A 57,671-nucleotide genomic window follows, 5' to 3' on the forward strand; every position below is an offset into this window, starting at 1 on the left:
ACGATCAGCGCAGATTCGCAGTGAGTCATGGCCGCTGGCATGCTACAATGCCGAGCTATGATTCACGTTCGGCATTTTTTTCACCTGCTTTATACCACCTCTCAGAATTGGTCGGCCGATCGTTGCTCGACCCTGGCCGCGTCGGTGGCCTACTACACGGCGCTCGCGTTCTTTCCTTTGCTGATGATCCTGCTGTCGAGCTTCGGCATCTTCCTGAACGTCACGCAAGCCGGTGGCCGAGCCGAGGAGCAGATTCTCGAAGCGATCGGCGATCAACTCTCGCCGAATTTGCAGGAGCAGGTGGCCCGCGCGCTGCGTGAAGTGCAAGAGCGAGCCTCGCTGGGTGGACCGGCAGGTATCATTACGCTTTTAGTCGTAGTGATCGCACTGTTTGCCGAAATCGATATCGCGTTCAATCGCATCTGGAAGATCAAGGCCGACGATTCTCGCGGCATTTGGGGAACCATTGTCGGAGTCGTCTACGTACGACTTAAAGCGTTCGTGATGTTGCTTGGTTTGTTATGCGTGTTGTTTGTCATCTTCGCCAGCGGTGTGGCGATCACGGCCACGAGCCAATGGTTTACGACGATCCCCTGGTTAACCTGGACGACTCAGATCCTTGTCTCGTGGGTTCTAAACGCCGCGGTCTTTTCCGTGTTGTACTATGCGATTCCCAACACCAAGGTCCCCTGGCTGGCGGCGCTTAACGGCGGAGTCTTCGCGGCGTTAATCTGGGAAATCGGCCGGCAGGTGCTGGCCAGCTTCGTGATTGGTGACCGCTACGACAGTGCCTATGGCGTGATCGGTGCTTTTATCGCAATCATGCTTTGGGCGTATTATGCCGCGACGGTTCTCTTCTTTGGTGCCGAATTTGTGCATACGATCAGCCAGGAGTATCAAGAAACGGCGGAATCATAACCCTGTGGTGTGCTGTCGAAACGGTTGCCGAAGTCTTATGATAACGGTATGCCCATTCTCTTCGTCTCGTTGATTCCCAAAGTCTTGCAGTTCATTACCGCCCGGCGGATGCTACTTATTGCCGCCCTGGCGATTCTAGGAATCGCAGCGCATCTCGTTCTGCGCTTTGGCTGGCAAACTACGGCCGATGTTTACAACTTGCCATTGTGGGTGGTTTTGATTGGCGGTGGAATCCCGTTGGTCTATGAGCTACTTGTGAAGCTGGTGAGGTTCGAGTTCGGCTCGGACCTGCTGGCTGGCATGTCCATTGTCACGGCCACGGTCCTGGGCGAATACTTAGCCGGGGCGTTGGTCGTTCTCATGCTCTCGGGGGGAGAAGCCCTCGAGGCTTATGCCGTGCGCAGTGCGTCCTCAGTCTTGCGTGCACTTGCGCAACGTATGCCGGCGGTTGCCCATCGGCGTGTCGCTACCACCGTCACGGATATTGGTCTGCCCGAGGTCGCCATTGGCGATACGCTCGTCGTGTTTCCTCACGAGATATGCCCCGTCGATGGCGTTGTGATCGAAGGGCGGGGTGTCATGGACGAATCGTTTCTCACGGGCGAACCGTTTCAGATGTCTAAAACACCTGGGTCGGAGGTCATCTCGGGTGCGATCAATGGCGAAGCCGCTTTAACAATTCGAGCGATTCGCGTCGCGGCAGATTCCCGTTACGCCAAAATTATGCAAGTGATGCACGAGGCCGAGCTTGGTCGACCCAGGCTGCGGCGTTTAGGCGATACGTTGGGGGCTTACTACACGCCGCTCGCGGTGGCGATTGCATTGATCGCCTGGATCATTAGTGGTCAGTCGCAACGCTTCTTAGCCGTGCTGGTTGTGGCGACTCCCTGTCCGCTGTTGATCGCCATCCCCGTCTGCATCATTGGAGCGATTTCCCAATCCGCGCGACGCGGCATCATCGTCAAAAATCCCGTGGCCCTTGAGACGGTCACGACATGCCGCACGGCGATTTTCGATAAAACGGGGACGCTCACCTATGGTCAGCCGGTGCTGACCGAACAAATCCTCGTGCCAGGCGAGAATGTTGAGCAGATTTTGCAATTGGTCGCGAGCGTGGAGCGCTATTCCAAGCATCCATTGGCATTGGCGGTGCTTGATAAAGCATCACAACAGAAGATTAAACTGATCGAAGCCACGGAAATCAGCGAACCACCGGGCGCAGGACTCAAAGGGACCGTTGATGGTCACAGCGTGCGCATCTGTAGTCGCAACGCCGCGAATGCGTTGCGTGTTGCGGGGGTCGAGCAACTTCCGCCTCATGCCGGTGGGCTTGAATGTGTCATCATCATCGATAATCGCTACGTGGGGCTTTACCGCTTTCGCGATGAACCACGGGCCGAAGGGGCTTCCTTTGTTCAGCATTTAGCACCCCGTCATGCCTTCTCTCGGGTAATGATCGTGTCGGGCGACCGAGAATCCGAAGTGCAATATCTGGCCAATCGGCTGGGGATCAAGGATGTTTATGCGGAAAAGACTCCGGAAGAGAAAGTGGACATCGTTCGTCGCGAGACCGAACAAGCTCGCACGCTCTACGTTGGCGATGGGATCAACGACGCCCCCGCTTTGATGACCGCCACCGTCGGCGTTGCCATCGGCAAGAACTCGGACATCACGGCTGAGTCGGCCGACGTCGTGATTATGGATAGCACGCTCGAACGTGTCGACGAATTCATGCACATCAGCCGTCGCATGCGAAAGATTGCTTTGCAAAGTGCAGTCGGTGGCATGGCGCTGAGCGTTCTGGGAATGGGACTCGCCAGCGTCGGGCTCTTAACTCCCGTCGCGGGGGCCGTTAGCCAGGAAGTGATCGACGTTTTGGCCGTGCTCAACGCGCTGCGTGCCGGACTGCGACCACGACAACTCACCGACTTTAAGTGAACTTTGTCGGATGACGGGCTGCCAGTATCATGGCCGCATGTCATTTCTCAAAACTATGATCGAAGACCACCGTAGCCGGTGGGGTCGCGCTTTCGACTTGTTTATTCAAGCGACCATTTTGGTCTCGCTGATTTCGTTTTCGATCGAAACCTTGCCGGACTTGCCCCCGGGGATTGAAAGCTCGCTGGAACGGCTCAATATTCTGATTGTGGCCATCTTCACGGTTGAGTATGTGCTACGAATATTCGTCGCCGAGCGGCCGCTGGCTTATATTTTCAGCTTTTACGGGTTGATCGATCTGCTGGCGATCTTGCCGTTCTATGTGCTCACTGAACTCGATCTGCGTAGTATCCGCGCGTTTCGTTTTTTGCGGTTGTTTCGCGCATTCAAGCTGGTTCGCTACAGCAAGGCGATCAGCCGATTTCATCGGGCATTTCTGATCGCCAAGGAGGAGTTGATCCTCTTTGTTTGCGTGGCAATTCTGCTGCTCTATTTTTCCGCCGTGGGAATTTATTACTTCGAGCACGAGGCCCAGCCCGACAAGTTCTCGTCGGTGTTCCACAGCATGTGGTGGTCCGTGGAAACGCTGACCACCGTCGGTTACGGTGACATAATTCCCGTCACGGTCGGCGGCAAGATTTTCACACTCGCCATTCTTCTGATTGGCTTGGGTATTGTCTCTGTCCCCGCGGGCTTGGTCGCGTCGGCTCTTTCCAAAGCGCGAGCGATGGAAGAGTGAAAGCAGCCCAAAGCGCGAGCGATGGAAGAATGATGTAGTCCCCCTCCCTCCGGGAGGGGCTAGGGGAGGGCTTATGGGGAGGGTCCTACAACCCCGGACTACTGTGCATGATCCCGCCATCAGAAAAAATCGTAGTAGCCGTGATGTAACTCGCCCCGTCGCCAGCGAGAAACGCCACGACACTGGCGATCTCTTCCGGTTTGGCCATCCGGCCGATGGGAATTGCATCATCGAGTTTCTTGAGCAACGCCGGGTCATTCATGGTCGAAGTGTTGATCGGCGTGGCCACGGCACCTGGTCCGACTCCCACCACGAGGATGTTGTGCGATGCGAGTTCCACTCCGGCCGTGCGAGTGAGCATCCGCATGCCTCCTTTTGAGAGACAATAGGCCGTGTTTCCCGGCATGGGCCAGTCTTCATGCACCGAGGTGATGTTGATAATCCGCCCGCCGCTGCCTTGTTTGATCATTTGCTTGGCGGCGATTTGCGTGCCGAAAAATGCGCTCTTGAGATTGATGTTGAGCACCTTTTCATACTGCGCTTCGGTGGTATCCAAAATGGAAGTGCGAGTCTCGACGCCGGCATTATTCACCATCATGTCGACTCGTCCGAATTTTTCGACCGCACCGGCGATGAGCTTTTCAAGATCGGTCACCTGGCTCACATCGGCCTTGATACCGATGGCTTGATCTCCCAGGGCGACAACTTGCTTTTCCAAAGCTTCAGTGGCCTGCGGATTGGCGACATAGTCGATGACGATGTTAGCGCCTTGCTTGGCCAATTCCAAGACGATGGCCATGCCGATGCCGCTGTTACCGCCCGTGACGATGGCGACTTTTCCTTTGAGACTCATATTGGCACTTCCTTATATTAAATGCGTTCGAGCAAATGATCGCCGACGCGCAAGGCGTTGGCCATCGCCGTCAGGGCAGGGTTCACCGCTCCAATGCTGGGATAAAAACTGGTGTCGACCACATAAAGATTGTCGAGTTCGTGTGCCTTGCAATTCGTGTTGAGCACCGATGTTTGGGGATCATTGCCAAAGCGGCAGGTCCCCGATTGATGCGCAACGCCTCCCACGTCGATCTCGTTCTTCATATATAGATTGCGCGGGATCAGATGATCGTGCATGTTGAGACTGCCGAGCATCGACTTAAGTTTCTCGTAAAGTTTCAGCTTGGCGTTTTGATTCGTGGGTGTGTAGCTGAGCGTGATTTTGCCTTGGCGATCAACCGTGACGCGGTTTTCGCTGCGGGGGAGATCTTCAGTCGAGAGCCAAAAATCGACCGCATGCCTTGCGATCATTTCCAACGACCACTGCGGAGCTAGCGCCGTCTCGATTGGCTTCTCGCCGCGGAACATGGGGGCCTGCGATTTGCCGATCATCTGAATATTCCCCATCGGGAATTCATAACCCGGCATGCCGAAGTAAAAATCGTTGATCCCGAGCGTCTTTTGATACTGCGTCGGATTAGGCTCTTTCGACAACGCGAGCACAGCCTGGCTATTGTGGAACATGTAGTTGCGACCAACTTGATCCGAGCCATTGGCAAGCCCGCGCGGATGCTTGTCGTTGGCCGACATCAGCAGCAACTTCGCCGAGTTCGCGGCCCCGCAGGAAACAACGACGATCCCAGCTTCATAGGTTTTCTGCTGACCGTTGTGATTGACAATCACTTTGGTGACGGCAGTCCCTGCGGAATTGGTTTCTAACTTCTCGACCAACGCCTTCGTGAGTAGCGTCACGTTGGGATGCTCAAGCGCGGGTCGGACTGCCAGGACTTCGGCATCGCTTTTAGCATGCACGAGGCAAGGAAAGCCGTCGCAATCGATGCAGCGCACGCACCGGCTGTACGGCATGTTGCTTTCGTCGAGCATAATGCCGCAGGGAGTGTGGAACGGATTATAACCGGCGCGAGCCAAGTCCTCGGCAAGTTTTGCGATGCGCGGCTCATGCGACACCGGCGGGTGAGGGTAGGGGGCACTGCAAGGAGGTTCGGTCGGATCTTCGCCCCGCACACCATGCACGTGATACATCTGCTCCGCTTGCGTGTAGTAAGGTTCAAGTTCGTCGTAGCTGATCGGCCAGGCCGGCGAGATGCCGTCTTCGTGCTGCCGTTCGCTGAAGTCTTCTTGGCGGAGGCGATAGAGCGCGGCCCCGTACATCTTGGTTGCGCCGCCAACAAAATAATGTGTGCCGGGTTGAAACGGCTTGCCTTGTTTGTCATGCCAGATGTCTGTCGACACATAGCGATTGTTGACAAAGACTTCTTCGGTGAGCCAATTCTGAGGCTCGCGCGGCAGCCAGTCGCCGCGTTCGATGATCAGGATGCGTTTTCCTGAAGGGGCCAGCCGGTGGGCCAGGGTGCCGCCCCCCGCGCCACTGCCGATAATGATGACGTCGTAAGTGTTGGCCATGGCTAATACCGCGCGGGTTTAAGTGGGAAGGCTGACAAACACAACCGATGAGCGAGAGGTAAGTGCAAGCGAATAATAAGTTTTGTCTTAACTGCGTCCATGTTGTTCCCAGTATTCATAGAGCAACGACACGACTAACGCCGTCCAGCCGGTTTGATGGCTCGCCCCGAGTCCCGCCCCATTATCGCCATGGAAATACTCATTAAAGGGTATGCAATCACGCCAAGCAGGATCGTTCTGAAAAAGATCATTCCCACCGAACACGGCACGGCGGCCGTTCTCATCGCGCAAGAAGATATTGGTCAGCCGATGCGCAATTTCGTGGGCGACCTCATCAAGTCCAAGCATCTGGCTCGATCCCGTCGGGCATTCCACTTTTAGGTTGTCACCGAAATACAGCGAGAACTCATGCAGCGAGCGAATGATAAGGTAATTCACAGGAAACCAAATGGGCCCTCGCCAATTGGAATTGCCGCCGAACAATCGGCTGTCGGATTCAGCCGGCAGATATTTGATGACGAACTCTTCGCCATCGAGTGAAAACTCATAGGGATGATCTTTGTGATAACGCGACAACGCTCGGATGCCGTAATCGGAAAGAAACTCCTCGGGGTCGAGCATTCGCCGCAGAATGGCTTTCAAACGATCCGTGGAAAGAATCGCCAAAAGTTGCGTTCCACCCACGCCCGGCTCAAGCACGGAGGCGACATTTTTTAGCAAGTCGGGACGATTCTCGACAAACCATTGTGTTCGCTCGCGAAAGTCAACAAGCTCTTTGGTTCTCTCAGACGTGGCCGCGCAGACTGCGAACAAGGGGATGAGTCCGACCATCGAATGAATTCTTAACGGCTGGCCTTCACCGGAGGGAAGTTGAATCACGTCGTAAAAGAATTCATCCTGGGTGTCCCACAAATGAATGCCGCAGCCATCGATGTTGGTCATCGCGTGGGCGATATACAGAAAGTGCTCGAAATACTTAACGGCCATGTTCTGGTAGATGGCATCTTCCTGCGACAATTCAATCGCCATGGTAAGCATCGTCACACAGTACAACGCCATCCAACTTGTGCCGTCGGACTGCTCAAGCCGTTCGCCGTTGGAAAGTGGGCGGTCGCGATCGAACACGCCGATGTTGTCCATTCCCAGAAAGCCACCGCCAAAAACGTCGCGTCCTTCGCTGTCTTTGCGGTTGATCCAGAAATTGAAGTTGAGCATTTCATTTTGGAAAATTTCCTTGAGAAATGCGGTGTCGCCCTTACCGGTTATGTCACGATCAATTTGATAAACCCGCCATGCGGCCCAGCCGATTACGGGAGGATTCACGTCGTCGAAGTTCCATTCATAGGCTGGATACTGGCCGTTGGCGTGCTGATACCACTCGAAGCCCATCTGCCGCAATTGTTGCTTCGCAAACGCGGGGTCGATATGCGACATCGCCACGCAATGAAACGCCAAATCCCACGAGGCATACCAGGGATATTCCCACGTGTCGGGCATGAGAATCACCTCGGCATTGTGCAATTCCTTCCAATGAGAATTGCGGGCTTGCCAGCGCGATTCCGGAGGCTTGGGTTGGGTGGGATCCCCCTTGAGCCAACGATACACGTCGTAGTGATAGTATTGCTTTGACCACAGCAATCCCGCGAACGCCTGCCGCGCGACAAGCTGTTGGTCTTCGGTCATCGTGGGGGGATGCAGGGCTTCGTAAAACTGATCTGCTTCCTCGCGACGAGCGACAAATGTTTCGTCGAAGCCGCCAAATGGTGCGGTGAGCTCGGTTGGCGAGAATCGTACATCAACAGTGAACGACCCTCCCGCGGGTATCACCGCCCGGGCGTGCGCCGCAACCTTGCTGCCTTGCTGAAAATTCACGGCATCTTGATGCTTGTCGACGACGTATTCATGAATTCCATCTTTGGCGTACGGTGAAGTATTGTTGAGGGCATTGTAGAGTCGCTCAAAATTTGTTTCGTTCTCGGTGAATAACAACTCAAGTGGCTGGCCATCTTCCGAACGGACATACCACCAGCGCTCGTCCAAAAGGTCATGAGCCGTATGCACGGCACCGGGGGCGAACGCTTGTATCGTCTCGCGTTGGCCATTTACGTCCCAGCTCCAGTTATTGCGAAACCAAAGGTGCGGCAGAATGTGCAGCGGTGCCGCATCAGGTCCCCGATTGACAGCCGTGATGCGACAGAGAATGTCCTCGGGGCTTGCCTTAGCGTATTCGATCGTGATGTCGAAATACTTGTTGGCGAGAAATTCGTCGTGGAGCGCGTCAAGCAATTCGTATTCAGGCTGCGATTGGTCACGGCTGCCGTTGACTTTGACGAGATCGTCGTAGGGATAAGCCGTTTGCGGATACTTGTACAGCATCCGCATGTACGAGTGCGTCGGCGTTCCATCGAGAAAGAAGTAGTACTCTTTGACATCCTCGCCATGGTTGCCTTGCTGGTTCGTGAGGCCAAACATTCGCTCTTTGAGAATGTGGTCCTGCTCGTTCCAGAATGCCACGGCCAGGCAGAGGTGTTGCTTGTCGTCGCAAAACCCGCCGATGCCGTCTTCGCTCCAACGGAATGCGCGGCTGCGGGCATGGTCGTGCGGAAAATAATTCCAAGCATCACCATTCGCACTGTAATCTTCGCGGACCGTGCCCCAGGCACGATCGCTCAGGTAAGTGCCCCAGCGTTTCCAGTCCGCCTTGCCGGCATTGTGTTCGACAAGTCGATCTCGTTCGGGATTGGTAGACATCGGGCAACGCGGGCTAGAGCAACGACTAACATAAGAGGTTCTCTATTGTGTTCGCCGTTCCCATTCGATGCTAGACCGATGTAGCGTGTGAATCAATTCTGCGAAGGCTGTGGGAACGGTTCGATATGGACTTCCCCACGACGACCAAAGTAGAGAGCTTGTCGTCCCGTGATTTGCACGAAATAGCCGACGCAGCCCGCGGCCATCGTCTTCTGCAGGAACTCAGGATAAGTATGTTCGCCTCGTTGGCTTTGGCGGATCGCCTGTTCGACGCGAGCTTCTGAAAACTCTGAGCCGATCGTTTCCGTGGGATGCGGGACCGCCACGACGCATGATTCGCCGCTTGAGAAGTAATAGGTGTTCTCCTGGCGGCAATAATCGGTGTGGTAACGCTCGACGCCGATTGCAGCGAGCTCTTGGATGAAATCAGGAAAGATGATCTCGCCAGCGCGAGAGCGTTTGGTCAGTTCAGCGAGTTGAGTCGTGGTTTCGGCAGTCATGAAATGTTCCTTGTTAAGTCGTGGGGGTTTCCTTAAGCCCACGGTCGGCGACGATTTGCTTAAGCAGTGAAGCTAGTTGAGACCGCTGCTTGTCGTTGAGCGAACTGAAGAATTCTTCGTCGTTCTCATCAGCGAGCGCGGCAAGCTTAGGGACAATTGCTCGCCCGGCCGGAGTGAGCAAGATCGACTGGAATCGGCGGTCGGATTTTTCCACGCGAATCCGTGTTAGTTTTTTCTCGACGAGTCGGTCGACCAGCTTGGAAATGGCCCCCCGCGTCATGCCCAACTGTTCCGCAATTTGGCTGGGATTGATGTCATCCCTCGTCAAAAGAATGCGCAGCACGACCCATTCGGCGACGGTCACGCCGTGGGATTCTACCTTCGCTTTGAAGGCATGCGACACGTGATTCGACACGAGCCGCAGCCAATAGCCGAGATGATCTTCGAGATTGCTAATAGACGACTTAGACATACATACCTCTAAATAGTTTCCTAGGAAACTATTTAGAGGTTACTGCTGCTGGAGGTTGTCGTCAAGCGAATTTTGTTAGAGAGCTTCTTCGCCCGCAAAAGAAGGGCGGCCCTTGGCCTGATCGAGTCGATCGAAGTGCGTCGCCAGAGCCTTTTCCAGCTTCGCGATGGCACCATCTAGGGATTGATCGACAGTCGACGCCGTGGCGGTCACGGTGAGCGGTTGCCGACCCGAAATGCGTGCCTCCATCGCACACCGTTTGTCATTACTGCCCGATTTGTGCCCACTATTTTCATCGGAGAGGTGCACGTGCACGCTGGTAATGCGTCGTTGAAATCGTTCGAGCGTGTCTTGAACGAGAGCTTGTACGTAATCGGCGAGTTTCGCAGTGCCTTCAATATGGTTGTCGGTGCCGAGTTGAACTTGCATAATTCCCCCAATCTTGCGGAGACAGAAAACACGAGAGCAAAAGCGGATCACTCTCTAAAGAAAAGTACGTTATATCGACGACAAGGTTCGTTCAAAAAGCCATGAATAGCATTCTACAAATTCCGTTCCAAAAATCGCTCCATCCCGGCGTGATCCTAGGAAAATCCGGAGCGAGACTTGTTGCAATCCACCATTTCGGCATGCCCGGCACGCATTACGTCTGGTACAATAAGTGCCCGAGAGGCTGTGGCCTCGCAGGGGCGCTTTTCTTGGGAACGACATCATGACGAATTGCATCCGTGGGTTGGTGCTTGCGCTGAGCGTATTGACGACGCTGGCTCAACTCCATGCCATATCTCCCGATAATCCAGGCCCCGCCGACGTGCAGTTCACGGTTAATGCTGGGCAGAACGTGCGGGCGATCTCGCCACATATCTATGGCATTAACTTTTATGAAAACGCGGGCTTCGAGGCTCCAGCCACACTCGACCGCTTAGGCGGCAATCGTTGGACTGGCTACAACTGGGAAACCAACGCCTCGAATGCCGGGAGCGACTGGAATCATCAAAGCGACAACTATCTCGTCGAGAATTTCGCGAGCAACACGCCGCCGGGCGAAGCCGTTCGTCCCTCGCTCGTGAGTGCAGCGCAGAACAACCGAGCTTTGGTCGTCACGGTTCCGATGGCCGGATATGTTGCTGCCGATGTTGCGGGTCCCGTGAGCGTGGCACAGACTGCTCCGTCATCGCGGTGGCATCAGGTGGCCGCCAAGAAATCGTCGGTTTATCCCGGCAGCAGTTTAAGTCTTGCGCCCAATGAAAGTGATAACTATGCTTTCACGGATGAATTTGTGAATTGGGTCGAGACAACCCGCGAACAACAATCCAGTCCGCCAGAAGTGTTTTATAGCCTCGATAACGAACCTGCCTTGTGGAGCGAAACTCATTCGCGACTTCATCCCAACAAGCCCACGTTCGCTGAAATGAAAACCAAGACGATCGCCCATGCCTCGGCGATCAAAGATGTTGCTCCCGATGCAATGGTGCTGGGGGCAGTATCGTATGGGTATTCCGAGTTCACAACATTACAGGACGCGACGGACCGAACGACTTCCCCCGCGCATCCCGGCGGCGACCAGAACGGCGAGAATCACTATCTGGAGTGGCTGCTCAAAGAAGTCCGCACCGAAGAACTTGCTCAAGGTCGCAAGCTGATGGACGTACTCGACGTGCATTGGTATCCCGAAGCTATATGGGTGGCGGGACGCGGATCGCGTTTGACAACAACCCCAATCCCTCGGCGGGATTGATCGAGGCTCGCATACAAGCGCCGCGTTCGTTGTGGGACCCGACTTATGCCGAGACAAGTTGGATCAGCCAGTGGGGCACATGGCAAGGTTCGCCAGGAAATTACGGACCGGTTACACTGCTGCCCAGGCTCCAACGAGATATCAACGATTTCAATCCCGGCACAAAACTCTCGATCACCGAATACAACTACGGCGGTGGCGCGCATATCTCGGGCGGGATTGCCCAAGCGGATGCACTAGGAGTCTTTGGCCGCGAAGGCTTGTTCGCTGCTGCCTTGTGGCCCATCGATGGCAGCCAGGCTTTCACTGATGGCGCGTTTCAAATGTATCTCGACTACGACGGCCAAGGGGGTCAATTCGGAGATACATCGATCAATGCTGGCACGAACAACATCGCACAGTCGGCCATTTATGCCAGTGTCGATTCCGAGGATCCGTCGCGAATGATTCTCGTGGCGATCAATCGCACCAATCAACCCCTCGATGCGGGACTCGCAGTGACGAGCGATATACGTTTCGATCGTGCCGAGGTTTTCCAGCTCACATCAGCGAGTGCTAACCCACAGCAAGCCGCCGACATCGAGATCGATCTCGTGAACGCGTTTCAATACACGATGCCCGCGTACAGCGTTTCGACGTTGGTGCTTTACTCCGCATCCCTCCCCGGCGACTTCGACAACGATGGCGATGTCGATGGCCGCGATTTTCTCGCGTGGCAGCGGAACCCTAATCTGGGGGACTTGGCCGATTGGCAGACAGGTTATGCTGGTCAATTCGCGGCAAGCACGAGCGTGCCCGAGCCTGCGAGTTTAGTACTTTTACTGCTGGGATTTGCAACGTTGGGCCGATGCTGGTCGACAAATCTTTCACGATAGCAACATGAAGCAAACATTAATTCTGTTTGACCCCTTGCAATTGCAGGTTTAGATTGCCGGTGCAGAAAAGAAATTCATGCACCAAGTGGGGGGAGCTTCGATGTTGCGTTCGGCGTTTGTGGCGTTTGTGGCGTTTGTGTGTTGAGGGCTTAGTTTTTCTCCTTTATCACTCGTTGCGTCCCCGGTGAGTTGGGTTAACGGCGGTGGAGGCGATTGGCTCGCTCCCAGCAACTGGTCGAGCAATCCCGCACTTCCCAGTTTTATTGATCGGGTCACGATCAGTCAGTCGGGGACGCTCACGATCACACTCAGCGGTTCGGCACCCGAGATCAATTCGCTCTCGATGAGTGAGAATCTGTTGATTACCACCCCTTCGGATCTCGTGGTGGGGAGCGGTGGGGGATCGATCAGCGGCACAATCGATCTGCAGAATGGGCGGCTCATCAGCAAGACGGGCACTCTCAACATTCTCAACACGGTGAATAGCGACGTCTCGGGACTACGAGCCACGGCGGGAGGCAAGATGCTGTTCTCACCAGGAGTGCTGAGCACTATCACTGGCCGTAGCGACAATCGCACGACGCTCGAATCAGATGGCACCAGCAGTCTGCTCGATCTCTCGGGTGTAACCACGTTCACCGGCGGTGGGTTCTTTAATGCGGTACTTGCGGCCACAAGCGGTGGCACGATTGAAATGGAGAACGTCGCATCGATGACAAGTGGCGCGACGTACATCGAAGCGAATGGAGCGAATAGCCAGATTGCGCTGAATGCCTTAACGACTTTCAGCCGCAGTATTACGACCGATTTTGGCGAACTCCGCGCGATCAATGGCGGGACACTCATCACACCGAACCTCTCGACGCTGAGCAATCACGTCGCAGTCCGAGTCAGTGGTGCCACCTCGTCGATTGGCTTGGGCAACGTCACGAGCGCCAATACGGTTTCATTTTATGCCCTGGATGGCGGCGTCGTTCCTTTGAATTCCTTGACAAGCTATATCGCCGACAGCAGTGGTTCAACCTTCCAGGCCGATGGAACGGGAAGCAAGCTCGATTTGTCGCCACTTACCACGTTCAATGGTGGTACATTTAACAATTCCAAGCTGATCGCCAACAATGGTGGCATCATTGAATTAGAGAATGTGACGTCACTCAATACGGGAGCGTTTATGATCGATGCGACCAACTCGGCAACCATCAATCTTTCAGCTCTGACGACGTTCACTCGCACGAACTTTGCCGATACGGCCCGCCTGCGAGCTGCGGGCGGGGGCAGCATTTTGACATCGAGTCTGACAACATTGGGCCCGGTGCTCGTCGAAATCGATGGTGCGACTTCGTCGATCAACATGTCGAATCTGACATCCGTCGATAGCACGAGTTTCACAGCGACGAATGGCGGCACGGTGGCTCCGCCGGTGCTAGCCACTTACAGCGCGGGGAGTACAGGCAGTAGTCTAATCGCCATTGGTGCGACGAGTTTGGTCGATCTTTCGTCGTTGACAAGCTTCAGCGGTGGCACATTCAATCGCACGAACGTTGTGGCTGCGGGGGGACGCGTGGAAATCGACAATGTGACACAAATTGTTAACGGATCGACCAACGTCGAAGCCAACGATGGTGGCCGCGTTGTGCTGACCGATCTGACAACATTCTCTCGAACAAACAATGCCGATCTCGGCAGGCTTCGTGCGGCCAATGGTGGGATCATAGAATCGCCGAATCTGACGACTCTAGGACCGGTCAATATTGAGATCTCAGGAGCAACGTCCGTCGTCGATTTGGATTCGCTAACGAGCGTCGATACGACGAGTTTCTTGGCCAGCAATGGCGGCGTGATCACAGCCCCCGCGCTCACCGGTTACTCTGCCGGCAGCAATGGATCCGTTCTACGAGCGGATGTGGGAAGTTCGATTGATTTGTCGAGCGTCACAACTTTTGCAGGGGGAACGTTCAATAATACCGATGTCTATGCGGTTGGCGGTACGATCGATCTCGGCGGCGTAACCATGGTTTCCGGCGGCGCCGACTTTCGCGCGACGAGTGGTGGTCACATCGATCTTGCAAGCCTGGCGACATTCGCTCCCACGAACAATGCCGACGCCAAAGTCATCCTGGCCGACACCAACGGGTCGATTCAATTCCGCACCGCGGGCAAAACCACGGTCACCAATACCGAAATGTTCTTGAGCACGGGCGGTGAAATGCACGGCCAGGAAATTGAACTGGGCGCCGGCACAAACTTTCAAGCCACGGGTACACTGTCGGCAGATCTGACCAACACCGCGGGCAGTTTGCGGCCTGGATTTAACAATCAAATTGGTGAGCTTGATATTGAAGGGGATTTTAAGCAAGGAAGTAGCGGCCAGTTGCGAATCGAAGCCTCGAGCGTGCTGCAATATGATGCCATCGATATCGACGGCGACGCGAGTTTAGGCGGGAATTTGCATATCACGCCCCTCGCGGGATTCACACCTGTCTATGGCACGGGCATCGATATTATCAACACCACGGGCAGCATCACGGGTGTCTTTAACACGATTACTTGGGACGGCTTGTTTGGCTGGCGCGTGGAATATCTCCCCAATGTTGTGCGCTTGCTCGCTCAATTTGGCGCCGACTTCGACGAAGACGGCGATGTTGATGGCGACGGTCTACTCACGTGGCAGAATAACTATGGCATGAACTCTGCCGATCATGAAGATGGTGATGCCGACGACGATGGCGACGTCGATGGCCGCGATTTTCTCGTCTGGCAGCGCCAATTCACGGGCGCACTACCCGTGGTGGCGAGCACGAGTGTGCCCGAGCCGTCGGCAATTGTTCTCGCTCTATTCGTCGTGGTCTCACTTTTCCAGCGAAAAAAGCCTGTGGCGCATTGACCCCAAGGGTTTGTTTGCTGGCTTGTGAAAACGCGGCTATCATGGAGGCTCACTTTTACTTCTCCATGAGCAGGGTCGCCATGTACGCCAGAATTCTCCGCGTGCCGCTGGGCATGCTTCTTATTTCGATCTTATTGTTTGCGCCCGCAAAGGTTGACGCCGTCGAAGCCGTCTGGATCGGTGGCTCCTCGGGCAACTGGTCCGACCCAGCCAACTGGTCGACGGGTGTTGTTCCGAATCTCGCCACGACCAATGTGACGATCGACGATGATTCCCCGCAGGAGAGCGTTACCTTACTGGATCAAAATGCGACGGTTGGGAATCTTAGGATCGACAATGGTGATGTTTTAAACTTCGATGCTAGCCGTTTCTTGATCGCCAATTCCGCGACTATTGCCGGCAACGTCAACTTCGCTCCTTCGTCGCGATTACATGTAGGTAACTCACTTTGGGTTCAGGGAAGTGGAATCCTTTCTCTTGTCGACACGTCGCAGATTTTTGATTACACGAGTCCTTATTATGTGCTCTGGAATGAAGGTCGCATTGAAGGGGCGGGTCACATCTCGAACATCGGTCAAGGAGCCGTGCTCAATAACGATGGCACAGTGACCGCCAACGTGCCGGGTAAGCAACTCACTGTGGGTCTCTATGGAACCACGAGTCGCGGCATCCATTCCAATCATGGTCAGCTGATCGCTGAGAATGGCGGCACTCTTTTAGTCTCTGGCCTTGGCGACCCTCCCGCATTTTTTACTCCACTCGATAATCTGAATGGGATCATCGAAGCTCGAGGCGACTCGATAGTTTCTCTTAGTAAAATTCGCTTGGTGGGTGGTCAGCTTTCTACGACCAGTGTCGGTGGTACGAATGAAGGTTTGATTACTCTCAACAGCGTGATGTTCGAAAACGTCACGCTTGAAGGAAACTTGGCGATGAGTTCGGTGACGTTCAGCAATCTCGTGACCAACAACACCGATATCGTAGTTAACACGTTTTTCGTCGAAGGATACGCCACGATCACAGGCAATGGCTCGATGGACCTCAATGGTGGGTCTGTCTACATTCCTGCAGCGCAATACGGCGGTCAATTTGTTGGAACCCCTGGCTTTGTGAACGACGTGAATCACACGATTCAAGGTCCTGGAGCGATTAATTCTTCGCAAACAACAAATCGATTGGTATTTGACAACCGAGGTGTGATCGAAACGGGCGAGGGAACGCTGCAAATCAATCTCCGCAGTGCGAGCCAACTGCCATACTCGATGGCACAAACGTTGAATTCGGGCACGATTCGTGCCAAGACGGGCGGGAGAGTCGAAATACGGGGTGCCAGCTACAACGATATCCTCAATAACTCAGATGGTGCGACGATGGGTATCGTCGAAGCTGGTGTTGATTCGACGGTCGTGCTGGGAAGCATGACGCTGCGGGGCGGCATCTTGCGCGCCGTGGCACATAATGAGGGTGAGACTCAGGGTGGTAAAATTATCACGGAGGATACTACGAGGGTTGTGCTCGAAGACCTGCGGCTGGAGGGGAAGATCGGCGACACCCCCGCTAATAGCCGTTGGAATCTGGCCGGAGAAATTCAAAATACGGGGACACTTGCCGGTGGGCTTGCGATTGTAAAGCCGACGAAACTCATCGGTGGCGGCGAAATTCGTGTCGAAATCGGGGGCGGGATTGTTGGTAGTTCGACAACATTTGATGGATTTTATGATCCGTTAATAAACGAAGATAACTTGATTCATGGCTACGGGGCCATCGGTTCAGGTATCGCGTTTACCAATCGCGGGGTTGTTCAGTCTGATGTTAACAACCGCATATTTACGATTGTCGCCAATCCTCAATTCAGTAACTTCGAGCCGTCGACCGTCACAAACAGTGGAGAGTTCAAGGCGATCAACGGTGGCGATCTTGTTATCGAGGCACACGTTGTCAATTACCAAGATAGTGACCTGGGCATCATCCACGCCGGCGACGGGTCTGAGGTCCGCGTCTCAAAAATCACCGGTGGGATCCTTAGCACGGAAGGGAGCGGCGCGATCGTTGCGACCTCCACCACCGGTCCCTCTTATTTGGCTGATGTTCATAACCTAGGTCAATTGGTTATCGGCGGACATATAGAAGTGCGCGGCAGGATGACTAACGACGGAGCCGTGAGTCAAACGAGCAACACCACGGCTTATGTCGGTGGCCCGTTTACCGAACTTACTGGCAGTGGCACATGGGGGACGTCGAATTTCCCCTTGGCGTTTGAAATCGGTACAAATGTGCCTTCAGGCGGTTTCTTCGTTCACGGCGCGGAGCACATGATTCAAGGTGGCGGGACGATCAACGTGGCCCGTGGCAGTTTCGTCAATCGCGGCACCGTTATCTCCAATGGCTTGACGCCGTTGAATATTACACTCGCAGCAGGGACGACCATACAGCAGGAAGGCATATTGGAGGTGGAAAGTTCACATGCCTTGAATATTCAGATTAACGACGAGCGTTTTGCGAATCGAGGTGTCATCAACGCGGAAGGGAATTTTCAAATCGAGCGCATGAATGCCGGTTTAATCGAGTTTCGAAATATGGCTGGCGCTGAATTGAGTATCAACTCCAGTTTCAAAGTTCTGAGTGGCAATGCAGGTAGCAGCTTGTGGAATCAGGCGGGGGCGTTAATTGCCGGGCATGGCAACGTCGACTTACATGGTGAAACAACAAATCACGAAACGTTGTTTCGCAACTCGGGGACGCTGCGGCCGGAAGGAACGAGTGACCCGACCGGTGAGTTCAATATTTCCGGGAACTTCCAACAGGACGTGACGGGGGTGTTGGAGATCGACTTAGGTGGGTTACCCAACCTTGGTGAGTTCGACAGGCTGCACGTTTCCGATGGTGGAGCACTGCTGGGCGGCACGCTCGATGTCTCTCTCGTGAGTGATTACGACCCGCTGGTTGGCGATAGCTTTGAAATTATCACCAATGTGGGCGGCACAATCACCGGTGCTTTCGACAACTTCACCGTCCCGGCACTCGCCGATCGTTGGTGGTCGCTTGATTATCTCAGCGATCGTGTTGTTCTTAATGTGAACGCCATCACCGCTGACTTCGATGGCAATGGCTTTGTCGACGCCAACGATCTCGACGATTGGCAAGCCGCTCACCAAACTGGTAATGCACTGGCGGATGCCGACGGCGACGGCGATAGCGATGGCCGTGACTTTCTGGCTTGGCAGCGACAATTTGGTAGCGGCATCCCAGTGGCAGGTGTTGCCAGCGTCCCGGAACCGTCAACATTGCTGTTAGTCGCTTTGTGCGGAGTTTGGTTCCCACGCCGGCGTTCGACTCAACTTTTCAGATGATTGCCGTCAGGGAATTTGCTAGGCTTGGGCAATCCTATTCCAAGTCTTTGCCTAGCAAAGGAAGTCTCGATGAAGAGTTTGTTGCGAAGGTTCTTCGACCGTTATCGCTGGTTCTTTGTGGCCGAAGGGGTGTTCGGCAATTTTTTGTTCTTCGCGGGTAGCGTGCTGTTTCTTTGGCCTGGCACACAGCAGTTTGGCGTCTGGCTGTTTATCGCGGGCTCGGGGTTGATGCTGGTCAGTAGTTCGGCGGCCGCTTTGGCAGATTACTCCCACTGAACCGATTCGGCTCGCCGGTATGCTCGCCGTTGCCGACGAGTACGTCGATATTCTGGCCAAGCAACGTAGCCGGTGCGCGGCCGAGCAACTCCTCAACGTTGGCACTCACATGCGTCACAAGATGAGTCGTCGGATCTACTGCGGCCAGAATCCCGTGAGGCTGAATCGCCCCCGGGATATGAATCGGTTCGCTATCGCAAGTGGTGAGATCGAGCAGTGCCATGCGTATTCAGAGACGAGAGGTTTTTGTCTGTGTTCACGACCTTCGCTTGCGTGAGCAGCCAATCGCCGAGTGTGCGAAACGTCGTTTGAGCCGCGGCAATCATGCGCGACTCATTTGCAGGTGGCGAGCAACTTTCGAGCCAGACCAAAAACTGCCGCCAATTGTTTTGTAAGTTCTCACCATAGAAGTTGAAAAACGAAGCGCCGTTTGTGCGAGTTAGTCCCAGCCGGGAATGAAAATGTTTGGCCAAGATAGCACCCCCTAACGACGACCCTTCCAGCACGTACATGATCCCCAGCACGTCGGCTAGGCAGCGCACTTCCGGCAGCGATCGCGCGGTGGGAAGTTGATCGATATCGTTTTCGCTCATTCCCAGAGCCACCAGATCGGTTCGCAAGGCATTCGACTTACGTCGCAATAGTATTTCACTCGACCATGGTTCATGCTCAACCGCATGAGCCAATCGCGCTTCGATGGCAACATAATAGCCATAGAAAGCTGCGAGTAGTTTTCGATAGACGCTGAGATCTTGATTAGGATTCAGCAGATCGAGTTGCCGTTCTAAGTTCATGTGTAAGTCGTGCGTGGCGGCGCGTAGCCGCGATCGCAATGTGTCCGTGAGCATATCAGATTGCTGCGCCGCGTATTCGTCAGTCTGCGCCGGCTGATGAAGATAATCGGCTTCGACCCAATTGCCGAGGATGGCGTTTTTGAGGTCAAGAATATTAATCGGTTTGGCCAGATAGACGTCGATCCCGCATTTCTGAACTTGCGTCACAAGCTGTGGTTGGCTGTAAGCCGTTAACGCCACCAACCGATGGACTTGGATCGCCGGGTTCGCGCGAATTTGCCGGGCTAGCTCAAAGCCGTCCATCACCGGCATGCCAATGTCGGTTACCACAACGTCGATCGCGTGGTCTTCCAAGACATCCAGAGCCGCCTCACCATGTTGGGCCGTGAAGACGTCAAATTGATGAGCTTCAAGCAGCCGTTTGTAAACACGGCGCAAGCCATCGTTGTCTTCGACAAGCAAGACTTTAGTGCGAGGTGAAATCATCATGGTAGGATTAATTTATAGCGGATTTAGCGTTCAAATTGTGGAGCAAAATGCCATGCCCCCCTAGGGATTTCTTCGTACAAACCGAACCGAATACTCAATGCCAATCACACAACGAACACGATATCCCCGAATATTTCACCGCATTGAAACAATACGCATAACAAGTTCGCCTCCAGTTGTATAGAAAATGTCCGCAGTGATCATCGTTTGACCAGTTGACGTGCGATCATTCTGAAGCATGTTCCACCAGCTTGCGAAAAGCCATTGACGTGATTGTCTTTGACTCTCGTGGCGATTTCCTCTAACGTGTGGGGCAGGGGCCTTAGGGAACAGCCATCGATATGAACCGTCATTCTCTCGCGCTTTTAGTGCGATTCAGGGCAATTGGTGTTTGCCAAATATTGCTCTTTGCTTCAACCGCTGCAGCACAAACTTATTACGTCGCTACTACTGGCAATGACTCAACCGGCAACGGTTCACTCGCGAGCCCTTGGGCCACGATTGGCGGCGCGCTCGGTCGATTGCACGACAACAACGTCGATGGTGCGACCGTTTTGGTGCGCCCAGGAACGTATACGGGTCGCCAATCGTTGGTGGGCACATTTGCGGAAGGGGTGACCGTCCGCTCGGAAGTCCCTTATCAAGCTCGTCTTCGGCATTCTAGCCAAACAGTCGTGGCTTATGTGAATGGCCGTGGCGCGAGCGGCATCACGTTCGAGGGATTCGACATCGCGCACTCTGGTGCAGGAGCTTCGCCGCTCGTGTTTCACATCGACGGCGGTGGCGGCAACAGCGGCGTTGGTAACATTACGCTACGAAATAATGTCATCCACGACAGCTACAACAATGACCTACTGAAGATCAACAACGGTGTGACCGACGTCCTGGTCGAAGGCAACATGTTCTACAACCAAGCCGGCTCGGATGAACATATTGATATCAATTCGATCGAAGACGTAACGGTTCGGGGTAACGTCTTCTTCAACGATTTCGGCGGCTCAGGACGCACCAACGGCAACGACACGTCGGCCTACATCGTCATCAAGGATAGCAACGACGACGATGATATTTTTCTGGGCACCGATCGGGTCAATGTCGAACGCAACGTGTTTTTGAATTGGCAAGGGAGCACCGGCTCGAACTTCGTGTTGATCGGCGAGGATGGCAAGCCATATATCGAAGCACGCAACGTGATGATCGAGAACAATCTTATGCTCGGCAATTCGACGAACGCCATGCGCGCTGCGCTCGGCGTGAAAAGCGGTGAGCAGATTACGTTTCGCAACAACACCGTCACCGGCGATCTGCCGTCACTCGCCTATGCCATGCGGGTGAACGTCGAAAATGCCGCCGTGACCAACGACCAAATCAACTTTTACAACAACATTTGGAGCGACCCGACGGGCACGATGGGCTCGTCCTTCGGCGGGGCCAATGATTTCTCGGATGCACCGCCGGGAGAGGTCGATAATTGGACGTTGCTCAATAATCAATACTACAACGGCGGTTCCGCGATTCCGTCCGATCCAAACGAGGCAATCAACTACACGGCCGATCCTAATCGCATTGTCAGTAATCCCGGCCTGCCTCCGCTTGAGGGGCTTGTTGTTCCACGTTGGAATTCTGCGACAAGCGAATTTGCCGACGGCTCAGCAACGATTGAAGACGTGTTCAAAAACTTGGTGATGCAGTACGGCATGCCAGCAAGTACGAGTGCTGGAGTGGATCACGCCTTTCCGAGTCAGTCGCCAGCAGTCGACATTTTCGGAAATCCCCGCGGCACGCTCCCCGATGTTGGCGCTTTCGAGATATTAAACACATTGGGTGATTTCGATTCCGATGGCGACGTCGATGGCCGAGATTTTCTGGCGTGGCAGCGAAATCCATCAGTGGGTGATCTCACCGACTGGCAAGCTGCGTATGGCAACCAAGCGGTGAACGCCGGTGCAAAAGCAGTGCCGGAGCCAACAGCCACGTACCTCCTCTATTTGGGGGCTTTAATGGCAATTGCTTGGGTAAAACGTCCCTAAATCGGATTGGCAACGGGATTTTATTTGCATCTCTTCCGCAAGGTCATTTATATTACGGCTCAGGTAAAGCCATCTGAAAACGATCTTGGGGAGATAGCTGTGCAGACACCAGACGAGTCATGGTCCGTGGTGCAAGGAATAACGCGCTGTCTTTTCTTTGCAGTCGTCCTGATTCTTTGCGATGCTGAGCTTCATGCCGCGACGGAATATTTCAATCTCGGTGGCACCCCCGCCCCGGATGGCAATGGGACGTTCAGCGGAATGGCTCCTCCATCGCTCAATGACGAAGGCCAGTTGGCATTTACAGCAACTTTGACTGGAACTGTTGGTGGCAATATATCGGCGGATCGGTTTGGCGTATTTCGCATCGAGTCGAGCGAACCCGTTTCACAAATTGCTCGTGGACTCCAAACGGCACCGGGCGGAGCAGAGGTTTTCGGCCAAACTTATACATCGCCTCCTCCAATCAATAGCGAAGGAGAATTGGCCTTCGGTGTCACGCGCAATGGCTTCTCGACTGCTGCTGGTGTTTATCGTGGACCAACGTTGACGAAAATCGCCGAGCGGCTCGAATCAACTCCCAATGGCAACGGCACATACAATGGCCCGTCCCTGTCAGATTTCAATAGTGCCGGCCAGCTGGCATTTAGCAGCTCGCTTTCTGGCACAAGTCCCGGCAACGCCAATAACGCCATCTTTCGTGGCGATGGGAATACGACTGTCGAGATTGCGCGGATCCAAAGCGCGCCACCCGAAGGCAATGGTTTGTTTTCGGGTTTCTTTACGCCAGCGCTCAACGAAAGTGGCCAGGCAGCGTTCTCGGCGCTTTTAAATGTTGGTGCTTCGCCAACCGGTGTATATCGTGGATCGGGCGGAGCTCTCACCACGATTGCCCGACAAGGACAGCCCGCGCCTGCGTTGGGTGGAGGCACCAACGGAACATTTGGCATGATGGCCGGGTTTTCGGCAATCAACGATTCGGGACAAGTCTTGTTCAATGCGGGCTTGAGTGGCACGAGTGGAGGCGCGGACGACAATGCGGGCGTATTTTTAGGGGACGGCACCACGACCACTTTAATGCTTGGTAAAGGTCAGCCTGCGCCAGATCGTTTTGGCGGGACGACGGGTAATCTTTTTTCGTTTGATCCACCGACCATGAACAATAGCGGCACCGTAATCGTTGCGGCAGGACTTTCGAATACGCCCGGTGGATTTTCAGACAACAAGGGTATTTATATTAGCGACGGCACGACAATCACGGAAATCGCTCGACAAGGCGATCCCGCGCCCGATGGCAACGGATTTATCCAACTGACAAACGTCACGACTCGGACAATGATCAACGAGGCTGGCCAAGCGGTCTTTTACTGCACGCACACCGGCGCGCTGCCCGGCACGAGTTTTGGTATCTATCTTTACGACCCTGAAGAGGGGTTAGTCACAGTGGCTCGAACGAACGAGAATTTGATAAGCATCGAATTGGCGGGCCGAGGCGCCGGTTCGAGTTCGAACACAATGGAAAGCAGTGGCCTCAATAACCTCGGTCAGGTGGCTTATAACTTTACCACGCTTACCGGCGTACAAGGGTTAGCCCTGTGGACTCCAGATTTCGACAACGAGCCGGAAATCCCCGGTGATTACGATGGTGATGGCGACGTCGATGGTCGCGATTTTTTGGCCTGGCAGCGTGGTGAGTCACCCGATCCCTTCAGCCCCGCAGATCTTGCCACGTGGCAAGCGGAATACAACGGCGGCTTGCTCACGGCGACAACCGCCGTGCCGGAACCGAGCAGTCTTTTGTTAATTACTGGAGTGCTGGCCGTTGCCTCCAGCAGACGCCACCGATTGCTGTGAATAAAGCGAGCATTAAAGTTTGGGGCTCGGGAATCTGACCAATACTGGCGAATGCGCCCGAGCCGTTAGCCAAATCGTACGCCGATTTGAAGTAACGAAAGTCGGCGAAATCGTTGTCGCCATCCAAATCAAGATCGCCGAGTTGGAAGGCATCGAGCTGACTTAAACCACCGAGATCAGTGTAAGCATTGGTGATAAAGATTTGCCAATCGTCGATCGTCGTGAGCCCATCCAAGTTGATATCCGCCGACATTCCCGGCAGCGGCAATTCGCTTAAATTGAGATCGAGTTGATAGAACTGATTAAAGTCTTGCGTGCCTCGCACGCGTACTAAGTAATCACCAGGAGTTGTGAGCTGCCACGCAGGGATCAACTCGGATGCGCCCAGGCCGTGTTGATTAACCGTCGAGAGCAAACTCAACGTGCCGCCTGGGTTTTGAATGAAGAACTGCATGTTGAGATCGCTGTACATCGTGGCGTCGATGAAGCCTTGTTGAACGGTCGTGTAACTGGGCCCGATGGGTGACAGCTTGATATTGGCAAACGTATCGCCGGTGATCGAAAAGCGAAACCAGTCGGCGTCGTTCGAGCCGTCAATACTCAGAAAATCGTCGTCGAATTGTTCGATGGTTCCATCCGTGGCATCGGTCCCCCACGAGACCACAGCAGACGTCGTGAAGTTGCCCAACAGATTGGCCGTGGCGGGGGTGTTATTGCCGCCGTTCTTTTCGCGGGGATCGCCGTACTGGCGGTTGAGCCCGTAGATATCGTCAAACTGAAAACCCCAGATGTCGGTGCGCAGGCCACCTTCCATCACCGCTTTTCCCGAACCATTTACAAATTCGACATGCCCTAAGCCGACGCCGTGGCCGGATTCATGAATAATCAGATTGCGAAATCCAGGTTCCGTGGCGAAATAAAAACCGACGGAGCCGTTAGCTTCGCGGGTGATATCGATCCGCATATCGCCATCGTTGGGAAAGGTATTGTCGGCCAGGGCACCACCGGGCGTGCCATCGAGATTCTCACCGCCGATGCGGATATCACCTTCCATGCCTGTATCAGCACCGCCCGCAGTCAGTTCAGGCACATAAACCATCGTGAAGCCCGCGACGCGCTCGTATTGCGCGTAGGCATTGTTCATCACGGTCCACCAAGGGCGATTGGTATAGTCAAAGCCACGCTGCGCTGCCGCGACGTTCCAGCCATCGTCCAAAAATTGAATAAGTTGGCTGTTGGCAGAACGCGAATAACTTTGCCCGTCAGGCACAACGCTCCAGCGCAACGTCACGGGGTCGCCGCGCAACAGCCCACCACCGTTCACCTGTGTGGCCGACCAACGATTCACAATGTCATACGCCGAGGCCGTGGAGGGTGTAAGTAAAGTGGTTGCGATCACCACTGCACATAGCACAAGGCTGCCAAAAAAAGAAAAGTACCGCGTCATGTTCCGCCTCGCCGCGCGTCAAGAAGAGAGATCGGCTCGTGCGATCCACTCTAGTTATCTAGGCAAGAGCGTCAAGGGAATCGACAATTTTGGCAAACACTCTCAATGGGATTGTGAATGATGCCACTCAATCCGCCGCATCAACTTCCGAGATGCTGAACTTGTGGAGCAAGTTGTCGTTGACGCCAAAGTATTTTTCCTCGCCATCGACGTGCCCTCCTGTAAACATGAGTGCTGCGAGATATGTATAGAGTACAAGCACGAAACCAAAAACTCCCCAGCCGGGTATAAAGCCAATCCGCATATCAGCGAGCAACTCACCAAAACTTGGCAGCGCGCCTCCCTTGGCAGGCTGCAATTTCACGAACCATCCCACTAGCAGCAAGAGAAACAGGGGAAAGTAGTTCCGTAACAGCCGTGCTCGCAGGGCTTGTTGCCACGTCATATTGAATCTCGGGTGGAGCAAATCCTCGGCCACCAGGCGGCCCCAACCTTGTCGGACCGCCTTCATGTCGAATTGCAGAATCGGCGTGAGAAAGTTCACCTCTAAATTCCGAACCCTAGCGCACCACACATTGAAGATGCGATAGCGACGAGCTTCAATTCCCATAAAGGTAAAGACGAGCAACATGCCGACAATCAGCGGAGCATGGGAATGAGCCGGTTCACCGAAAGTAAAAGTGACCAATCCCATCACCGAAAGAATTGACCAGTTGGTGGTCGTGTCGAGTCGCACACGCCAAATGGTCGAGCGATGCAACTCGCCGCGGTAGAAATGAACAAGCGCGGCAATGTATTCCGAGCGAGTTAGTTCCGAAACGTCGAAGTGGGGAACGTGCGGCTTGGAGAGTTCAAGATGTTCGGTGTTCTCGGCCATGACTTATCCGTGGAAGGGGATCGTTACCCACAAGTTTAGCATCAAAACGGCCAGAACCAACGCAGCAACGGAATGGCCGTCACGGCCACCAAAATTTCGGTGATAAATCCCAGGCGAAAATAATCGCTAAAGCGATAGCCGCCAGGTCCCCATACGAGCGTGCTGGACTGATGACCGATAGGTGTGACCATTCCCACTGCGGAACCGACAGCCACCGCCATCAAGAAAGGATCGGCTGACACATCCATTCGCTCGGCCATGCTGATGCCGACGGGGCACATAATAATCGCGGCGGCGGCGTTGCTGAACAAATCGGCGAGCACGATCGACACCACTAAAATCACACCGAGCAAAAGAGTCGGACTGCTGGTTCCGACGAAATTGACAGTGGTGTTTGCGAGAGATTCCGCCGCGCCGCTCGTTTCAAAGGCTTCGCCCACCGGAATCATGGCCCCCAATAAAATAATAAGTGGCCAGTCAACTCCCTCATAAACTTCACCGACACGGATGACTTTGAACAAGACCATCCCGAGGGCAGCCGCGACAAACGCCATGCTGGCCGGCATCCAGCCGACGCTACTCACGACAATGGCCGCGATAAAAAGTCCGATGGCTGTGAGCAATTTTCGGTAAGGCTGCAATTTCCAATCACGCGAGACAAGCGGCAGAATGCCGAGATCACGGATAATATTTCCCATCTCGTCACGCGGCATTTGCAGCAGCAGTACGTCGCCCGAACGAACCCGCGCATCGCGCATCCGCTGCTCCACAAGCCTGCCGCGTCGGCCCAAGGCCAACAGATTGCTATAAAAGTTCTCGCGCAAATGAACCTGTCGTGCCGTGTTGCCCACCAAGATCGAGTTCGGCATCACGACCGCTTCCACAATTTCCAGTTCTTCGGGATTGATCGCCTCTTCGGGCGTGGGGGAGTCATCGGGAATAGGGCGATCGCCTTTAAGTACCAATTTCTGTTCGGCGATAAATTCCTGAAGATGCTGCGAACCGCTGCGGACCAGGATGCGATCCCCCTCGTCCAGGGCGAGCGATTTCATCTGCCGACCTTTAACAAAGACCTTGCCGCGCTTGATCGACATGACATTGATGTCGCTTTCGGGACTGACGATTTCCTTGATCGATTTTCCAATGGCTTTGGAATCTTCGAGAACAATAAGCTCGGCAAAGTAATCTTCGATTTCAAACAGATCGCCTTCGACTCCGCTTTTGCGATTCGGAACGATTCGCCACCCGATCAAGACAATGAAAGCAAAGCAGATGAGGGCCACGCCGCCGCCGACGGGTGTGAAGTCGAACATGCGAAAGGGCGTATCGGCATAGTCGCTGCGAAAATCGGCCACGATCATATTCGGTGGCGTGCCGATTAGCGTTGCCATTCCCCCCAGCAGAGAACAAAAGGCCATCGGCATCAGGATAAACGAGGGAGAACGTTTCGATTTGCGAGCCAAGTGAATCGCCACGGGCATCAGCAGTGCGACGGCCCCGACATTATTAATGAAGGCGGACAAAATTGTTACGGCCCCACACAGAGCGAGTACCTGCCGAGATTGGCTTTCGCCGACGAGAGTCATCCATTGGCCGACTAATTGAACTAAACCGGCTTTTTCCAGGGAAAAACTCAGGATCAAGATCGCCCCCACGGTAATAACCGCAGGGTTCGAAAAGCCGTCAAAAGCTTCCTTGAAGGGCACAATTCCAGTAAAAGTCAGCGCACAGAGCGACATGACCGCGATCAGGTCGTAGCGAATCCGGTCCTGAATAAAGAGAACCATCGAGACGATAAGGACCGCATAGACGATCAGCTGGTCGGTCATGGATTTATTTCGTGCCCTTTCCTTGAGGAATCGGTCGCCATTCTCGGCGAAAACCGCCAATCCAGAGGCAATTGGTGTGCCAGTGACCAGCCGAAGAGAGGATATGTTTTAGCCCAACAAGGCAGTGGGGTGGGAAAGAATCCGGTAGTTTATCGTGCCAATCCTCGTTCTGCGGCCTGGGCGAAGTAGGTGCTAGCTTGTCAAATTAGGTGAACTTTGCGGCAATTTGGGTCGTCTTAGATAGAATCCGCCGAGAACTTACCCAACTGATGTACAGTTGGGCGCGAAATTCGCTTGGGGTCGCCTTGTCACACTTCTGGACATAGCTATATTAGGTGATTCGCGTAAGTTTGTCGGAGTCAGGCTAGCGTAGCTCAATTGGCAGAGCAGCTGATTTGTAATCAGCAGGTTGGGGGTTCAATTCCCTTCGCTAGCTCGTCAAGTCGCGGTGCGCCCATTCGTTTCGACGCAAGTTGAAGTGTGAGGGAGCGTTGTCGGCGCTACAGAAGTTTATCAATTCGCGCGTTGAAAAATTGTTTTCAGCAAGCGAGTGATAAGCGTGATGAAGAGACATATGCGAACGGATTGAAGGACGTGGCCCTAAGTGATTGAAGCGAGTGAGCGTTTGCTTATTCGTGGAAAACAATCTGCTTCTCACAGGAGCAGAATACGCCGTAATCACGAAACAGACAATTGGTGTGAATCGATTGTTTGGTTCCTAAGATCGTTAGCGATTGATTGGATGAAGTGACTGAGGTGCGGAAGCGAACGGGCGCGGTTGGCAGACCGGGGAGTTACCGAAGTGGCCAAACGGGGCAGACTGTAAATCTGCTGGCTCTGCCTTCGCAGGTTCGAATCCTGCACTCCCCATTTGAATTTAAATTTTAGGATTGATGATTTCTGATTGGGTGAAGAGGAAAGCTTGGACGGGATTGCATTTCGCAATCATAAATCAGACGTCATAAATCAGACATTTATGATTGCGGGTGTAGCTCAATGGTAGAGCAACAGCCTTCCAAGCTGATGACGAGGGTTCGATTCCCTTCACCCGCTTTGAGAAAAGCTATTAGCTGAGAGCCGTTAGCTTTTAGTCTGAAAAATTTAGAGAAGTTAGTTAGAGAAAGATCGTTTGAGCTAATAGCTGATGGCTAAGAGCTAATAGCTTACAAGTCGCTGCTGTAGCTCAGTTGGTAGAGCACTTCCTTGGTAAGGAAGAGGTCATGAGTTCGAGTCTCATCAGCAGCTCTGTAGGTAAGTAAAAGTTTAAGGGTTGGTGAGTGCCTCCCTTTTGTAGTTTCCAAAGTTAGCGACCCAGTAAATCAGTGTAGGGAGAAAAATGGCTAAGGATACTTTTGCGCGTACCAAGCCGCATGTGAACGTTGGTACGATTGGTCATATTGACCATGGAAAAACCACCACAACGGGCGCGATCCTGGCCGTGCAGGCGGCTAAAGGTCTCGCCAAGGGTAAGTCGTATGCCGACATCGCCAAGGGCGGTACCGTCCGCGACGCCACCAAGACGGTGACGATTGCCGTTTCGCACGTTGAATACGAAACCGCCAATCGCCACTATGCCCACATTGACTGCCCGGGCCACGCCGACTTTATCAAGAACATGATCACCGGTGCCGCCCAGATGGACGGTGCGATCCTGGTTGTGTCCGCTGCCGACGGCCCAATGCCGCAGACTCGCGAACATATCTTGCTCGCTCGTCAGGTGGGTGTGCCTCGTATCGTCGTGTTCCTCAACAAGTGCGACCTCGTCGACGACGAAGAGTTGCTCGAGTTGGTGGAGCTCGAAGTTCGCGAACTGTTGACTCACCACGGTTTCCCCGGCGATGAAGTGCCGGTCATTCGTGGTGCGTCGAAGCCTGCTTACGACAATCCGTCTGATCCCGCCGCGTCGAAGTGCATCGGCGAATTGATGGACGCCATCGACAGCTACATTCCCGAGCCAACCCGCGAGACCGACAAGCCATTCCTGATGGCCATCGAAGACGTGTTCTCGATCGAAGGTCGCGGTACCGTAGCCACGGGACGTATCGAGCGCGGCAAGGTCAAGGTCGGCGAAGAAGTCGAGATCATCGGTTTGACCGCTGCTCCGACCAAGACGACCTGCACGGGCGTCGAAGCGTTCAACAAGACCATGGATCAAGGCGAAGCCGGCGACAACGTCGGATGCTTGCTCCGCGGTGTGAAGCGTGAAGATATTCAACGCGGTCAGGTGCTGGCCAAGCCAGGTAGCATCACTCCGCACGTCAAGTTCGAGGCCGAAGTTTACGTGCTGTCGAAGGAAGAAGGTGGTCGTCACACGCCGTTCTTTAGCGGCTACCGCCCACAGTTCTACTTCCGCACGACGGACGTCACCGGCGCCGCCAACTTGATGGGCGACGCCGAAATGTGCATGCCCGGCGACAATGTTCGTTTGAGCATTGAACTTGGCAAGCCCATCGCCATGGACGACGGCGTTCGTTTTGCTATCCGCGAAGGTGGCAAGACGGTCGGTTCAGGCGTTGTGACGAAGATTTTGGAGTAATTAAAAGGCGGAGGGCGGAAGGGGGAAGGCGGAAGGTTCGGATTTAAATCCACCTTCCACCTTCCGCCCTCCCCCTTCACTACAGGGGTGTAGCTCAATTGGCAGAGCACCGGTCTCCAAAACCGGGGGTTGCGAGTTCGATTCCCGCCGCCCCTGCTTGGGAATGAAGAGAAAAGACGAGATTGCGTTGCAAGCGAGTCGAGGACTGCTCGACGACCTGGTTTTAACTGAGTGAGATTGGCCGTGGCCGAGTTAATTTCTGGAATGTTCGGGGCTTCGCGTTACAAGCGTAGCCAGGGCAGGATTGCCCGACAGGTCACCTTTGCCGCGATCGCGCTGGTGTTTGCGGTGGCGGCATGGAAGCTCAACTCCATGGCGGGGGCGGATGCCGTCAGCCGTTATGTGGTGCCGTTGATCGTCCTGGGCGTGGGTGCATGGATCGCTTTCCGGATTGTGAACATCCCCAGCTTTGCCGATTTTTTGATCTCGGTCGAAGCGGAGATGAACAAAGTCTCGTGGCCAGGCCGCACTGAGTTGTGGCGGGCCTCGATGGTAGTGATTGCGGTCATCTTTTTGTTGGCGGCAATTCTCTACCTATACGACATCGTGTTGAGCTCGATCCTCCACAGGGTTTTCGGGTTTTAGGGGTTTTCGGATTTTACGGTCGGTTCGATTCGCCCCGGAAGTGGCGGATCGTTAGGCATTTAGGCTGTTTGGCATCAGAACGAAGGAACTCTCGGTGAGCGACGAAGCCGAAAAAATCGTTGACGATTCGACCGCCGAGGATGAAAACCTCGCCGCGACCGCAACCGAAGACGCTCAAGAAGAGCAGGCGGCTGTGGATCAGGCGGAAGCCGCGATCTCCGAAGAGGAAGTCGACGGCCAAACCGACGAAGGTGCGGCCGACGAAGTGGTTGTCGAAGAACCAGCCGTTTTGAAGAAGCCAGCCACCAAGAAAGAAAAAGAAGAAGAACTCGATCCCGTTAAGCGGGCGTTGCTTCCCAAGAAAAAGGATGAAGGGCCAATCGTCATGGATTGGTACATCCTCAAAGTGCAAAGCAATCGCGAACGGTCGATTGCCGAGGCGCTCCAGCGGAAGATTAAGGTCGAGGGATTGGATCGTTACTTTGATCAGGTGGTTGTTCCCACCGAGAAAGTGACCGAATTCAAAGCAGGCAAAAAGAAAGTCGTCGAGCGGAAGCTCTACCCCGGCTACATCGTCGTGCACATGTGCATCAACGACGACACGTGGTTTGCGGTGCGAGAAACTTCGGGCATCGGCGATTTCACGGGCTCGGCTGGGAAGCCGACCCCCATGCTGGCGCACGAAGTGGCCCGCATCGTCAAGAAGGACGAGGAAGAAGTCGCCGAATCACCCAAGTTGAACATCAACTTCAAGATTGGTGACCGCGTGAAGATCAAGGAAGGCACGTTCGAAAGCTTCGAAGGCGAAGTGAACTTGATCGACGAACAAAATGGTCGCATCACGGTGATGATTAACATTTTCGGCCGCAGTACGCCGGTCGAATTGGAATATTGGCAAGTTGAAGTACTTTAGGAGAGCCGTTAGCTGTTAGCTGTTAGCCGTTAGCCAGAGAGGATAAGAACTCTGGCTAACGGCTAATGGCTAAAAGCTAATAGCTATAAACGATGGCAAAGCAATTAGTTGGTACCGCGAAGTTTCAGATCCCCGGTGGGCAGGCCACTCCGGCTCCTCCTGTGGGCACTTCGCTCGGTAAGTACGGCGTGAACCTGGGCCAGTTTGTTCAGGCATTCAACGACAAAACCAAGGAAGCCGGCGGGATGATGATCCCCGTCGTGGTGAACGTCTACAACGATCGTTCATTCGACTTCATCACCAAAAGTCCCCCCGCTGCGGTGTTGCTCAAGAAGATTGTTGGTTTGGCCAAAGGATCTTCGGTCCCCAATAAGACCAAAGTGGGCAAAGTGACTCGCGCTCAGATGGAAGAGATCGCGAACCTCAAAATGAACGACCTGAATGCTCGCGACCTGGAGCATGCCGTGCGGATGGTCGCCGGCACCGCCCGCAGCATGGGTCTTGAAGTCGAAGGTTAATAATAACGCTCGGCACGCCCGCTTCAGCGGGCAGTGTGTATTTAAGAAAAAGCGAATTGAATCATGCCAAAAATAGCAAAAAGAATGAAAAAGGCCGTCGAAAAGCAGCCCAAACAGGCGCTGGCCGTGACCGAGGCCGTCGACGCCCTGAAGAAATACGATGGCCCGAAGTTCGTGCAATCCGTTGAGATCGCCATGCGACTCGGCGTTGATCCCACGCAGGCCGACCAAATCGTCCGCGGTTCAATCGTGTTGCCGCACGGCATTGGCAAGGTGCAACGCATCGTGGTGTTTGCCAAGGGTCCCGCGGCCGAAGCTGCTCGTTCCGCTGGTGCCGATGAAGTCGGCGACGACGAATTGGCCAAGAAAATTCTCGGCGGTTGGACCGATTTCGACGTCTGCATTGCGACCCCCGACATGATGAAGGTCGTCGGTCCGTTGGGTAAAGTGCTCGGCCCTCGTGGCTTGATGCCTTCGCCCCGTGCTGGCACGGTGACCCCCGACGTGGCCAAGACCATTGGCGAATACAAGGCCGGTAAGGTCGAATTCCGCAACGACAAGGGCGGGAACGTTCACGCGATCGTCGGCAAGATCGATTTCGATTCCGAAAAATTGGCCGAGAATATTCAAGCTTTCGTCAACATGATCTTGAGCTTGAAGCCCTCGGGCGTGAAGGGAACTTACGTGCGTTCGGCTCACATCAGCGCGACGATGAGCCCCAGCGTTGAGTTGGCTGTTTAAGAAAGAAGCTGTCAGCTATTAGCATCCAGCTATTAGCCAAGGCAGAGAACAACGAATACGGAGCTAAAGGCTAGTAGCTAACGGCTAAGAGCCTTCCCAGTCATGAGTAAGTACGTCAAAGATCTGATTACGAACGAATTAAAGAGCCGCCTTGAAGGGGTCTCCGACGCGATTTTGGTCAACGTCATCGGGATGGAAGCCAATTCCAACGTCGAGCTTCGCAAAGAGTTGCGGAAGAAGAATATTCATCTGTTGGTGCTGAAGAACAGCCTCGGCCGCCGCGCGACCGAAGGTTCGACTTTGGCTCCAGCGTTTGAGGGTTCCACCGGCAGCTCGGCGATTGTCTGGGGCTCTGATGACGTGGTCTCCCTCGCCAAGGAAATCACCCGTTTGGCAGCCGATGCCAAGTACAAGCCATTCGCTCCCAAGGGTGGCGCGATGGATGGCTCGAGGCTTTCCGCCGAGGACGTAACGGCGGTCAGCAAGTGGCCCAGCCGCGAAGAGCAGCTCAGCATTCTCGTGGGTCAGATTTTGAGCCCGGGTGCCAAGTTGTCGAGCCAATTGCTTGGTACGGGTGCCAAGTTGGCCAGCCAGATCAAAAAGAAGAGCGAAGAAGAAGGAAGTTCACCCGAAGCCAGTCCAGCAGAAAGCTGATTTCTAGCCACGGTTAGAAATTTGAAATCATAAATCGAATCAGAGTTTACGCGGGTCTTTTGCCCGCACAGCAAGAAAGGGTTTTGAAATGAGCGATGCAGCAGTTGCAGAATTCTCTGCCACCACCAAGGACCTGGGCGACAAGATTGTCGGCCTGACCCTCAAGGAAGCCAAGGAACTGAGCGATTACCTCAAGGACGTTTACGGCATCGAGCCAGCCGCTGGCGGCGGCGTCATGATGGTTGCCGGTGGTGGCGCTGGCGATGCAGCGCCCGCAGCTGAGCAAACCGAGTTCACCGTTGTGCTGGAAGGCGCCGGCGGCAACAAGATTGCCGTCATCAAGGTGGTTCGTGCCGCAACGGGATTGGGTCTCAAGGAAGCCAAGGACTTGGTCGAAGCCGCTCCGAGCAAGATCAAAGAAGGCATTTCCAAGGAAGATGCCGAGAAGCTCAAGACCGAATTGGCCGAAGCTGGCGCGACTGTCACCGTCAAGTAATTGATTGGCATTGTTCGAGACCGCGGCCAGCCTATGCGGCACGCGGTCTCGCACGATGGCTTGATGGTGTGAGTGAAGCTCGCGCGGAAGCGCGAACTTCGATGTTCGCTAGTCACGTGGGAATTTTCCACGTGCGAATCTTAGTACCGAGGCAAAGGGGGGAAGGTGATGGCACGGAAGTCGCTCAATCGCAGCCTACCCGCGATAGTAGCTTGGACCCCCGCGGTCCGAGTCCCCGCTCTCGGTTTAGCTTGGCTTCAATGGGCCCGCCTCTCGAAAACCGAGAGTTTAGCGGGCTCGTGTTGCTGTATTCACTCTAACTCGTGATATCGGAGCAGACGCGCCCTATGGCAGTCCCGGCTGAACGACGTTTACAGGTTCCCGAAGTCCGTACCTTTGGGAGCGCACGTATTGCCTACGACATCCCCGACCTGACAAAAATCCAAACCGAGAGCTACGCGCGGTTCCTGCAATACGACGGAACCACGACGATCATTCGCAAAGATGACGGCCTGGAGAGTGTGCTCCGCGAAATCTTTCCGATCGAGAGCTACGACAAGACGATCAAGCTCGAGTACTTGCGCTACGATTTGGGCAAGCCGCGCTACGAACCGGACGAGTGCCGGCAGTTGCGGCTCACCTATGGTCGGCCGTTCCGGATTTGGCTGCGCTTGGTGAAAGAGCAGCCGATCGAGGAAGAAGTCTACTTGGGCGACCTGCCGATTATGCTCGGTGGGGGTGAGTTCATCATCAACGGTGCCGAGCGCGTCGTGGTGAGCCAGTTGCACCGTAGCCCTGGTATCGATTTCGTTTCGGAAATCGAAGCCGGTGAGCGCCGCACGCACAGTTGTCGCGTGATTCCCGAGCGTGGTAGCTGGATCGAGCTCAATACCACCAAGAAGGACAGCATCACGGTCCGCATCGACCAGAGCGGCAAGTTCTCGGCCGTCACGTTGCTCCGTGCGATGAGCCCCGAGCTGAGTCTCGACGCTGATATTATCAAGCAGTTCTACGAAACCAAAAAAGAGAAGATCGTCGACGGTCGCAGCGCTGCCAAGATCGAAGGTAAGGTCGCGGTCGGCGACATTATCTATCCGGTCGGCAGCGATCGCGCCGGCGAAATCATTATCGAAGGTGGCCAGCGGATCACCAAGAATATTGCTGAAGTGATTTGCACGTCGGGCGTCAAGCAGGTCGAAATCATGGACCCGCCCAAGTCGCCCCATTTGCTCAACGCGATGGCCGACGATAACACGTCGAGCCACGAAGAAGCCTTGCTGCGTATCTACCAGCGTTTGCGTCCGGGCAACCCGCCGCAACTCGAAAAGGCCCGCCAGCTGTTCTCAGAAAAGTTCTTCGACGCCAATCGTTATCGTTTAGGCCGCGTCGGACGTTTCCGCATGAATCGCAAGTTGGGCATCAACGTGCCCGAGACCGAAATGGTTCTGCGGCCCGAGGATTTGATTGCCTCGATTCGTTACTTGCTGGGCCTGACGGCCGGTGAGCAAGAAGTCGAAATCGACGATATCGACCACTTGGGCAATCGTCGTTTGCGTACGATTGACGAGCTCGCTTGCGACGAAATTCGCAAGGGCTTCCTCAAGTTACGCCGCACGGTCCAAGAGCGCATGAGCCTCAAGGACGCCGACGACATCACGCCGCGCAGCCTGATCAATCCTAAGAGCATTTCGGCGGCGATTGAATACTTCTTTGGCCGTGGCGAGCTTTCGCAAGTGGTCGACCAAACGAATCCGCTTTCGATGCTTACGCACGAACGCCGTCTGTCGGCCCTTGGCCCTGGCGGTTTGAACCGTAAGCGTGCGGGCTTCGAAGTTCGCGACGTTCACATTTCGCACTATGGCCGCATCTGCCCGATTGAGACGCCGGAAGGCACGAACATCGGCTTGATCAGCAGTCTCGCGATGTATGCTTCGGTCGACGAATACGGCTTTTTGATCACTCCCTACCGCAAGGTGAAGGGTGGCAAGCTGACCGACGAAGTCGTTTGGCTGCGTGCCGATCAAGAATCGGAAGCCTTCGTGGCTTCCGCCGACGTACCGGTGAAAGACAACCAGATTCAAGGTGATACGGTTGTTGCCCGTTACAAGTCGGACTTCGTTTTGGTGCCCGTCGATAAGATTGAATACACCGACGTAGCCCCGAGCCAGATGATCGGCGTGTCCGCCGGTTTGATTCCGTTCCTCGAGCACGACGACGCGAACCGTGCGTTAATGGGTTCCAACATGCAACGCCAAGCGGTGCCGCTGTTGATTGCCGATCCACCGGTCGTTGGTACAGGTTTAGAGCGGGACGTAGCTCAGCATTCGGGCATGTTGATTCGTGCGGGCCAGAAGGGCACCGTGAATTATGTCGACGCCACTCGGATCGAGATTGGCACTGAAATTCACCACCTGCGTAAGTTCGTGGGTCTCAACGAACGGACCTGCCAGAATCAGAAGCCGCTGGTGCGCGTAGGCGATAAGGTCGAGAAGGGCCAAGTGATTGCCGACGGTGCCGCCACGTTCAAGGGCGAGTTGGCGCTGGGCCGCAACGTGTTGGTCGCGTTCATGTCGTACGAAGGTTACAACTTCGAAGACGCGATCATCATCAGCGAAGAGTTGGTTCGCAACGATACGTACACTTCGATTCATATCGAAGAATTCGACGTCGAGATTCGGGAAACCAAGCTCGGCCGCGAGGAGTTCACTCGTGATATTCCCAACGTCAGCGAAAAGGCCCTGCGTAATCTCGACGAAAGCGGCATCGTGCAAATCGGCACGTTTGTCGAGCCGGGTGACATTCTCGTAGGTAAGGTTTCGCCGAAGTCGAAGACCGAACTCACACCAGAAGAAAAGTTACTCCACGCGATCTTCGGCCGTGCCGGTGAAGACGTGAAGAACGATTCGCTGGAAGTTCCTTCGGGCATCGAAGGCATCGTGATCGACACCCAGAAGTTTTCACGGCGCATGAGCTTGTCGGAAGACGAACGCAAGTTGTTCGAGAAGTCGCTCAAGACGGCCGAAAAAGAAGGCAACGAAGCGATCGCCAATAAGTTCACCCAAATGATCGTTGAGATTGAAGGCATTTTGGGCAAGAAGATCACCGACGAAGACGGCAACGAGCAGGTTCACAATCAAGAACCGCAATTCGTCGCTGATTTGGCCACGCGATTCCGTCTGGATTCGATTGCCATTAACAGCCCGCAAAAGCTCAAGGACGTTGAGAAGACCTACAAGACGATGTGGCCAGCGGTGGACGAAGCCATCGACATCCGCGATCGTAAGCTCAACTCGATGAAGCGCGGCGATGAGCTCCGCAGCGGCGTGTTGCAAATGGTTAAGGTTTACATCGCCACCAAGCGGGTCATCTCCGTCGGCGATAAGATGGCTGGCCGTCATGGTAACAAGGGTGTGATCTCCAAGATTCTGCCGATCGAGGACATGCCGTTCCTTGATGATGGAACTCCGGTTCAAATCATGCTCAATCCGCTCGGCGTGCCGAGCCGTATGAACGTGGGGCAGATTCTCGAAACCCATCTCGGCTGGGCAGGTGCGAAGCTTGGCTTCCGCTCGGTGACGCCGGTGTTCGACGGAGCGACTGAAGAACAGATCAACGACGCTTTGCAAGAAGCCGGCTTGCCACGCCACGGCAAGACGAAGTTGTTCGACGGTCGCACGGGCGAGAAGTTCGAGCAAGAGACCACAGTCGGTTATATCTACATGCTTAAGTTGCATCACTTGGTCGACGACAAAGTGCATGCTCGCAGCACGGGACCTTACTCGCTCATCACGCAGCAACCGCTGGGTGGCAAGGCACGGTTCGGTGGCCAACGCTTCGGCGAAATGGAAGTGTGGGCACTGGAGGCTTACGGTGCCGCTTACATCCTGCAAGAGTTGCTCACCGTGAAGAGCGACGACGTCGAAGGCCGGACGAAGATTTACGAGTCGATGGTCAAGGGCGAGAACACGCTGCAAGCCGGCACCCCGGCGAGCTTCGACGTGCTCACCAACGAAATCCGCGGCCTCGGACTCAACATGCAGCTCGAAAAGCGTCAGCAATTGTAATTGCCGACAGCGACATCGATCTGCGTTAAGAATTTTGCATTGAACATTTTCTCTTAACCCGAGAAAGCAATATGAGCAATATATTAGACTCCTCCAATTACGACCGCGTGAATGATTACGGCTCGGTGAAGATTAGCCTGGCCCGTCCGCACGACATTCGCAGCTGGTCGTTTGGCGAGGTGAAGAAGCCCGAAACCATTAACTACCGTACTTACCGTCCGGAAAAGGACGGCTTGTTCTGCGAACGCATCTTCGGACCGGAGAAGGACTGGGAATGTGCCTGCGGCAAGTATCGCGGCATGAAGTACAAGGGCATGATCTGCGACCGTTGCGGCGTAAAGGTGACTCACAGCCGCGTGCGTCGCAAGCGGATGGGCCATATCGAATTGGCCGCTCCCATCGTGCACATCTGGTTCTTCAAGGCGATGCCCAGCCGCTTGGGCAGCCTTTTGGCGATGAAGACGTCGAGCCTGGAAAAGGTGATTTACTTTCAGGATTACGTCGTTGTCAATCCGGGTGACACGCCGCTTAAGCCGCAACAGCTTTTGACGGAAGAAGAATATCGCGCAGCCCGCGAACAGTATGGCGAAACCTTCGAAGCCGACATGGGTGCCGAAGCCGTTCGCAAGTTGCTCATGAACTTGGATCTCGTGAAGCTCTCCGAAGAGCTGCGCGTCGAACTCAAGGAAACGGGTTCCAAGCAAAAGGCCAAAGATCTGATCAACCGTTTGAAGACGGTCGAAGCGATCCGTGATTCCGACAACAAGCCCGAGTGGATGGTGCTCGACGTGATCCCCGTGATCCCGCCGGACCTGCGTCCTTTGGTGCTGTTGGATAGCGGCAACTTCGCCACGAGCGACTTGAACGATCTTTATCGCCGCATTATCAACCGCAACAATCGCTTGAAGAAGCTCGTGGACCTCAACGCCCCCGAGGTCATCATTCGCAACGAAAAGCGTATGCTGCAGCAATCGGTCGACGCGTTGTTCGACAACAATCGCTGCAAGCGGCCCGTGTTGGGTTCGTCGAATCGTCCGCTCAAGTCGCTTACCGACATGATCAAGGGTAAGCAGGGCCGGTTCCGTGAAAACTTGCTCGGCAAGCGAGTCGACTACTCGGCTCGTTCGGTGATCGTGGTCGGTCCGCGGCTCAAGCTGCATCAATGCGGCCTGCCCAAGAAGATCGCGCTTGAGTTGTATCAGCCGTTCATCATTCGCCGTCTTAAGGAACTCGGGCATGCCGACACGATCAAGTCGGCCAAGAAGATGCTCGAGCGCAAAGACGACGAAGTGTGGGATATCCTCGAAGAGGTGATCACCAATCATCCGGTGTTGTTGAATCGTGCTCCCACGCTGCACCGCATGGGTATTCAAGCTTTCGAGCCGACCCTGGTCGAAGGCAACGCGATCAACCTGCATCCGCTCGTGTGCAAAGGCTTCAATGCCGACTTCGACGGCGACCAAATGGCCGTCCACTTGCCATTGTCGATCGAAGCCCAGGTCGAAGCTCACACGTTGATGATGAGCACGCACAACATCTTCAGCCCGTCGAACGGTGCCCCCATTATTAGCCCGTCGCAGGACGTGGTGATGGGTTGCTACTACCTGACCATGAACGTGCCCGACTGCATGGGCGATGGCATGGTGTTCAGTTCGCTCGAAGAGGTTGAAACCGCCTACGGTGCCCGCAAGGTTGGCACTCACGCACGGATCAAGGTGCGTTTGCCGAAGCACCGCTCGTTGCGTGAAGATCGTGGCAACACCAAGAAGTTGGGTGCTCGCATCGATACAACCGTGGGCCGCGTGATCTTCAACATGATCCTGCCCAAGGGGATGCCGTACTACGACGTCGCGTTGAAGTCGAGTGAGTTGGCGAAAGTGATTTCCGACTGCTACGAATTCGTCGGTCGTCGTGCCACGATCGAGCTGTTGGACGATATGAACCAACTCGGTTTCCGCCAAGCCACTTTGAGCGGATTGTCGTTCGGCACCGACGATTTGATCACCCCTGACACCAAGGGCAAGATCATCGCCGAAGCCGAAAAGACCGTGATGAAGTTCAACAAGCTGTTCCAACGGGGTGTGATCACCGAAGTCGAACGCTACAACCAGGTGCTCGACGCTTGGACGCACGCTCGCGAACAGATTACGGCCGAAATGATGGCCGGCCTACAAGCCGACTTCCGTACCGGCGGCTATGTGAACCCGATCTTCTTGATGGCAAACTCGGGTGCTCGTGGTGGCGTCGAACAGATGCGTCAGCTCGGTGGTATGCGTGGTTTGATGGCCAAGCCCTCGGGCAAGATTATCGAAACCCCGATCAAGGCCAACTTCCGCGAAGGCCTGACGGTGCTCGAATACTTCAGCTCGACGCACGGTGCTCGTAAGGGTCTGGCCGACACGGCTCTCAAGACGGCTGACTCGGGTTACCTCACTCGTAAGCTCGCCGACGTCGCGCAGAACGTGGTGGTCACCACGCACGACTGCAAGACGACCCAAGGCATCACCAAGGGTATTATTTACCGTGGTGAAAAGGTGGAAGTGAGCCTCGCCGACTCGATCAAGGGTCGCGTCAGCCGGGCGAATATCGTCAATCCGATTACCGACGATGTGATTGTCGCTGAAAACGAGATGATCACCTCCGACATCGCGCGTAATATCGAGCAACTCGGCTTGGAGAAGATTCAAGTTCGTAGCCCGATGACTTGCGATGCCGACCTCGGCGTTTGCCGGTTGTGCTACGGCATGGACTTGTCGACCGGTTCGATGGTCGAAGAAGGCATGGCGGTGGGTATCATCGCCGCTCAGTCGATTGGCGAACCTGGTACCCAGCTCACGATGCGTACGTTCCACATCGGTGGCGTGGGTCAGCGTGACGTGGAAGACAGCGACATCAAGGCCAAGAAGGGTGGTATCGCCAAGTTCGCTCGCCTCAAGGCGGTGACCAACGATGCTGGCCAATTGGTTGTTTTGACTCGTAACGGCGAAATCGCGTTGGTCGACGAAAGAGGCCGCGAGGTCGAGAAGTACGAAGTCCCCGCCGGTGCCGTGATCAAGGTCAAGGAGAACGAAGACGTCGCTCCTGGTGCGGTGCTTTGCGAATGGGATCCGCACAGTATTCCGATTCTTTCGGAAACGGGCGGTAAGGTTCGCTTCGAAGATTTGGTCGAAGGCGAAACCATCCGCGGCGAAATGGACCCCAGCGGTAAGAAGCGCTTCGTGATCATGGAACACAAGGGCGACTTGCATCCGCAGATCGTGGTCGAAGACCCAGCTGACGGTAAAATTCTCGACTTCTACTACATGCCCGAGCGGGCTCACTTGGAAGTCGACGAAGGCCAGGTCATCTCGCCGGGTACGTTGGTGGCCAAGACCCCGCGCGAAGCGTCGGGTACTCAGGACATCACGGGCGGTTTGCCTCGCGTGACCGAAATTTTCGAAGCACGCAAGCCGCGCGATCCCGCGGTGATTGCCGAGATCGATGGCACGGTGGAGATCTTGGGCGAAAAGAAACGCGGCAAGCGTTCCATTATCGTCCGCAGCGAAACCGGTATCGAGCGCGAGCACTTGGTCACGCACAGCAAGCACTTGCGCGTGCACGCTGGCGACAAGGTGCGTGCTGGTGAAGCATTGGTCGATGGCCCACTGGTGCCGCACGATATTTTGCGGATTTCGGGCGAGGAAGCCGTGCATCAGTACCTCACTCGCGAAATCCAAAACGTGTACCGCAGCCAACGCGTGGAAATCAACGATAAGCACATCGAGATCATCGTCTCGCAGATGCTTCGCAAAGTGCGGGTTGAATCTCCAGGCGATACCGATTTGCTGCCGGGCAGCGTGATCGACAAGTACGATTTCCGCAAAGCCAACGAAGCGATTTCGAAATGCCTGCGAATCAGTCACAAGGGTGACAGCGAGTTCGCCGAGGGTGCGATTGTGCCCAAGGACGTGCTCGAGCAAGCCAACGCTCAGATCGAAGCTTTGGGTGGCGACCTGGCCAAGGGCGCCAAGCCCAAGATGGCCACCGCCAGCACTCAGCTCTTGGGTATTACCAAGGCGTCGGTGCAAAGCTCCAGCTTCATCTCCGCGGCAAGCTTCCAAGAAACGACAAAGGTGCTCACCGAAGCCGCGCTCGCCGGCAAGACCGACTACTTGGTCGGCTTGAAGGAGAACGTGATCCTCGGCCACTTGATTCCCGCGGGGACCGGATTCCACACGATCCAGGAATCGGAAGTGCGCATCTCGCCAGATGCCCTCGAAGCCTTGGCGTCCGAGAAGGAACGTGTGCTCGAACGGTCGTTCCCGTTGTTGGATTCCGCCCTGCAATCGCGAGGTGGTGGCGGTGGTGTTCCCAAGAACGGCGAAAGCGAGCCGTTTATCACCGATACCTACGGCGACGAGCCCGTCTTCAAGAGCGAAGCTCCTTCGGGGCTCGACGCCTTGTTGGGGATGAGCTCCGCCGAAGTGCCCGAAGAGCTACCACCATTGCCCCCCGGCTTGGGCGGTGATGCGTTTGGCGAGACTGCCGAAGACCCCGTGGATTTTGCCAGCGAGCCTGACGACTTCGGCGGTGATGACGATTTCGGCGACGACGACGACTTTTAGGCGAGCGGGGGACGTAAGTCCCCTGCAATGCCCTGAAGTCCCCCGAAAAACCTGGGAAGTTACGACTTCTCACGCTCCGCACCCCGGTTGACCATCAACCGCGGGCGCGATAAATTGATTGGTTCACTATTTCCCGAGAGTGTTATTAGAAGGCCTGTCGATGCCAACAGTTAACCAGCTCGTTCGCAAGAACCGCAAGCAAAAACGCAAGTTCAGCAAGTCACCGGTGTTGCAGAAATGCCCGCAGAAACGCGGTGTTTGTTTGCAGGTGCGAACGATGACCCCGAAGAAGCCGAACTCGGCACTTCGCAAGATTACCCGTGTGCGTCTTTCCAACGGCAAGGAAGTCACGGTCTACATCCCCGGCGAAGGCCACAGCCTGCAAGAGCACAGCATCGTGCTCGTGCGTGGCGGTCGTGTGCGTGACCTTCCCGGCGTGCGTTACCACGTTGTTCGCGGTGCCTTGGATACCTTGGGCGTCGTGGGTCGTAAGCAATCTCGCAGCCTCTACGGTGCGAAAAAGTCATAAGTAATTTAATTAGTCAAGAAAAAGTATAAGCAGTTTCCTATGCCACGCATTACCGCAAGTCGCAAACAGTTGAAGCCCGATCCGCTGTATGGTTCGCTCCTCGCCGGCAAGTTCATCAATTGCTTGATGCACGACGGCAAGAAGGCCGTTGCTCAGGGTGTGTTCTACGACGCACTCGACATCGTTCGCGAGCGGATTCCCAACGAAGAGCCGATCAACGTTTTCACTCAAGCGATCGAAAACGTGAAGCCTTCCATCGAAGTTCGCTCGAAGCGCGTCGGTGGTGCCGCCTACCAAGTGCCGATGCAAGTTGGTCGCACTCGGCAGCAATCCTTGTCGTTCCGCTGGATTCTCTCCGCGGTTCGCGACAAGAAGGGCCGTCCCACGGCACAGAAGCTCGCCGATGAGTTGGCCGCAGCTTACAACCGTGAAGGCGCCGCGATGACCAAGCGTGAAAACGTCCATCGTATGGCCGACGCCAACAAGGCATTTGCTCACTTCGGTTGGTAATTTCCAAACCAGACAGCTAGGGGTTGGGGGTTAGGGTGCCAAGGCATCCTAACCCGCGGTTCCTAGCTTTTTTTATGCGCACTGCGATCGAGGAATAAGGCCGATGCCCTACGTCAACGTGCAACTCACGCCCGAGAATCTCACCCGCGAAAAGAAATCACAGCTCGTCGCGGCAATCACAAAAGCGCTGGTGGACATCCTCGACAAAAAGCCTGAACAGACTCATATCGTTATCCAAGAAATTGCCGAAGAGAACTGGGGCTTCGCGGGTCAACTGACCGACGACTATCGTAAGTCCCAACATCAAACCTGATGGCTACAAACCTCTCCAAAATTCGCAACATTGGGATCATCGCCCACATCGATGCCGGCAAGACGACCGTCACCGAGCGGATGTTGTTTGCCTCGGGCGCGAAACATCGCGCTGGGGAAGTCGACCGTGGCACGACAACCACCGACGATGACGCCGAAGAAGCCGAACGCGGCATCACGATCTACTCGGCGTGCGTGGCGTTTCCTTGGAACGACGTGCTGATCAATCTCATCGATACCCCGGGGCACGTCGATTTCACGGCTGAAGTCGAGCGTAGCCTGCGCGTGCTCGATGGCGCGGTGATTGTGTTTTCGGCTCGTGAAGGGGTTGAAGCCCAAAGTGAAACCGTCTGGCGGCAGGCCGACAAATACAAAGTCGCACGTCTCGCGTTTATCAACAAGCTCGACCGCGAAGGGGCCGATTTCGAAGCTGTTTACGCAGAACTCAAGCAGCGGCTGCATGCCCGCCCCGTGGCGGTTCAGATTCCCGTTGGTTTAGGACCCGCACACGTGGCCGATCCTTTTCGTGGCATCATCGATCTCGTGAAAATGAAGATGCTCACGTTCCCCGAGGGCAAAGAAGGTCGCAAAATTATTGAGACCGACGTTCCCGAGGACTTGCTCGATCTGGCCACGATGTGGCGGGACGACATGCTCAGCGAACTGTCGAACTTCAACGATGAGTTGATGGAACGCGTGCTTTCCGAGGAACCCGTCCCCGTAGCACTGATTCACAAAGTACTCCGCGAGGCGACCGTCCACTTGCATATCCAGCCGGTGCTGTGTGGTTCGGCGCTGCATGGGATTGGCGTGCAGCCATTGCTGGATGGCGTGGCCGCTTATTTGCCGAACCCCACCGAAGTGCCGCCGGTTGTGGGCGTTGATCCCACGGGCAAAACCGACCATCATCGCAAATCGCACAAGCACGACGACAACGAACCGCTGGTCACAGTCACTCGCAACCCGGACCCCAACGAGCCGTTTTGTGGGCTCGTGTTCAAAGTCCTGCCGTACAAGACAGGCGATCTCTCGTGGGTGCGAATTTACTCGGGCACGCTCAAAGGCAACAGCCGGGTGCTTAATGCCACGCGCGACAAAAAAGAAAACGTCGCCCAATTGTGGCGGATCCACGCAAGCAAAAAAGACGAGCAGCTTGAATCGGCCCAAGCCGGCGACATTGTGGGCATCATCGGTCTGCGTGATTCGATCACCGGTGACACGCTTTGCGATACGCGCGCGCCGATTGTGCTTGAATCAATTGAGTTCCCCGAGACCGTGATCTCGATGGCGATCGAGCCGGAGAGCACTGCCGACAAAAAGAAGCTCTCCGATGCGCTCGCCATGCTCCGCAAGCAGGATCCCACGTTCGCGGCGAGTGAGAACGAAGAAACCGGCCAAACACTCATCAGCGGCATGGGCGAGTTGCATCTTGAAGTGATTCAGCATCGCTTGCAACGCGATTTCGGTCTCAAAGTGAAGGTTCACAATCCGCGGGTGAGCTATCGCGAAACCATCGCTGGCCCGGCCGAGGCCGTCGGTGAATGCAATCGTTTAATGAACGGCGTGCAACACATCGCCGACGTCAAGATTCACATCGAGCCTTACGATTCGCCGACGGGCGCGAATGTGATATCCAACGCACTCGATCACGGTTTGCCCGCCGAGATGCTCGCCGTGGTGCTTGAAGAACTCGAGAACGCGGCAGCCAGCGGAGGCCTTTTGGGTTTTCCCTTGATGCGGGTCAAAGCTCGCTTACTCGGCGGCACGGTTCACGAAACCGGCAGCAGCGAGATTGCCTTCCGCACCGCTGCGCATCTAGCATTCGACGCGGCGCTCCGTGCGGCTGGCGAAGTGTTGCTCGAACCGATCATGAGGCTCGAAGTTTCCACGCCCGACGATCACGTGGGCGATTTGATCAATGATTTGCAGCAGCGTCGCGCGATCATCAACGATCAAGAATCCCGAGGTGGCCGCACGGTAATTCATGCCCAGGCGCCTTTGGAGAAACTCTTTGGCTACTCCAGCGCGATGCGCAGCTTAAGCCAAGGCCGCGCCAGCTGCTCGATGCAGCCGAGCACATACAGCCCCGCGCCCGACGAAGTGCTGCAGCGATTTAGCTAAGTGCCGTCGTTCTGAATTTGGGTGCCACTGCTGGCTTGCCCAGCGGTGTCTCCGCAGCACCCGGCGGTTAACTAGCATTTTTACTCCGGATTATTGCAAGGAGTTACTCACGACAGCCTATTCAGCGTAGGAGGTTGCGGTAATCTGGCGACGACAGCGGAGTTGTCCTTCCATTTTTGGGGGTTTTTTCTGGACAAGCTGTTCGTATCTGTTACCGTATTGTTACTTTCGTAGTGTGTGCACGGGGCGGATTTTAAGAAATTCGGCAGAAGGATTTCTTGCCCGCGTACAGCACGAACGGTTAGCTATTCAAAAATATCCGGAATATACGCTCGTTTTTGTGAGCGACAAGTTAGTCGTGCCAGTCCCTGGCGTTCCTCATATTGGGCGGCACTTAGGCGTGAAACAGTTTCTTGAACACTTGTGTGCGAATTAATATCGTGAATTGAGCGAAGAGTTCTTTTGTTTGGGAGTAAGGGCCGTGGCACGGTTGAAGTTCGGCTTTGAGATAGAGTCGGTCGCCAATTCCTTCCAAACCCGCCCACTGAGGGACATTAGGTTCAGTCATTAGAGGTCAATGATCAAATGAATAATCATCGTGTGTCTCGCCATGTTGTAAGCCTATTGTTCCTGCTAACCACGGCAGTTTTGCTGACTGCGAACGTCTCACATGCCCAGATCGGCAATCTGCTCTGGGAAGAGAACTTCAACAACCTTGATAACTGGATCGAGGAGACTGGCAACGGCAACTGGGGATGGGGCAATGGTGAGCTCCAGTATTACTCACCGAATAACGTCGACATCGCCGCAGTGCCGGGCGAAACGGGTAACAACGCCCTGCGCATCACTGCCAAGCAAGAGAGCGGCCCCGGCATTGTCGATCAATGGGGCAATCCCCTGAACTACACGTCGGGCAAGGTCGTTTCGAAATCGAAAGTTGCTGTTCACTACGGCATGATTGAAACGCGAGTCAGAGTGCCCAACCTCGACCTCGGCGGTTGGCCGGCCGTGTGGATGCTCGGCACGTCGAATTGGGATTGGCCACGCAAGGGCGAAATTGACATCATGGAGATGGGTGGCAAAAAGATCTTTCGCGATCTGCACGACTCTCACAACGGCGGCAACGGACTCAACAACTCGACGGTCAATCAGACCGTCGGTGCCAATGCGATCTTCTATTCACCCGATGCCGTGACTCCGGAGAATCCGACCGGGGCGGCTAGCATCGCTTGGGATCCCGATGACGATTACGTGCGGCCTTACTACAACTATTCGCCCGGGCTCACGGAACGCTTCCTCACCTACCGCACCTATTGGGACGAGAACAGCCTGCGAATGACCGTGATTGACAACAACGTCGAGCACGATTTGTTTGCGACTCCCTTTACGATCGACGACGATTCCGACGAGTTCCGGCATCCTTTCTATCTGATCGCCAACATGGCCATCGGTGGTGCCTATACCGACGCCTATCAACTCGGAAATCCTGGCAGCGGCCAGCCGGTTTCAATGCCCCTTCAGGCCCACATGTACGTCGATTACATCAAAGCCTACGAGTGGAACGGTCAGGGGTCGGTTCACGTTGGCCCGCCCACTGCGCAAAGCCAATCGTTTGGTATCTTCACCGACAACACCCCCACCAATGGCAAGTTGACTCCCGGACTCGATGCAGAAATCTTCGTCTGGGAAGGCACACTTGCCGATTCAACGATTCCACCGCTCGAAGGCGACAATGCCATGTCGTGGCAAACGACGGGCAAAGGGTGGTTTGGCGCAGGTGTTATGTCGCATCAGCCGCTCAACTTGCTCGGCTTTGAAGAAGGGCATCTCAATTTCGATATTCAGATCCCCGCGAACGTCAGTTTCAAAATTGGCATCATCGACGCCTGGGGTAACCAGCAGTATGTGAGCTTCCCCGCCTTCCAGACTACTTATGGTCTGGCCCGCAACGGCCAATGGGGGCAGGCTTCGATTCCGGTGAGCGACATCCGCGGAACCGCCATCGATCTGCGGATGTTGAACTATTCGTTCGTTATTCTCGAAGAGAGCGGCACCGCAGCCACTTTCGCCGTCGACAACATCTATTGGGACGCTCCTGTTGCAACTCTCCCCGGCGACTTTGACGGAGATGGCGACGTCGACGGCCGCGATTTGCTTGCCTGGCAACGCAATCCGAGCCTAGGCAATCTGGCCGACTGGCAATTGAACTACGGTACAAATGCCCTAAATGCCGCGGAAGCCGTGACCGCGGTCCCCGAGCCATCGAGCTTGTTGCTGCTCGTGTCGGTGTTCGCGGTGGCGGCGGGGGGGCGACGCTCCCTTCGCCCTAGTATTGTATACATAAGTACACTATAATGGCGAGCGGGGGACATAAGTCCCCTGCATACTCTGCAATTCGTTGTGTACTACAAACCCCGCCCACCGCATGGGAGTATCTTCCATGTTCGACCCTACGCTGCGCTATTGGCTCCTCACCTGGACCACCTACGGCACGTAGTTACCGGGCGATGATCGCGGCTTTGTCAGCCCCGTGCGAAGCTTAAGTTTCGACCGTTGGCGAAAAGAGAATATCCGCGGTACGACTCATAGTCGCTCCATGCCTGGGCTCGAGCGAGCGGCTCGCTCGCGACTTAAGTCCCCGCCGATTCTCTTAAATACAGCACAGGCTGCTGCCGTTCTCGATCAGTTTCACGAAACAGCGTCGTATCGCGACTGGCAGTGCCTTGCGGTCGCGATCATGCGGAACCATATTCATTTGATTGTTAGCGCTCCCGGCGACCCTCAGCCCGATGTTTTGCTCAAGGATTTCAAATCGTATGCCAGCCGAGTCTTGAACAAGATTTGGGAGAAACCTCCTAGTGGCACATGGTGGACCGAGTCAGGTTCCAAACGCAAGAAGGCCACTTATCAATCTTTGGTGAACGCCGTGCGTTACGTGGCGAATCAAGAAAACCCGCTCCTCGTGTGGATTCATCCCGAGTGGCGGTGCGTACTCGACGATTCAAGCTTTGCGCGAGGCTAACGCCTCCCGCTCGCCCGGCGAGCGGGGGATGTTAATCCCCTGCAAGAACCCTGCATCAATCCCGCCTTTTTAATGAAATCCGTACTCTCAAGTGGCCAAAGATTCTTGCTGAAAATGGCCGCGCGATGTGGTAGAACGAGGTCGGTGGACTGTAGGACCGTGGACCTAAGAAAATCCCACATGCCACGGTCTGGCGTTCACTTCGTCATTCTGAGCGGAGTGGCACGGAGAGAGGAATCTGGCTTCCACTTTTTCCCGGCTTTGAACTCGAGGGCAAGGCAAGCTAGATTCTTCGGTCGGCGAGCCTCCGTCAGAATGACCCCAACTGTAATCTTTCACTTGCAAGATTTTACCAAACAGGAGCGAGCCATTTGCAACAAAGCCGGAACTTGATCAATCGCAAGGCGTGATAAAGTTGATGAAGTTGAACAAGATGACAATGTTCGAAGACCGTGGCCAGTGGGACTGTAGACGGTGGACTTCAAAAATCCAAAGTCCACGGTCTACAGCCCCTCGTTCAGCTTGGCAACATCTGAGACCCCGCAAACCACGCAAACCTGGCCAAGCTGGCAAACCTGAAATAGCTGTTAGCCATTAGCCAGAAAAAATACTGGAGCGATAATGCAGTTCGTACGCGACAACTCGCCACTCGCTGCCCGAAACTCGCAGCTCAGCACTACGGACTATAAACCTTGATCCGTTCGATCGACCGCGTTGGGCCGTAAGAGACGCTCGAACCGGCGAGCGCGAAGAGTGAGGTTTCGTCCTCGGGGAGCAGGCGATGGCAAAACCGTTGCACGCGGAGGTCGCCGACTTGTTCCCAGTTGCCGTAGATGCTGGCGAGGCGATAAAGGGCTCCGTCGGCACCCGAAACATACAAACCTGAATCCAGACCCCAGGCGGCGACGCCGTAACCTTGCAAACCTTCGGCGCGGGCCGGCAGTTCCGGACCTTCCGACCAATAGCTCCGCTGCGGATCGTAACAGAACACCGATCGCTGAATCGTGCCTTCGTCGTCCTTGCCGCCGATGGCCCAGATGCAATTCTGCCACGCGGCGACGGCCAAGGTGCGGCGGCGGAACGAAGGGATTGGCAGCGATTGCCACTTGGCTTGATCGCCATCGTTGGTGTCGAGCATCAACGCCGAGTCGTGCCAGTCGTTAACTTTATCGCCTTCGTGATTCCAACCACCCACGACATAGATGCGGCCTTCAAAGGCAATCGCATCGTGAGCGGAACGCGGGGCGGGCAGGGGGGAGACGGGCGTCCACTCGTTGGTGCTGGGATCGAACCGCACGACGTCGCTCACCGAGCTTAAAGGGCCGAGCGGTTGTTCGGCGTTGGCGGAAGTCGCGCCGCCGATGCGATAGAGCGACTTGTTGCAACTCACCAGTGCCAAGTCCTGCAGCGGCTTGTCAAGTGGCAACGACTGCCATTTGGTGGGACTGCTGACCTGGCAGCGGATGAAACGTCGCGAAAGGTTTTTGCCAGTTTGTTCCTGTTCCGAACCTTGATGGCCGCCATACAGATACAGGTAGTCATCAAGGCTAGCTGCACCAAAGTTGCTGATCGCGTCGGGCAGCGGCGGCAGCACGTCCTCGGCGGGGGGCGCGGCTAACGCGCGGGCGGGCCACGCGGTCGGCAGCCACAATGCGAAGAGAACAAAAATGATCGATAGCCGCAGCATGTTCAATGGATGGGATTGAAGTAAAAACACCTATGAAGCCAGCACAGTCGCTCAGCAGCAGACACACCGCCGTTAAGTAATTTGCGGCGCAGAGAGAATACGACAGATTGGTAGCGTCATTCGAGGTCGCGTCCCACCCATTAAGGGTAGGACACGAGCGCCGTGAAGCCAGCCTGACCTGCAAATGGTAGGACATTTTGCAGGTATCGTGCTGTGAGAATCGGCATAACCGGACCTGGGTGACAGGCCGAGTGGAATTATTGGATTTCGATCTGCTCGATTTCCTTCATATGTCCGTCGCTCATAGAAGCACCCGCCACGAACAACAAGGAGTTACTGCCACCAGGCAGAATGCGATGAAAGAAGCGGGGCGTCGACAATTCGGCCGCTTGTTCCCACTCGCCTTCGACGTTGGACAGGCGATAGAGCACGCCATCGGTGCCCGAGGCGTACAGGCCGGAGTCGAGTCCCCACGCCGAAACGCCGAAGCCTTGCATGTCGTCACCGGGGAGATCTGTGGCTTCGGTCCAGGTGTTGGTGGCGGGATCGTAGCTAAACACATCGCGTTTGATGTCGGCGATTTCGTCCATGCCGCCCATAGCCCACAAGCGATTGTTCCAAGCAGCGACGGCCAAAGCGCGACGTTGGAACGGCGGTTCAGCGATCTTCTCCCATTGGCCGTTGTCGCCAGCGGCAGTGTCGTAAACCAGTGCGTCGGTTTGCCACTGGCCATCAGAGCCGTCGCCGGTGAGCTTCCAGCCGCCGACCACGTAGATCTTTCCGTCAAGAACCGCCGCATCGTGCGACGAACGTGCGCCGGGCAACGAAGGGAGTTTGGTCCAAGTCTTGGTTTCGGGATCGAACCGAGCGAACTCATCCACCGAGTGGAGATCATCGTCTTCCTTGCGGGCGTTGCGGGCATTCAAGCCGCCGACACGGTAGAGCTTGCCGTCGCAGCTCACCAAGGCCATGCCTTGCAGCGGGGTTTCCATCGCCAGGACTTCCCACTCGCCTTTGTTGGCCAGATTCAAACGGGCGAATGTCTTGGAGAGATTGTCACGCGAATGCTGGTGAGCACGGCCTGTGTGACCGCCGTACACGTACAGCCAACCATCTTCGACCGCACCGCCAAAGCTGGAAATGGCTTCAGGCAACGCGGGACCGAACTTGGCAGCGTCATCGGATTCAGGCCGCTGGGGACGCTTCTTCGTGGAAGTTTCGTCTGCTTTGGGATTGGCTGGTTCTTCAGCTGGCTTGGCCTCGGCTGTTCCGCTGGCGGTGAAGTCGAGCGTGAGCGTCGCGTAGTTGGCTTTGCCGGTGTATTTCTTGCCGTTGGTTTCGCCGCTTTTGTCCTTCTCGGTGTGATTGGCCATCAAGCCGATCGTGCCCGAGTTGCCGACGATGAAAAACACCTTGCCGTCCTTGTCGGTGACTTCTTCGCTCATCTCGCCGGTGGAATCGATCAAAGTCACGGGGGCTTCCGCGAGCGGCTTTCCTTCCCACAACAGGGTGGAGCTGATGCCGCCGGGCTTTTGCTCGGGGACGATATCGAGGGTGAGTTCCTTGGTACGTTCGTAAGTCGGCAGCTTGCCATCGGCACCGGGGATAACAGTTTGCGAGTAGTAGCAGAGCAGCGAACCGGCATAGACGCCGTATTCGCAGACCGTTTCGACGGCCTGAGTTTCCGAGCCTTCGGGGAGGTTGGCGGTCAGTCCGACATAGCCATCACCTTCGCGCTTTTCGGTCTTCAGTTCATGCCGCTTGCCATCAGCCGTTTTGGCGAACAACTTGGCACCGGCAATTGGTTCGGGCAGATGGTAGTCGTGATCATTGGGACTTTCGGAAAAGAACAGCAGACCGATGGTTTCGTCGCCTGCTTTTTCCGAGCCGAGCCACACAAAGTGAGCCGAAGCGGAGTTCGCCGCGAAACCAAGGAGAACCAACGAGAATGCCAACAATGCACAACGCTTCAACATGAGAGGAACCTTTGCCAAAATATGGAGAGGGCCGAGAAATGTCATCGGCCAAGTAATTAGAAGGAATGCTCGACTTCATCGCCAGCACGAGTTACGAGAGCTCGGAGCACATTATAGTCGATGTCTTCAGGAACAAAATGAACCGAGCTGTCGAGGAAAACGAATTGTGCACCGCCACGGTGTTCACTTTTAAAAACTCGTTGGAGAGCTTTGGGATTTGAAAATTTAGTGAGGTTATAGGCTGTGACTTCGAACTGCTCATAGATTTGCCATTGGATATTGCCCCATGACAAAGCCCAATAGCCTTCGGCCCAAGTGTGATCCCCGAACATTTCCACATCGGGCAACTGGGAGAACATAAGTTTTGGAGTATTGTAGCTGTTTTCACCAATCAGGAAGGTGTGGGAAGAACCGTCAGTGACTTGGGAAAGCGGCAAGTTATATCGAGTTTGAGCACCACCAGCGGAGTCAGGATTATAGAACGCACCATTCGTCTCAACGTAAGCACCGGGATTGGTATACACAGAAAGCATATAGCTTCCTGGCCCGAGTTTCTCACCCGCTGGTTCGTAGGGAACATCGCGTGGCAAGACCATAGAGGGACAAAGGTAAAGTTCAATTGGCTTGCTGGTGACCGACAAATTATCAGCGTGCGTAATAGGCTTTGTAATATCGTATGCTGAGAATTTGTTGCCCTCTTCCAGAAACGGAAGGAGCAACACGAAAGCACTACCCAATCCGCTAAACTGCGTTCCGTAATTAGAATTTGGATCTGTGTATAGCCCGCCATTACCTCCTAGAACTTTGGGAGGTGGCAGGGTCTTATAGGCATCGTGGAACATCTGCGTGGCGATGCCGATCTGTCGCAAGTGATTACGGCAGGTGCAGGTGCGCGCCGTTTCGCGAGCCGCTTGGATCGCCGGCAAGAGCAGAGCCACCAAAACGCCAATGATGGCGATTACGACCAGCAGTTCCACAAGCGTGAACGCTGTGGAACTCGTGCGACGAGTCTTATGGCACCATCCTAGAAGATTCATCGCGAGCCCACCCGGGAAGTAACCCTGAAACTGAGACCCGTAATGATACCGAATATCACTACCGTTAGTGAAGTAGGCTCGGGAACAAGAAAGGCGGAAAGGGGGAGTTGCAGGGCGGAAAGTTCGCCAATTCCGTAATTCGTCTGCCAGTCCTCAAGGTCGTCCGTGCTTCCGGGGATCGGCGATTCCCCACGTTGCCAAGCCAGAAAATCACGGCCATCGACGTCGCCATCGCCGTTGAAGTCGCCCAGGATAGCAGTGTCATCGGCGACGAGTAGTGTGTCGACGCGGAGTTCCTGGAAGCTGGAATGGATGCTCGCTTGCAGACGGACACGAAAATCCGAGGAATAAGCAGGCAGCAAGAATTCGAATCTTAATTCTTCCAAGTTGGCAAGTCCGAAAGGGGTTTCAGCTTCTTGGAGGAATAGCTGAGTAACACCGACGAGTTCAGCGTTGGTGCCTCCGGTGAGCGAAGTTCCGTCAAGCTTGACCAGTTCAATCATGTCGGTGAACACGCTGACTTCGACCTCGGGATTGGTGGTGGCCGAGGTTTGCACGATCACACGTGTGCTGTAGCCACTGGAATAAAGGGGATTTGAGCCCCCGGAGCCGCCGTGACTATAGATGTCGGCGGTGATCCAGTAGTCGCCACTAAAAGAATAGTAGCCGCCCGAGCCCGGAACGAACCCAGGTGTGTGCACGCCCATTGTTGGTGGCGTGGAGATTGTCGGATTGACATTTAAGTTGGTGGCAGGCGAGTTTGTTTCGGCAAAGGGAGCAATCAGACTCGCTTGCCAATTTTGATAGGTGCTGCCTGGGTCGCCGACGACCCAATCCGTGGGCTCCTGGAAATTAAAATCTGCCAATGCCGGCAGCGCAAATAGCGTGACGATCAACACCGTGCAGGAAAGCAAGGATTTATTCATGTGCCTTTTTCTTCTCTAACTTCCGTCTCGTCTGAACACAGGCAACGCGCCAAGTCAGTAGTGGAGCATTGTCAGATCGACGTTTAGTCATAATTCTCGGGCTGCCTGGATTATAACAGCAGTATCTATTGAGAATAAATCTCAGGAGCATCAGTTTACAGGGAATTAAATCGCTCGCAAGTGCGAAAAATAGAAATCCAGGCATATTGCCTTAATCCCACATGCACCCTTGTTTGGTGTGGCGTTGCTTGGGTTGGCTGAAAGAAGTCTCGCGCTCGGTGGTCGAGTTTGCTTTGAATGTCGTTTGGCGAAACTCTGCGGACGAGCGATTAGAAAAAACTTTCACACTCTTGATTTGTGGCCATTGACCACTTTCTGTATTGGCCTTAGAATCTGCGATTCGCCTTTATTCGTGGGCGAGAAGTGGTTCTTTGATATTCAGGTTTTGATTTCAAGTTGGGGTTGCGTCGTGGCCGCTGCTAGAGAAGTTATTCGCATTCGGATGGAAGCGTACGATCACTCGGTTTTGGACCAGAGTGCGATGGAGATTGTGGATACTGCAAAGCGGACGAACTCCGAAGTGCATGGTCCTATCCCGTTGCCCACGCGGATTGAGCGCTACACCGTGCTTTCCGGCCCACACGTCGATAAAAAGGCGCGTCAGCAATTCGAAATCCGAACCCATAAAAGGCTCATTGATATTGTTCAGGCCACGGCCAAGACGATTGAAGCCTTGAATAAGTTGAGCTTGCCTGCCGGCGTCGACATCAAGATTAAAGCGACCACTACCTGAGGCGGGTGTTTTTTCCTTTGGATTAATAATAGAGCAGCGCATGTTGCGGAAGTCGCGTAGGTAAGCCTCGCCGCGGCGAGAGTCTCCTCCGTCACAAAACATCGTTAGGGAATCGAGCAATGGCTACAAGCGGTAGAGTTGTCGGCATATTGGGCCGTAAGGTCGGTATGACGCAGATATTTGATGAGGCGGGCATTGCTGTGCCCGTCACCGTTGTGGAAGCCGGTCCCTGTGATGTTTTGCAAGTACGCACTGCCGAGCGTGACGGTTACGAAGCCGTGCAGCTTGGTTATCTGGATAAGCCTCGTCGGTTGGCTTCGCGTGCTCAGCGTGGTCAGGTTGCCAAGCTCGATAGCAAGCGTTCCAAAAAGCGTTCTGCCGCCGGAGTTGAGGCCGTTGCGAAGGCTGGTTGCGAGCCCAAGCGGTTTGTGCGTGAAATTCGCGGTGCTGCAGGCGAGCTCGAAGTGGGTGGTCAGGTCAAGGTTGATGCTTTCGAAGGTATCGCAACTGTCGACATTGTTGGCACGAGCAAGGGTCGCGGCTTTTCTGGTGCTATGAAGCGGCATAATTTCTCCGGTCAGCGTGCAACTCACGGCGTGAAGAAATGTCACCGCCACTTGGGTGGTACGGGTTGCAGTGCAACTCCGAGTCGCTTGATGAAGGGTGTGAAGATGCCGGGGCAATACGGTGCGATTCGTTGTACCGTGCGGAATCAAAAAATTGTACGGATTGATGCGGAGAATAATCTGCTGTTGGTTCGTGGTGGCATTCCTGGCCCGAATGGCGGCTATGTCATCGTTAAGAAGTCGAATAAGGTCTAGAACGCGACCGGCTGCATAAGCCAGTTTTATTGGATAGAAGTCATGCCAAAACTCACAGTCCTCGATGCCAAGGGAAAGAAAGTCGGTACGTACTCGATTGAGATGACCGATCTCGCCCCACGCATCAGCAAGCAGCTCCTGCACGACGCCGTCGTGATGTACCAAGCCAATTTGCGGCAAGGTTCGCACATGACGAAGAGTCGTGGCATGGTGAGCGGTTCATCTAAAAAGCTGTACCGCCAAAAGGGAACGGGTAATGCTCGTGCTGGTTCCCGCCGCAGCGGTACTCGTCGTGGCGGCGGACACATCCACGCGATTCATAATCGCGATTATTCCTACTCTATGCCCCGCAAGGCATTGCAGTTGGCTACGCGGATGGCGATTGCTTCAAAAATTCAAGACGACCAAATCACACTGATCGACAAGCTTGAGTTTGCGGAACCCAAGACGAAGGAAATGGTCGGCGTGATCAAGCACTTGGGTTGCCAAAACGAATCGTTGTTGATCGCGACCGCTGGTCATGCCCCCAATGTTTACAAGAGCGCTCGCAACATTCAGAAGGTGGCCGTTCAATCGGCTGCGGATTT

At 54.9% G+C, this 57,671-nt stretch carries 43 protein-coding genes, 5 tRNA genes and 1 pseudogene (2 of these 49 cut by a window edge); 34 read left to right on the forward strand and 15 right to left on the reverse strand.

What is annotated here, in order from left to right; all coding sequences use genetic code 11:
- The 4 genes in view from SH678x_RS00210 to SH678x_RS00225 are tightly spaced (at most 48 nt apart) and all read left to right on the forward strand, a layout consistent with a single transcriptional unit that may run on beyond the window.
- Window positions 1-24, forward strand: partial view of a DUF1559 family PulG-like putative transporter gene (locus tag SH678x_RS00210; RefSeq protein WP_496920870.1) — the final stretch only. 1,035 nt of this gene lie to the left of the window's left edge; only the last 24 of its 1,059 coding nucleotides appear in the window; its start codon lies beyond the left edge, outside the window; it ends in the stop codon at window positions 22-24.
- Window positions 25-57: 33 nt separating this feature from the next.
- Window positions 58-918 carry a YihY/virulence factor BrkB family protein gene (locus SH678x_RS00215; protein WP_496920871.1) on the forward strand — a complete coding sequence of 287 codons (861 nt, stop codon included), beginning with the start codon at window positions 58-60 and terminating at the stop codon, window positions 916-918.
- A gap of 48 nt (window positions 919-966) precedes the next feature.
- The gene (locus SH678x_RS00220; RefSeq protein ID WP_496920872.1) at window positions 967-2,856 is read left to right on the forward strand and encodes a heavy metal translocating P-type ATPase; all 1,890 of its coding nucleotides are present in this window, start codon (window positions 967-969) and stop codon (window positions 2,854-2,856) included.
- A 37-nt stretch (window positions 2,857-2,893) separates the two neighbouring features.
- Complete coding sequence (locus tag SH678x_RS00225) at window positions 2,894-3,595, forward strand: ion transporter (RefSeq protein ID WP_496920873.1); 702 nt, start codon at window positions 2,894-2,896, stop codon at window positions 3,593-3,595.
- A gap of 85 nt (window positions 3,596-3,680) precedes the next feature.
- Here SH678x_RS00225 and SH678x_RS00230 read toward each other — a convergent pair whose 3' ends face one another.
- From SH678x_RS00230 to SH678x_RS00255, 6 genes are all read right to left on the reverse strand, one after another.
- Window positions 3,681-4,448 carry an SDR family NAD(P)-dependent oxidoreductase gene (locus tag SH678x_RS00230; RefSeq protein ID WP_496920874.1) on the reverse strand — a complete coding sequence of 256 codons (768 nt, stop codon included), beginning with the start codon at window positions 4,446-4,448 and terminating at the stop codon, window positions 3,681-3,683.
- 17 nt (window positions 4,449-4,465) lie between these two features.
- The gene (locus SH678x_RS00235) at window positions 4,466-6,013 is read right to left on the reverse strand and encodes a GMC oxidoreductase (protein ID WP_496920875.1); all 1,548 of its coding nucleotides are present in this window, start codon (window positions 6,011-6,013) and stop codon (window positions 4,466-4,468) included.
- Between the two features lie 87 nt (window positions 6,014-6,100).
- Entirely contained in the window at window positions 6,101-8,764 is a 2,664-nt protein-coding gene (locus SH678x_RS00240) for an MGH1-like glycoside hydrolase domain-containing protein (protein ID WP_496920876.1), read from the reverse strand.
- A gap of 92 nt (window positions 8,765-8,856) precedes the next feature.
- A complete protein-coding gene (locus SH678x_RS00245; RefSeq protein ID WP_496920877.1) occupies window positions 8,857-9,264 on the reverse strand; it encodes a DUF1398 domain-containing protein in 408 nt (135 codons plus the stop codon).
- A gap of 13 nt (window positions 9,265-9,277) precedes the next feature.
- Window positions 9,278-9,736: a MarR family winged helix-turn-helix transcriptional regulator gene (locus SH678x_RS00250; protein ID WP_496920878.1), complete on the reverse strand. Its 459-nt coding sequence runs from the start codon at window positions 9,734-9,736 to the stop codon at window positions 9,278-9,280.
- Between the two features lie 75 nt (window positions 9,737-9,811).
- Window positions 9,812-10,165, reverse strand: coding sequence for an HPF/RaiA family ribosome-associated protein (locus SH678x_RS00255; RefSeq protein ID WP_496920879.1), 354 nt, complete (start codon window positions 10,163-10,165; stop codon window positions 9,812-9,814).
- A gap of 283 nt (window positions 10,166-10,448) precedes the next feature.
- On the opposite strand from SH678x_RS00255, the gene SH678x_RS00260 reads away from it, so the two are divergent.
- The 5 genes from SH678x_RS00260 to SH678x_RS00280 all read left to right on the forward strand — a co-directional run bounded on the left by SH678x_RS00260 (window position 10,449) and on the right by SH678x_RS00280 (window position 18,859).
- Window positions 10,449-11,474: a glycoside hydrolase family 44 protein gene (locus SH678x_RS00260; protein WP_496920880.1), complete on the forward strand. Its 1,026-nt coding sequence runs from the start codon at window positions 10,449-10,451 to the stop codon at window positions 11,472-11,474.
- On the forward strand, window positions 11,417-12,349 hold the full coding sequence (locus tag SH678x_RS00265) for a PEP-CTERM sorting domain-containing protein (RefSeq protein WP_496920881.1): 933 nt from the start codon (window positions 11,417-11,419) through the stop codon (window positions 12,347-12,349). The genes SH678x_RS00260 and SH678x_RS00265 overlap by 58 nt, the downstream gene beginning before the upstream one ends.
- A gap of 184 nt (window positions 12,350-12,533) precedes the next feature.
- Entirely contained in the window at window positions 12,534-15,233 is a 2,700-nt protein-coding gene (locus tag SH678x_RS00270; protein WP_496920882.1) for a beta strand repeat-containing protein, read from the forward strand.
- An 80-nt stretch (window positions 15,234-15,313) separates the two neighbouring features.
- On the forward strand, window positions 15,314-18,583 hold the full coding sequence (locus tag SH678x_RS00275) for a hypothetical protein (protein WP_496920883.1): 3,270 nt from the start codon (window positions 15,314-15,316) through the stop codon (window positions 18,581-18,583).
- A 69-nt stretch (window positions 18,584-18,652) separates the two neighbouring features.
- Window positions 18,653-18,859 carry a YrhK family protein gene (locus tag SH678x_RS00280; protein WP_496920884.1) on the forward strand — a complete coding sequence of 69 codons (207 nt, stop codon included), beginning with the start codon at window positions 18,653-18,655 and terminating at the stop codon, window positions 18,857-18,859.
- Here the strand turns inward: SH678x_RS00280 and SH678x_RS00285 are convergent.
- Entirely contained in the window at window positions 18,819-19,082 is a 264-nt protein-coding gene (locus tag SH678x_RS00285) for a hypothetical protein (RefSeq protein WP_496920885.1), read from the reverse strand. The two genes, SH678x_RS00280 and SH678x_RS00285, sit on opposite strands and share 41 nt — an antisense overlap.
- Complete coding sequence (locus SH678x_RS00290; protein WP_496920886.1) at window positions 19,051-20,142, reverse strand: response regulator; 1,092 nt, start codon at window positions 20,140-20,142, stop codon at window positions 19,051-19,053. Before SH678x_RS00290 ends, SH678x_RS00285 begins: the two co-directional genes overlap by 32 nt.
- 341 nt (window positions 20,143-20,483) lie before the next feature.
- Here SH678x_RS00290 and SH678x_RS00295 point away from each other — a divergent pair, with 341 nt between their 5' ends.
- Both SH678x_RS00295 and SH678x_RS00300 read left to right on the forward strand, forming a co-directional pair.
- Window positions 20,484-22,172, forward strand: coding sequence for a right-handed parallel beta-helix repeat-containing protein (locus tag SH678x_RS00295; protein ID WP_496920887.1), 1,689 nt, complete (start codon window positions 20,484-20,486; stop codon window positions 22,170-22,172).
- 99 nt (window positions 22,173-22,271) lie between these two features.
- On the forward strand, window positions 22,272-24,026 hold the full coding sequence (locus SH678x_RS00300) for a PEP-CTERM sorting domain-containing protein (protein WP_496920888.1): 1,755 nt from the start codon (window positions 22,272-22,274) through the stop codon (window positions 24,024-24,026).
- Here the strand turns inward: SH678x_RS00300 and SH678x_RS00305 are convergent.
- The 3 genes from SH678x_RS00305 to SH678x_RS00315 form a co-directional block, all read right to left on the reverse strand.
- The gene (locus SH678x_RS00305) at window positions 23,977-25,473 is read right to left on the reverse strand and encodes a zinc metalloprotease (protein WP_496920889.1); all 1,497 of its coding nucleotides are present in this window, start codon (window positions 25,471-25,473) and stop codon (window positions 23,977-23,979) included. The genes SH678x_RS00300 and SH678x_RS00305 overlap by 50 nt on opposite strands.
- Before the next feature lie 127 nt (window positions 25,474-25,600).
- Window positions 25,601-26,350, reverse strand: coding sequence for a DUF2270 domain-containing protein (locus tag SH678x_RS00310; RefSeq protein WP_496920890.1), 750 nt, complete (start codon window positions 26,348-26,350; stop codon window positions 25,601-25,603).
- Window positions 26,351-26,391: 41 nt separating this feature from the next.
- Window positions 26,392-28,179, reverse strand: a complete 1,788-nt coding sequence (locus SH678x_RS00315) for an SLC13 family permease (protein WP_496920891.1) — start codon at window positions 28,177-28,179, stop codon at window positions 26,392-26,394.
- A 363-nt stretch (window positions 28,180-28,542) separates the two neighbouring features.
- Here SH678x_RS00315 and SH678x_RS00320 point away from each other — a divergent pair.
- The 20 genes and pseudogenes from SH678x_RS00320 to SH678x_RS00415 all read left to right on the forward strand — a co-directional run bounded on the left by SH678x_RS00320 (window position 28,543) and on the right by SH678x_RS00415 (window position 49,844).
- A tRNA-Thr gene (locus SH678x_RS00320) sits at window positions 28,543-28,615 on the forward strand.
- Window positions 28,616-28,967: 352 nt separating this feature from the next.
- A tRNA-Tyr gene (locus SH678x_RS00325) sits at window positions 28,968-29,049 on the forward strand.
- Between the two features lie 112 nt (window positions 29,050-29,161).
- Window positions 29,162-29,232: transfer RNA gene (locus SH678x_RS00330), tRNA-Gly, on the forward strand.
- Between the two features lie 119 nt (window positions 29,233-29,351).
- A tRNA-Thr gene (locus SH678x_RS00335) sits at window positions 29,352-29,424 on the forward strand.
- Window positions 29,425-29,515: 91 nt separating this feature from the next.
- On the forward strand, window positions 29,516-30,715 hold the full coding sequence (gene tuf / locus SH678x_RS00340; protein WP_496920892.1) for an elongation factor Tu: 1,200 nt from the start codon (window positions 29,516-29,518) through the stop codon (window positions 30,713-30,715).
- 83 nt (window positions 30,716-30,798) lie between these two features.
- Window positions 30,799-30,871, forward strand: a tRNA-Trp gene (locus tag SH678x_RS00345).
- Between the two features lie 87 nt (window positions 30,872-30,958).
- Window positions 30,959-31,360, forward strand: a complete 402-nt coding sequence (gene secE, locus SH678x_RS00350; protein ID WP_496920893.1) for a preprotein translocase subunit SecE — start codon at window positions 30,959-30,961, stop codon at window positions 31,358-31,360.
- Window positions 31,361-31,454: 94 nt separating this feature from the next.
- Window positions 31,455-32,273, forward strand: coding sequence for a transcription termination/antitermination protein NusG (nusG, locus tag SH678x_RS00355; protein WP_496920894.1), 819 nt, complete (start codon window positions 31,455-31,457; stop codon window positions 32,271-32,273).
- Between the two features lie 92 nt (window positions 32,274-32,365).
- Window positions 32,366-32,791 carry a 50S ribosomal protein L11 gene (gene rplK, locus SH678x_RS00360; RefSeq protein ID WP_496920895.1) on the forward strand — a complete coding sequence of 142 codons (426 nt, stop codon included), beginning with the start codon at window positions 32,366-32,368 and terminating at the stop codon, window positions 32,789-32,791.
- A gap of 63 nt (window positions 32,792-32,854) precedes the next feature.
- The gene (rplA, locus tag SH678x_RS00365) at window positions 32,855-33,532 is read left to right on the forward strand and encodes a 50S ribosomal protein L1 (protein WP_496920896.1); all 678 of its coding nucleotides are present in this window, start codon (window positions 32,855-32,857) and stop codon (window positions 33,530-33,532) included.
- Between the two features lie 102 nt (window positions 33,533-33,634).
- Window positions 33,635-34,186 (forward strand): 50S ribosomal protein L10, encoded by a 552-nt coding sequence (gene rplJ / locus SH678x_RS00370; protein WP_496920897.1) that lies wholly within the window; start codon window positions 33,635-33,637, stop codon window positions 34,184-34,186.
- Between the two features lie 88 nt (window positions 34,187-34,274).
- Window positions 34,275-34,682 (forward strand): 50S ribosomal protein L7/L12, encoded by a 408-nt coding sequence (rplL, locus tag SH678x_RS00375; protein WP_496920898.1) that lies wholly within the window; start codon window positions 34,275-34,277, stop codon window positions 34,680-34,682.
- Window positions 34,683-35,029: 347 nt separating this feature from the next.
- On the forward strand, window positions 35,030-38,746 hold the full coding sequence (gene rpoB / locus SH678x_RS00380; protein WP_496920899.1) for a DNA-directed RNA polymerase subunit beta: 3,717 nt from the start codon (window positions 35,030-35,032) through the stop codon (window positions 38,744-38,746).
- Between the two features lie 71 nt (window positions 38,747-38,817).
- Window positions 38,818-42,958: pseudogene (gene rpoC, locus SH678x_RS00385) on the forward strand (DNA-directed RNA polymerase subunit beta'); the annotation flags it as partial.
- Between the two features lie 552 nt (window positions 42,959-43,510).
- On the forward strand, window positions 43,511-43,879 hold the full coding sequence (gene rpsL, locus SH678x_RS00390) for a 30S ribosomal protein S12 (RefSeq protein WP_496920900.1): 369 nt from the start codon (window positions 43,511-43,513) through the stop codon (window positions 43,877-43,879).
- A gap of 39 nt (window positions 43,880-43,918) precedes the next feature.
- A complete protein-coding gene (gene rpsG / locus SH678x_RS00395; RefSeq protein ID WP_496920901.1) occupies window positions 43,919-44,389 on the forward strand; it encodes a 30S ribosomal protein S7 in 471 nt (156 codons plus the stop codon).
- A gap of 103 nt (window positions 44,390-44,492) precedes the next feature.
- A complete protein-coding gene (locus SH678x_RS00400; protein WP_496920902.1) occupies window positions 44,493-44,702 on the forward strand; it encodes a tautomerase family protein in 210 nt (69 codons plus the stop codon).
- Entirely contained in the window at window positions 44,702-46,822 is a 2,121-nt protein-coding gene (gene fusA, locus SH678x_RS00405) for an elongation factor G (RefSeq protein WP_496920903.1), read from the forward strand. Before SH678x_RS00400 ends, fusA begins: the two co-directional genes overlap by 1 nt.
- A gap of 585 nt (window positions 46,823-47,407) precedes the next feature.
- Window positions 47,408-49,177: a glycoside hydrolase family 16 protein gene (locus SH678x_RS00410; RefSeq protein ID WP_496920904.1), complete on the forward strand. Its 1,770-nt coding sequence runs from the start codon at window positions 47,408-47,410 to the stop codon at window positions 49,175-49,177.
- A 175-nt stretch (window positions 49,178-49,352) separates the two neighbouring features.
- On the forward strand, window positions 49,353-49,844 hold the full coding sequence (locus SH678x_RS00415) for a transposase (protein ID WP_496920905.1): 492 nt from the start codon (window positions 49,353-49,355) through the stop codon (window positions 49,842-49,844).
- Between the two features lie 676 nt (window positions 49,845-50,520).
- Here SH678x_RS00415 and SH678x_RS00420 read toward each other — a convergent pair.
- The 4 genes from SH678x_RS00420 to SH678x_RS00435 form a co-directional block, all read right to left on the reverse strand.
- Window positions 50,521-51,531, reverse strand: a complete 1,011-nt coding sequence (locus SH678x_RS00420; RefSeq protein ID WP_496920906.1) for a Kelch repeat-containing protein — start codon at window positions 51,529-51,531, stop codon at window positions 50,521-50,523.
- Between the two features lie 257 nt (window positions 51,532-51,788).
- Window positions 51,789-53,507, reverse strand: a complete 1,719-nt coding sequence (locus SH678x_RS00425; protein ID WP_496920907.1) for a Kelch repeat-containing protein — start codon at window positions 53,505-53,507, stop codon at window positions 51,789-51,791.
- Between the two features lie 56 nt (window positions 53,508-53,563).
- Window positions 53,564-54,484, reverse strand: coding sequence for a DUF1559 family PulG-like putative transporter (locus tag SH678x_RS00430; protein WP_496920908.1), 921 nt, complete (start codon window positions 54,482-54,484; stop codon window positions 53,564-53,566).
- Window positions 54,485-54,540: 56 nt separating this feature from the next.
- Window positions 54,541-55,470, reverse strand: a complete 930-nt coding sequence (locus SH678x_RS00435; protein ID WP_496920909.1) for a hypothetical protein — start codon at window positions 55,468-55,470, stop codon at window positions 54,541-54,543.
- A 469-nt stretch (window positions 55,471-55,939) separates the two neighbouring features.
- Here SH678x_RS00435 and rpsJ point away from each other — a divergent pair, with 469 nt between their 5' ends.
- The 3 genes from rpsJ to rplD form a co-directional block, all read left to right on the forward strand.
- Window positions 55,940-56,263, forward strand: a complete 324-nt coding sequence (rpsJ, locus tag SH678x_RS00440) for a 30S ribosomal protein S10 (protein ID WP_496923097.1) — start codon at window positions 55,940-55,942, stop codon at window positions 56,261-56,263.
- A gap of 167 nt (window positions 56,264-56,430) precedes the next feature.
- Complete coding sequence (gene rplC, locus SH678x_RS00445; protein WP_496923098.1) at window positions 56,431-57,084, forward strand: 50S ribosomal protein L3; 654 nt, start codon at window positions 56,431-56,433, stop codon at window positions 57,082-57,084.
- A 42-nt stretch (window positions 57,085-57,126) separates the two neighbouring features.
- Window positions 57,127-57,671 carry the 5' portion of a 50S ribosomal protein L4 gene (rplD, locus tag SH678x_RS00450; RefSeq protein WP_496920910.1) on the forward strand. It continues 115 nt past the right edge of the window, so only the first 545 of its 660 coding nucleotides appear in the window; the start codon lies at window positions 57,127-57,129; its stop codon lies beyond the right edge, outside the window.

The organism is Bythopirellula superficialaquae (assembly GCF_059632245.1).

Bases quoted from the DNA above. Each gene is read 5' to 3' on its own strand.
- SH678x_RS00215 (WP_496920871.1), top strand. From the start codon at position 58: ATGATTCACGTTCGGCATTTTTTTCACCTGCTTTATACCACCTCTCAG.
- SH678x_RS00220 (WP_496920872.1), top strand. From the start codon at position 967: ATGCCCATTCTCTTCGTCTCGTTGATTCCCAAAGTCTTGCAGTTCATT.
- SH678x_RS00225 (WP_496920873.1), top strand. From the start codon at position 2,894: ATGTCATTTCTCAAAACTATGATCGAAGACCACCGTAGCCGGTGGGGT.
- SH678x_RS00230 (WP_496920874.1), bottom strand. From the start codon at position 4,448: ATGAGTCTCAAAGGAAAAGTCGCCATCGTCACGGGCGGTAACAGCGGC.
- SH678x_RS00235 (WP_496920875.1), bottom strand. From the start codon at position 6,013: ATGGCCAACACTTACGACGTCATCATTATCGGCAGTGGCGCGGGGGGC.
- SH678x_RS00240 (WP_496920876.1), bottom strand. From the start codon at position 8,764: ATGTCTACCAATCCCGAACGAGATCGACTTGTCGAACACAATGCCGGC.
- SH678x_RS00245 (WP_496920877.1), bottom strand. From the start codon at position 9,264: ATGACTGCCGAAACCACGACTCAACTCGCTGAACTGACCAAACGCTCT.
- SH678x_RS00250 (WP_496920878.1), bottom strand. From the start codon at position 9,736: ATGTCTAAGTCGTCTATTAGCAATCTCGAAGATCATCTCGGCTATTGG.
- SH678x_RS00255 (WP_496920879.1), bottom strand. From the start codon at position 10,165: ATGCAAGTTCAACTCGGCACCGACAACCATATTGAAGGCACTGCGAAA.
- SH678x_RS00260 (WP_496920880.1), top strand. From the start codon at position 10,449: ATGACGAATTGCATCCGTGGGTTGGTGCTTGCGCTGAGCGTATTGACG.
- SH678x_RS00265 (WP_496920881.1), top strand. From the start codon at position 11,417: ATGGGTGGCGGGACGCGGATCGCGTTTGACAACAACCCCAATCCCTCG.
- SH678x_RS00275 (WP_496920883.1), top strand. From the start codon at position 15,314: ATGTACGCCAGAATTCTCCGCGTGCCGCTGGGCATGCTTCTTATTTCG.
- SH678x_RS00280 (WP_496920884.1), top strand. From the start codon at position 18,653: ATGAAGAGTTTGTTGCGAAGGTTCTTCGACCGTTATCGCTGGTTCTTT.
- SH678x_RS00285 (WP_496920885.1), bottom strand. From the start codon at position 19,082: ATGGCACTGCTCGATCTCACCACTTGCGATAGCGAACCGATTCATATC.
- SH678x_RS00290 (WP_496920886.1), bottom strand. From the start codon at position 20,142: ATGATGATTTCACCTCGCACTAAAGTCTTGCTTGTCGAAGACAACGAT.
- SH678x_RS00295 (WP_496920887.1), top strand. From the start codon at position 20,484: ATGAACCGTCATTCTCTCGCGCTTTTAGTGCGATTCAGGGCAATTGGT.
- SH678x_RS00305 (WP_496920889.1), bottom strand. From the start codon at position 25,473: ATGACGCGGTACTTTTCTTTTTTTGGCAGCCTTGTGCTATGTGCAGTG.
- SH678x_RS00310 (WP_496920890.1), bottom strand. From the start codon at position 26,350: ATGGCCGAGAACACCGAACATCTTGAACTCTCCAAGCCGCACGTTCCC.
- SH678x_RS00315 (WP_496920891.1), bottom strand. From the start codon at position 28,179: ATGACCGACCAGCTGATCGTCTATGCGGTCCTTATCGTCTCGATGGTT.
- tuf (WP_496920892.1), top strand. From the start codon at position 29,516: ATGGCTAAGGATACTTTTGCGCGTACCAAGCCGCATGTGAACGTTGGT.
- rplK (WP_496920895.1), top strand. From the start codon at position 32,366: ATGGCAAAGCAATTAGTTGGTACCGCGAAGTTTCAGATCCCCGGTGGG.
- rplA (WP_496920896.1), top strand. From the start codon at position 32,855: ATGCCAAAAATAGCAAAAAGAATGAAAAAGGCCGTCGAAAAGCAGCCC.
- rplJ (WP_496920897.1), top strand. From the start codon at position 33,635: ATGAGTAAGTACGTCAAAGATCTGATTACGAACGAATTAAAGAGCCGC.
- rplL (WP_496920898.1), top strand. From the start codon at position 34,275: ATGAGCGATGCAGCAGTTGCAGAATTCTCTGCCACCACCAAGGACCTG.
- rpoB (WP_496920899.1), top strand. From the start codon at position 35,030: ATGGCAGTCCCGGCTGAACGACGTTTACAGGTTCCCGAAGTCCGTACC.
- rpsL (WP_496920900.1), top strand. From the start codon at position 43,511: ATGCCAACAGTTAACCAGCTCGTTCGCAAGAACCGCAAGCAAAAACGC.
- rpsG (WP_496920901.1), top strand. From the start codon at position 43,919: ATGCCACGCATTACCGCAAGTCGCAAACAGTTGAAGCCCGATCCGCTG.
- SH678x_RS00400 (WP_496920902.1), top strand. From the start codon at position 44,493: ATGCCCTACGTCAACGTGCAACTCACGCCCGAGAATCTCACCCGCGAA.
- fusA (WP_496920903.1), top strand. From the start codon at position 44,702: ATGGCTACAAACCTCTCCAAAATTCGCAACATTGGGATCATCGCCCAC.
- SH678x_RS00410 (WP_496920904.1), top strand. From the start codon at position 47,408: ATGAATAATCATCGTGTGTCTCGCCATGTTGTAAGCCTATTGTTCCTG.
- SH678x_RS00420 (WP_496920906.1), bottom strand. From the start codon at position 51,531: ATGCTGCGGCTATCGATCATTTTTGTTCTCTTCGCATTGTGGCTGCCG.
- SH678x_RS00425 (WP_496920907.1), bottom strand. From the start codon at position 53,507: ATGTTGAAGCGTTGTGCATTGTTGGCATTCTCGTTGGTTCTCCTTGGT.
- SH678x_RS00435 (WP_496920909.1), bottom strand. From the start codon at position 55,470: ATGAATAAATCCTTGCTTTCCTGCACGGTGTTGATCGTCACGCTATTT.
- rplC (WP_496923098.1), top strand. From the start codon at position 56,431: ATGACGCAGATATTTGATGAGGCGGGCATTGCTGTGCCCGTCACCGTT.